The following is a 57671-nucleotide window of genomic DNA, read 5'->3' as shown; positions in this document are numbered from 1 at the left end:
CCATCACAGATTGATATGCTTTAGACAAGGTAACAAACAGCTTTAATGATGTATCATTCATTTTCTCTTCCATCTGCTTCATCGTCTATCCTCCTTTTTTACTGATAGATAAGACCTATTCTTATTATCGGTAAAACCTTCAAAAAGTGTAATTTCCCCCATGAGTTTAATGAAGTTTGTATAATAGATATATACATAATGAAGAAATCCGAATATATTGGAGAGGATTTACTAACATGTCAATCGAAACTGCAAAAATCAATATTCTATATACGAGTGATATTCATGGACATGTACTGCCAGTTTTATATGGAACAAATGAACCAGCAGTCATTGGACTAGCAAAATATTCGACGGTTGTGAAAGAATTCCGAGCGAAGAATAAGAAAGAATACTATTGTTCTTGATAATGACGATTTAATTCAAGGTACGCCATTAATGACATATTACGTAAATCATGCTACAAAGAGAGAAAACCCAATGGTTGGGATATTAAATCATTTGGAAATTGATGCAGGGGTCATCGGTAATCATGAATTTAACTTTGGAAAAGAGATATTAACTGACGCAATTAATCAATCCAATTATCCTTGGATTTCGGCAAACACATTGGATTTAGAAAGTGGTGAACCTTTATTTGGTCCCCCCTATATTATGAAGACATTATCAAATGGAATAAGAGTAGCAATTGTTGCTGTCACGACTCATTATATTCCGAATTGGGAATCACCGAGTAATATTAAAGGCATTGAATTTGCCGATGCTTTTTCCACATTACAAAAATGGGTTAACCACATTCGGGCATCAGAAAACCCTAATATGCTAATTGCCGCTTACCATGGTGGACTAGAACGTGATCCAGAAAATGGAGAACCTACGGAGACATTGACTGGTGAGAACCAAGGGTATCAAATGTGTGAACAGATAGATGGTATTGAATTCCTATTAACCGGACATCAACACCGGACTCTAATAAGCAAGGTTCATGATGCACTTGTCATTCAACCTGGAAATAATGGACAAGCATATGCTGAAATTGGCATCACACTAGTAAAGAACAATAATCATTGGCAAATCACCGATAAACAGGGAAGCCTTCATACTTTGGAAAATATCGAATCTGACCCTTGGGTTATCGGCTATATGCGAGAACTTGAAGAATCTACGCAAAAGTGGCTCGATCAACCAGTGGGATATATTGAAGGAAACATGACAATTACAGAGCCACTCCAAGCCCGAATTCACAAGCATGCTTTTGTTCAATTTATTCAAGATGTACAAATCGATGTAAGTGGAGTGGATATCTCGATTACTGCTTTGCTGAATAATACATCAACTGGGTTTGGGCCTACAGTTACGATGAGAGACATCGTCGCAAACTATATGTACCCGAATACCCTCGTTGTCCTTGAACTTACAGGGAAGGATATTAAAGCTGCATTAGAAAAAAGCGCAACCTATTTTAGGCTAAATGAGCGAGGTCAAATATTAGCGAATCAAATGTATCTTGAGCCTAAACCACAGCACTATAACTATGATATGTGGGAAGGAATTGATTATGTGATTAATGTAGCGAATCCAATCGGATCAAGAATTGAATCTATTACTTACCATGGTGAGAGGCTTGAAGCAGATAGCACTTATAATGTCGTCTTAAACAATTACCGGGCATCAGGTGGTGGAGATTATGTGAAGTTCAGAAATAAGCCAGTAAAGAAGGAAATCAAAAGGGATACAGTAGAACTAATACATGCTTATTTCAAAAAGAATAAAACGGTTCGGGCTCACGTAGTAGATAATTTCATTGTAAAACCAAAAGGAAAGGGGGATTAATTCCCCTTTCCTCTTTATCATACAAAATGAATCTCTTCATTTTGAATTTTTATTGTTATTTTCTCGCTGACGAGATCGTGCTTTTCCGCCCTTTTCACCATTTTCCTCATAAAACTCTTGGTCATGGTTTCGTGCGGTCGCTTCTCCACCCTTTTGACCGATTTCCTCATAGAATTCCTGGTCATGGTTTCTTGCGGTTGCTTCTCCACCTTTTTGACCAATTTCCTCATAAAATTCTTGGTCGTGGTTTTTGGCGGTTGCTTCTCCACCTTTTTGACCGATTTCTTCATAAAATTCTTGGTCATGATTTCTTGATGTTGCTTTTCCACCTTTTTCTCCTGCTTGTTCACGAGACATCTTACCATTATTGTTCTTAGCCATTTGTATATAACTCCTCTCAATATTTGATAGTCTTGCTCGTACATTAGTTGTATTCCACGCTTGAAATTCTTTAAACATTTAATTCCATTTTATATAGTATTGTAATAAGAGTATAATACTTTTACTCAAACAAGTGTTTACTGCATATTATCCTCCAAGAACAACTGCACAATGTTCTAATTACTATTTCTTACTATTTCTTTTGTTCAATTTCTCTAATACCTTTTCAGCTGCTGTATCTTTTTCTTCTTTTTCTTTGTCTTCCAATGCAAAATTGATGCGATCTTCGGTTGGCAAACTAAAATACGAATCCTTTTTGGACTTCTGTTCTTTGAAAACCATATGCTCACCCCTTTCGATCATAGTTTATAAATTTCTCCATGTAATTCCTACGTCAGGTTCGGCCACGTCCAGCTCTAGCGACTAGCGAGACTTCCCTTACCTTCGTACGATAAAGAAGACTTGCCGATTGGTTACACATGAGGCTTAGTCGCACTTATACCCTTTGTCGTGAAAATCAACTTCGACTCCTGGTGTTAAGGAAGACCGACTAAAAACAGGCTTCGCCAACGTCGGCATACCCCTAAAGAGAGAGGGTATGTTTCCTTTATCTCAAAGGGCAAGGAGAAGTTCGACTTAGGTCACCACTTCCTGGGACTGCGAGTACTCGCCCCATCGAAAACCATTGTGGCAATGTCGAACCCCCCCTCTTCCTGAGGGGCGCAGTCCGTACGTTGCTAAACTAGCTTTACGCTTTTATTCTTTTTATAATCGAGCATTTATTTCAGAATTCATATAGTTTTTCCGTTTCATCCACACGAAACCATCGCCTTTCGTAATAATGGCAACATCAATCGGTGGGCCAACAGTCTCTGTCGCTCTTGTGACACGACGTTTAAAAGAAGTAAGATTTACCAGCGTTTCTGCCATATCTGCTAACTCCTCTTTTGGCAATGATCTAACAACACCGAGCAGTGGCTCAATATAATTCGTTTGCTGGTATTCCTTTAATGTGTCCTCAATAGATTCGTATACTTCTTTACCCATCTTTTCAAGATCAGTAACCTGTTCATCTGTAAACTGAATCGACAAATGTTTTTGAATCTGGTTCGGATAATCTTTTAATACTTTAGCAATAATATCGAAAATGACTTCCTCCATACTTGGTTCCATCCCGCTAATAAATGAATCCACCATTTCCCGTTGGGCAAATGCTGTGACAGATGCAGTACCATCTTCTTTATCTGAGGTATAGCTAATTTTCTTTTCTTTTAGCTTTTTATATTTCAATTGATTACATACAAAACCTTCCAGCCTGTAATTTAACAGATGAGGGAAAATCTCCTTTTCTCCATACCCAGCAATTACTAACCCAGTACTCCCTATGCTGAAGTAATCCTTCTTCGTTGCTTCAAAGGCAAGCATATAGAATTTTTCTGCCAGATTTTCAGGAATCTCATACATAATCAACTCATCTTTTACTTCATCTATCACTGTGCCAAACTTCTCTTTAAAGACTTGATAGTTTAGCTCTAAAAAAGACTTTTCCTCATTTTTATATGATTTTATATTTCTACTCACACAATCAACTAACCAATCGGTCACTTTTTTTGGAGAAACATTGCTACCTGTATTTTTTTCATTGGTTATCGTTTCTTCCACTTCCCTTACGATACGCTTTAATTTATCAGAAAAAATGCGGTAGACGATTATTTCTTCCACTTCCTCATTTTTAAATCGATTATCATGCCGTAAAAAATTCAACAGGTCCTCAACATAATCCGTTAAATCAGCAAATTTCTTTTTACCCAAATGATCTCGATAAGATTTAATAATGACATCCCAGGGCACCTCCATAAAGGATGCAGCACCATAGACCATGATTCCGACTGGATGGTCACTCGATAGAGAAAATAATTTGTTTGCTGTATTATAAACCTTTTGCACACCCTCACCGCCACTTGTTATCGCACTGTCAGCAGCCATGGACAATCCCCGCTTATTCATAACTACTACTTCTGCTGTCATGAGCATACCTCCTTTTTTCTTACTATATATGTATCACTTATCAAGACATATGAAACGAAAGCAAAATCAGCTATTGCGTAAATAAAACTGATTTGAAGTCCTGTAATAATTTGGGATCGCGGTTAATAAACAAATTCTACGGGTAATAAGAAATTAGCTTATAAAATTGATATATAGGTGGAGATTATCATGGAAACTACAATAACAATGAAAATAATTGTTGGACTCATAGCGTTATTACTCGTTGTTCGACTGTTGGGGAAAAAGGAACTTTCACAAATAACACCGTTTGATCTTGTATATCTATTAGTTCTTGGTGGCCTGCTTGAAGAATCGGTTTATGATGATTTGGTGAGTGTGTGGGATATACTTTACGCAATAGCATTATGGGCGATTCTAATCTTTATTATTGAAATGATAGTGAGGAAGATTGAAAAAATGCGCCCCGTATTGAAAGGAGAACCATCAATTATAGTCTCAGATGGTGAACTCGATATTAAGAAGCTTAAAAAGAATAAACTAGAATCCGAACAGCTTCGAACAATGCTCCGTCAACAAGGGATATTTTCTTTAAAAGAAGTAAAGTATGCAGTCTTAGAACCAAGCGGCCAATTAAGTGTTATGAAAAATGAATTATCATCACCTGTTACTGCCGAAATGCTATCCATTAAACCCGAAGAAACCTCATTATCCTACTTATTGGTTGATGAAGGGAGAATTGAGGACAAGACACTAGAATATATCGGAAAAGATGAGGAATGGCTGCGAGCACAATTATATGAAAAGGGGTATAAAGACTTAAGCAAGATTTATTATGCTGAATGGTCTAAAACGCATGGGTTTGTTGTTAGAGGGGTAGATAGGTAGGAAATTCTAAAGAGGAATGATAATATATTTCTCTACTAGGATTTTTTCGAAGAATATGCTATTGAAACAGCCTCATCGGACAGAATGAAGCTGTTTTATAACAATGAGATAAAGCCGTCATATAAATAGAAGCTAATCCAAGTGGATTAGCTTCTATTTCCATTGTTTAGTCATCATCACCGTGATCAATATCAACAACTAGAATTTTTCCAGTGTATGCATCGATTTCTATTTCTGCATCGCTATCCCCATTTTCCATTTCAATTTCATAAATTAATCGTCCATCGTCTTCATCAAGGTCAAGCTCGACGATTGTACCTGAAAATTGATTAGCAGCAATGCTTCTCGCTTTTTTATCACCAATTACAGCTTTGTTAGTTGATTTTTGTTCAACTGTTTTTTGGGTAACAGAATCTTTGTCATCATCTGTTGCTTTACTTTCACTCTTTGTTTGCCTGTCTTCATCTGTTTTTATGTTATCATTTTTTGTTTCCTTTTCATCAAGAGCTAGAACTTCACCAGTATTTCCATCAATCTCTAATTCGTATTCCCTATTGTCATTTTTAATTTCCACCTCGTAAATCGGCTTATTTGATTTTTCATCTAGTTCCAGTTCCGTAATTGTTCCTGGATATTGGGTTGTCACTTTTTCTTTAATTTCATTTACTGTAATCACTGGGTCAGCATTTACAACTACATTTTGTGAAAACCCTAATCCGACTAATCCGGCAACTGCCATCGCTCCAATAGTTACGCCTATTTTCTTTTTCATATTATTTCCTCCTTGTATTCTTGTTACTTACATCATAGCTATCATGAATGAAAGGATCATGTGAAGAAAGTTAGAAATTGATGAGAATCTTTGTATTTCCCTTTAAACATGGTCCTTAATTCTGGGTGATGTCTAAGTTTATAATTTCCCCTGTAAATGCGTCCACTTCAATTTTTGCCTCTTGATTCCGATTTGTAATCTCAACTTCGTATGTTTGGCAATTATCGACCCATGTAAGTTGATGCTGTTTCACGATGCCTGTAAATTCCTGTAATGCAATGTGTTCTGCTTCTAATAGACTTATTTTTTCTCCGTTTTCTGGATTAGCTATTGAAGCACTTGTTTGCGACGGACCAAATACGAATAATCCGATGCAAATAAATGTAGCAATAACGAAACCAATTGTCTTTTTCATCTCTTTTCCCCCTCGTTTTCTTGTTACTTACATCATATCCATCATGAATGAAAAGACGATGTGAGTAAGATTAGAATTTGATGAGAATAAAAAAATAAGCTACTAGATTTCTCTAATAGCTTACGATTTAATCTTCATCATCCGCTGATTCAATATCCAGCAAAATTACATCTCCAGTATAGGCATCGATTAGAATTTCTGCTTCTGCTGTTTCATTTTTCATTTCGATTTCATAGCTTAAACGATCGTTATCTTTTTCAAGCTCTATCTTTTCAAATGTACCAGTAAATTGCTTTAACGCAATTTCTTTAGCTTGTTCTAGATCAATTACCGCATCGCTAGTAGCTCTCTGTTGGGTCCCATTATTTCCTGGTTGATCCGGTTGTTCCTCTTTTTTATTAGCATCCTTCTCTTTTTCCACTGTTTTACCCTTCTGTGCTATTTTTCTGGAGTTGTCTTGCATATTGATGGATAGCACCTCACCAGTATTGCCATCCATTCTAATTTTATAGGACTTGTCACCATTATTGGAAGTAACGTCATATACTGTCCCATTCTCACCTGCTACTAATACCGGTTCCGATATCGTTCCAGGGTATTGACTCTCCACCAATCGCCGAATCTCTGCTACTGAAAGCTTTGGTTCTTTAGCAGAGCCGCTCCAAAGAAAAATACTAATTCCCACAATTATAATTACGACGATGCTTGCCACGATGATACCTAATTTCTTTGCCATTTTATCACCCGCTTCAAACTTTTATTACGTCAATCAACTGGTAATGCTAGTGAAAAAGTCGATCCCTCACCAGGTATACTTTTCACAGATAATGTTCCATGGTGCTGATCTGTGATAGTCTTAGCGATTGCTAAACCGAGTCCAGTCCCACCTGTATCCCTGTTTCTTGCCTTATCAACACGATAAAATCGTTCAAAAATCCGCGATTGCTCTGTTTCTGGTATTCCTTGTCCATAATCGCGAACCGAAAATGTAGCTAGATTATTTTGTTCTGAAAGCTTAATTTCTATTTTCTCTTTACTATATTTCAACGCATTTTCAATGAGAATATACAGAACCTGCTCCAATTGATCGCGAGATCCATTCACAAAAACAGTACCTACTTCTTGAATAAAATGAAATTGCCTTTTATATGCACCTTGAAACGTTGAAACAGTGTCCGCAACAAGAGACGTGAGGTCAATCTTCTCCCTGGGTGCTACTTGCGTATTCTTTGCTAATGACAGCATCTGTTCAATCAGTTTTTGCATCCGGTCGGCCTCTGAATCGATCGCATCAACTGCTTCTTGAAAAAGCTCTGGATTATCGCGCCCTCGCCGTGCAAGTAATTGTCCATAGCTCTTCACAATTTGAATGGGCGTTTTTAATTCATGGGATGCATTGGAAACGAACATCTCCTGTTTCTCATAGTTGTCCTTTAAATAATCAATCATTTCATTAAAGGTCATTTCCATCTCATATAATTCGTCCTTCGAGCGGTTCTCAACATTAATTTTCTTCCATTTTGCCTGCTTCGTGTTTTCCTTCATTGTTTCGATTAATTGTTTTATCGGGAGCAGAAGAAATTTACTTAAAACATTTCCCGCAATTAAAATTGGAATAAGCATAATGACAAATAAGATTGACAGGACATAAAATAATGTTTGCATCGTTTCATGAAGTGGAATTAAATGATTTGCAACCTGTACTGTCACAATTTCCCCTGCATGCTCCCCATTAGTCCATATAATTGGCTTCGTCACTATTGCAATATCTGGTGCATTATCCTGAGGAAGAAGTTCCCGCGATTCTGTAGTCGTATATCCCCAAGGTAATGTCTCATACTCCCCTAATTTCATCAGCTGATGGATTGGATTACCATTCTTATCAATTACACGAATGATTCCATCTGCGGGTAAATAAGCCCTTAACAGATTTTCCGCTTCCACTTCACTGATTTCTGGATTATCCGCCAATGTTGTGAAGAGAGTATTTGTTTGTTCTGATAATTGCTCTAATTCGCTATCAGCAGTCATTTGATAAAATAGATAGTAAATGGCGATATTCACGAGCAAGATTAAAATGAGCATCAATAAACTAGAAAAAAGCTGAATCTTAGTCTTTAGCTTCATTTATCAAGTTCCTTTATTGTATAGCCGACACCACGTATAGTTTGGATATAAGGTGATTCAAATCCTTTATCAATCTTTTGACGCAGATAACGGATATAAACATCAACCACATTAGTATCACCGTAATAATCGAATCCCCATACTTGTTCGATTAACTGATCCCTAGTCAAGACGATATTTTTATTTTCCAGCAGGTAGACAAGTAAATCGAATTCACGTGGTGTAAGTTCTATTTGCTTCTCGTCCCTTACAATTTCACGACTACTTACATTTACACTTAATTCCCCTATAGTTAGCATATCAGCAGTTTCTTTCTTCCCTTGAGGTTTTCGTAAATGCACACGGACTCGCGCTAAGAGCTCTTCAATCTGGAATGGCTTCGTAATATAATCATTCGCACCTAAATCAAGACCGCTTACTTTATCATGAATTTCATCTCTTGCCGTTAATAAAATTACCGGAGTATGTTCATCCGTTCGCCTTACCCTGCGAAGCACTTCTAAGCCACTCAATTCCGGAATCATAATATCAAGCAATACCAAATCCCATTCCTTTTCTCCAATTAAACGGACTGCGTCATTGCCATTATCTGCAACTTCTGTTTCATAGTTTTCATAATCCAGTTCGATTTCCAGTACTCGACTTATTTTCCGCTCATCTTCTACTATTAATATTTTTGGGCGTCCCATATTCCTCACCTGCCTATTTACTAATTACTCTCTAATCTTCGCATAAATACAAGAATCACGTAGTTCCTCCCTATCGATAGATACCGAAGCATTTCGGAGAGTTCCCTCAAGCGTATATCCTAAACGTTCTGGAATGGCCCTGCTCTTTACATTTTTCGAATCACATTGAATTTCAACTCGATTTGCGTGCAGCGCATAGAAGGCATAAAAGGTTAATCCCTCAACGGCTTCTAGCATGTAGCCATTACCGCTTTTTCTGCTATCAATCCAGTACCCAATTTCAAATGCCGGTACATTCCAGTTAATATGATGAAGACTTGTCGAGCCAATAAAGTCACCCGTCTTTTTATGAAAAATGTGGAAGCGTAATTCGATCCGTTGTAAGAAATGAATATGTGCCTCCCTCACCATCTGTTCCACCTGATCCAGAGACTGTTCATATAAAGCGAACTCCAACCATTTATTCAAGTCCTTCCTACTTGCATTCATCGCGTCATATACAACATTCCCATCACCAGGCATTGCCATTCGAATAAAAAGACGTTCCGTATTAAAATCTTGTGGTAAATCAATTAATATCGGATTTATCATGTGCTGTCTCTTCCCCTTACTTCCCGATAGTTTATACTATTATACTAATGTATACGAAAAAATACGAATAGGTGCCTGTCACACCTCGAATTTCGAATATATTGATATCAACCAATTAAAGTACTATATCAGCCGTTTTTCAAGTATTTCAGCTTTTTCTTGCCCAAAAAAACGATCACCATATGATATGAATGATCGTTTTACTAATTAGCCTAGCTGTTGATGAAGAAATGCTGATACTTCTCCCGGTGATTTTGTGTAAGCACTATGCTGATGTGCAAGCTTCTCTCCATTTTGGAAAATTAATATACTCGGTATCCCCATCACATCGTAGCTCTCAGCTACCCCGTTTAGCTCATCACTATTTACTTCATACCATTGATATTGACTGAATTCGCTTTTAACGTCACCAATAAACATATCAAGTACCTTACAGTCTGTGCACCAATCCGCATAAAACTTTACGATAATTGGATTCTCACTTTGAATTTTTTCTTCAAACATTTCGATTGTATTGATTTTTTCCACTCATGGTCACTTCCTTTCTTTTATTCCATTGTATATAACTCCCCCTAACTTGTCCTATTCTTTGCTTTAAATATATTTTTCAACTAAATTTTTGGAAAATATAATAATAATCCTTGCATTTTCTCTTTTAAAGGTTATATACTCTAAATAAGCTACTTTGCATCGCAAGGTAGCTATCTAAAGGTTCACTATATTGTTATACAAGGTAGGTGAGTGAAAATTTCACAACGAAGCCAACTATTAAAAGGAATTTTAGAAGGATGCATTTTATCGATTATTAAGATGCAACCAACCTATGGCTACGAGGTTTCGATGAAACTCCAAGAATTTGGATTATCCGATGTTAGTGAAGGGTCCATTTATCCGATATTACTTAGACTACAAAAAGAAAAATTGATCATTGGAGAAATGAAGAAATCAGATACAGGTCCAAAACGGAAATATTATCAACTCACAACTGAGGGAGAAATACAACTCACCGAATTCATTCATCAATGGGAATTACTTAAACAACCAGTAGATAAAATTATTGAAAAAGGAGTTCATTACAATAAAAATAAATGATTCGATTATAATATCAATCCTAAAATTTGTCTGCTATATGTAGAATACCGATTAAGCTATGTAGTCATGGTTTTGTTTATTCAAATTTAAAATTCGACCGATTTATAAGAAGTATAGCCTCAGGAAACGGGACGGACAGCAAATAACCATGTGCAATATTCTCGTTATAGAAACGCCAGCATTCTATGCTGTGACTGTGTTTACGATTACCATTTTCGACGTTTTCATTCTATATTTACTTATTTTCTAGGCAATGGTTGAACAAAATCGTTATTCGTAAAAAAGAAAATTCAAAACAAACTTATATGAATCTTAGAAGGTCAAAAAGGTCTGAATTACCCCATAAATTTGCAAGAAAATAATTAGACTGGCAGGTGTATCTATGCTTCCCGATTTATTAGAAACAATTGTTCATCTCTTATATGGCTGTATTATTTATGTAATCTCTTACTTACTAAGAAAGTGGAATACAAAACTAGGATATGTCAGTGAAATTACGTTAGCACTTCTATTTAGCAGCTTTATCTTTTATCAAAATGGTTATTCTGACGGATTTATCTATATTTCTTTTATGTCAGCTGGATACTTATCGATGCATTTATTATTAGCTGATTATGGAAAATTTGGGGAGATAAAAGCGGAAATTAACGAGCAAACTGCTATAGAAGAAATACAGATTGTGCGAAATAACAAGCGAATATTCGGAGATTTAGCGATTTCCATCCTTGTATTTGCTGGTGCAACCCTATTTTTAATTTATGGACCGGAATATAGTCTCTTAAATTATGTCATCGTTTTTGGTATGCTCACTGCCATTACAGAAATGATCAAGCGAATCATAACGTACAATACAACAAGAATATATTTATCAAAAGAACTAGAAAGCTTGTATATTCTGTCTCGCTTAGATTCAAGAATATACCCGCTTGAGGATATTGAGAAGATAACAATCGAAACTGGAGTAGATCTATTAAAACTGCACCCTTATCTTACTTTATTTACAACGAATACTGATTTTACGACTAGCTTTGATAAAGTACTGCGATTGCAAATGCCTGGTGAAACTGTCTATCTAACAATTAAAGAAACAGAAACATTGAAAGCAGAAGTAGAGCCAGAATCCCAAATAGCGGATGCAATAGAAGAAAAGGTTACTATTCTGCCTCTCTATCATAAGAAGAATATAAAGCGACTTCTCGGCAAGTTTTATTTCGCGATTACAGTCAAAGGGGTTTCGGCATATACAAGTATTCTATTGCTCTTATATATTATCAAAGCACCGGTTTGGCTAATGGTTAGTTTTGCAATCATTTATTGGCTCTTTAATATGTATGTATCCGATCGTGTGTTAAAGGTTGCAATGGATGCAAAGCCTACTAAGAATCCTGATGTCATTTCTGCAGCTGAAAAAATATTCGTTCGTGCTGGAATTCCAAATGTAAACGTTTATGAGACAGATTCTGCACAGTATAACGGGATGGCGACAGGAATGAATATCGGCAAATCGATGGTAACTTTAACCTCAGCTACATTAACATTACCGATTGAAGCAATTGAAGGAATTTTAGCTCATGAAGCAGTACATGTAAAGAAACGTGATGTTATGTGGGGACAACTATGTCGTGCCTTTCTAATGCTCGTTGTCGTCTTCTCACTTTTATTTGTGTTAGAACAGATAGAGAATATAGAAGATTATTCTACACCATTATTTTTTATTATTTGGACACTTATGCTCCTTTTTCCCCTTGTACAATCATTTTATTTACAGCTAATGGAAGTAAGGGCAGATCATTTAGGTGCTGCATTTCTTGATGGAGGTAAACGGCAAATGGCCGACAGTCTAGCCACGCTTGCTACTCGTCAGGATGAAGCATTGAGAAAAGCACAACAATACAGTCTGGAAATAAGAAATCAAAAAGAGATTAAATCATCCTTAGAGCGCTCACCGTGGTTTTATCGACTATTAGAGTTTCAATTTATGGCCCATCCTCCAATCTATTGGCGAGTACATACATTAAGAAGTGATCGTAATCAATGGGGCAGTCGAATTTGGAAGCGTTGGTTGGCCGATCGATTTAAAGAATCATTTACAAAGTAGCATCATTTATAAAGGAGGTCATTAACAGTGAATCCCAAGGACATTGTTCAGTTAAACAACGATAAAAGAAAGATGTTACATGAGGAAAACTTAGCTTATTATGAAGATATGCTTATCTATATCCGTTTAAATGCTAATAAATCTGAGCAACAGACTGAAGAAGTGTTATTAGAGCTGCTTGAACATCTGCTTCATGCCCAGACAGAAGGTAAGACCGCAAAGGATGTATTTGGCGATGATTTAAAAGCATACTGTGATGAAGTGATCGAAGAAATTCCCAGTGAACAGACAAAAGACACAGCAAAGCTGCTCAGTTTTATTGTTATCCAATTTCTGGCTATTATCAGTCTCTGTCATGGTATTATCAGTTTTGGACTAAATTACTTTTTTGATTTAGGTTCCAATTTCATAACCTTTCAGTTAGGTTCAGGGGTCATTATCATACTTGGTTATTTAATCTCGCTTTACTTATTCATCAAAATAATTATGAAATGGATGAAACAAACATCTTTCAAAAAGAAGAAAACAAAACCATGGGTAGAATTTCTACAGGTTTGGATTATCAGTATGGTATTTATTGGAGTTTTTATACTTATACCAATCATTACTCCTGGATTCGGTACAACAATAAGTCTTCCGATACTGACATTTGCTGTGATTGGAGCTGTCTTATATTTAATATCCTTTATTCTAAATAAAATGTATCGAATAACTGCTTAAAAGTGCAGCCCCTATGTATGAGGGGCTGCATTTTACTCTTCCACAAACTTAAGCTCAGGCACCCACTGTGCCATATGTGCCTGAATTTCCTCATACTGAGCCGATGCATCTGCCAAATCCTGATTTGTTAATTTATACATTGGAACTACCCGATACTCCTTCAACTCTGGTCGAAACTTCACATAGGTTGGCAGGAATTCTGGAGAATGAACCTCAATTGTATCCTTCTCCCCTTGTATTGTCTTCATAATCTTTACCGTTAATACTCCACCTATCCGCTGATACAATTCCTGCTGATTTGATAGAAAATTACCGAGTGAATACGCTGCGAATGTCTTATTTCCATCCTTACCTGTCACCCATTCTACTGGCTGTAATACATGTGGATGATGCCCAATTACAATATGAACTCCCTGATCAGCTGCAAATTGAATGAGCTCCTTTTGCGCTTCATTTGGCAGTCTTTCATATTCATTACCGAAATGAAGGCTGAGAGCAATAACATCTGCTTCCTCCTTCGCTTTCGCAATTTCACTAGCAATCAATTCCTGATCAATAAGATTCACTAAATAATCCTTGCCATCTGGAACTGGAATGCCATTCGTTCCATATGTATAAGATAAAAATGCAATAGAAATCCCTTCTGGTGTTTCATAGACTCGTAGATTTTCCCTATCTATCTCGTTTTTGTACGCTCCTGTGTACATCATATCTATCGTTTCCCAATGGCTGATTGCGCTCTGAATTACAGCTTCTCCACGATCCAATGTATGATTATTAGCGATGGAAACAACATCTACTCCTATATTTTTCAACGCATCCCCAACCTCATATGGACTATTAAAGGAAGGATATGTTGATAAACCAAATTTCTCTCCACCTATCATCGTTTCCTGATTTGCGATTGCAACAGTAGAACGTTCTAAGTAAGGAGCAACTTGTTCGAGCATCGGCATAAAATCATATCCCCCATCAACCATCGCATCTAAATATACCGGACTATGAATCAACAGATCGCCAATGGCAGAGAGGCTAATTTCTTTTGTTATAATCGGCTGTTCTTTTTCCATGAGAGATACTTCCTTAAAACTCAAATTACCAAAAGGAATTATTTCACTAGGTTTGCTACATGCTGAAACTATTGAAAATAGAATAATAACGAGAATCAATCGACCAAATTTCAATTTATCCATCATTTTTCTCCTCTTTAAATTTGATGCTATTATACCATTTAACAGGGTTTTAATCTTCAAATTTTTTACATTTTTCCGTGTAATAGGGTATCACTTAAGATCAAATTAGTTTTGTAGAACTATCAATCAGTCCTTACTCCTACAAAAAACAAGCAAAGGAATTCATTTTAAAGAGAAATTTGCGTCGTATCTTAGCAGATTCTAAATTCCACGTTCTCCATAGTCCACTTGTCCATTCCTAATCTATGAAAATCGAATAACTTGATAAGGAGGGGAGTGTTATGTATGGCGAATGATAAAGATACGAAAATGACGTCTGAATTAGCGAAGCATCTTTTAAACGATAAAAATGCGTATTTAACAGAAGAAGGTAAACGAATTTTACAAGGATTAGTAAAAGAAAAGAAATGGTACCACTAATAGGAGATAGGCTTTGGGGAAGTTCGGTTGAAAACCCGATGTCATGGGACTGCGGCTACTCGTCCCACAAAAGACCATTGTCGCAACACCGAACTGACCTACATCCTATATGCCCCACCTATGTAGTAAGAAATAATATATACTTTCTTAACTACCAAATATATTCTGTTATCTGTTTTTTTATTTTATTGAAACTTTTCCAGTCCTCACCCGTAAGAAGGTATAGAAAGAATAATGGAGGTATGAATAATGACAGAAGTTGCAATGGAATTGATTGACCTCAAAAAGACAATTGGCAAAAAGGAAATTATTAAAGGGTTATCCTTTACAATTAACCGCGGCGAAGTATTTGGCTTCATCGGACCGAATGGTGCTGGAAAAACGACAACAATACGGATGATGGTTGGCTTAATGAGCATTACCGATGGTGATGTCCGAATACTTGGGAACAGTATCAAGCAAAACTTTAAAAAAGCAATACGAGAAGTTGGTGCAATTGTAGAAAATCCAGAAATGTATCCCTTTATGACCGGTCGGCAAAATTTGTTGCATTTTGCTAGGATGATACCCGGGATTGACAAAGAGCGCATCAATGAAGTAATCGCAGTTGTCGGATTGGAGAAAGTAATTAACCAAAAAGCCGGGAAATATTCATTAGGAATGCGGCAGCGTCTTGGGATTGCACAAGCACTTTTACATAAGCCCTCGATTTTAATCCTTGATGAACCGACAAATGGATTAGATCCAGCTGGAATTAGAGAAATTAGACATTATATCCGCAAGCTAGCCACAGAGGAAAACGTTGCAGTTATTATCTCAAGTCATCTTTTATCTGAAATTGAACTCATGTGTGACCGGATTGGGATTATTAAAAATGGTGAACTAATAGCCACACAGCTTGTAAACGATACGACACCAGATAACATTAATCTCACACAAGTAACACTCGAGGCAACACCAATAAATCAGGCAATCGATTTATTAAAGACAAATTATGAAATCGATGTTGTTCAAGAGGGCAACCAGCTTATTTTCCAAAGTGAAAAAGAAATAATTCCAAATGTGATTAAGACCTTTGTAAAACACGAGATTGCAGTTTATCAGGTCGGTGTTTCTAAAGCAACGTTAGAAGACAAATTCTTTGATTTGATTGGGGAGAATACAATTGAGTAATTTTTTTCAGCTTGTATATAATGAACTAAATAAAATTTATATCCGTAAATCAACATGGGCTATGTACGGTATTTTAGCCGCATTAATTATTGGTGGAGCCATTCTTACAAATTCCTTTGAGGACTTAGATAAGTACGAGAATGACAATTGGCGTGAAGTATTACAAGAAGAGAATGCAGCATTAGAGCAAGAAATCGCAGAATATGAGTCAGATGATTTTATTCTGGAAATAAACACTTCTGAAATTGAGAAGAATAACTATCACATAGAAAATGATATTCAGCCTCAGTACGGTGCATGGCAATACGTCTTAGAAAACGCTGGATTGCTCTCCATTGTCAGTTTGCTTACAATCATCATTGCTGCTGGGATTGTAGCAAATGAATTTCGCTGGGGCACGATTAAACTATTACTAATCAGACCGATTACCCGAACAAAAATACTTGCATCAAAATATGTATCTGTACTGATTTTTGCTTTGTTTACTTTATTATTTGTGCTGATCTTTTCTTTAATCGTTGGTGCATTATTCTTCGGACTAGAAGGAATGAATCCGCCGATTGTTATTGAACAAGGCGCAGGATTCGCTGATGTAAGTGCCATATCACATATACTGTCAGAATACGGTTATGGCATGGTGAACCTAATCATGATGACAACCTTTGCCTTCATGATATCCACTGTTTTCCGTAATAGCTCACTCGCAATTGGAACTGCTATTTTCCTAATGATGGCTGGTAATACAATTGTTTCTATTTTCATGGAAAAACCTTGGGCCAAATATATTTTATTTGCCAATACAGATTTAAGTCAGTATGCGAGTGGTGGAGAACCATGGGTTGAAGGAACTTCACTAGGATTCTCGATAATAGTATTAATCGTGTACTTTATTATCTTCCAATTATTATCCTGGTTCTTCTTTAATAAACGCGACGTTGCAGGTAACTGAGGTAAGAGCTAGCGGGTAAATATCCGCTAGCTCTTTATTTTATAATATTTTTTAAATTCTATATGCGCTAACTATTCTTTTGATATAATATAATTGAGTTAGCAGATTGATGTTTATATAAATGTTTTATGAAATTTTCTGATGATGTAGACTGTGGACTAACTTTAGATAGGAATTCCTCACGGGCTGTTCGCTCCGAGAATAATCTTTCTTTCTATAATATAAGACGAGAGGGCAATCCCTCTACCATCGCCGTTGATTGTAGCGGAGGACAGGAGACTTCTGCGGGAATAGGAACGGCTGAAAATCCATCGGAAGTGGTTTTCTTCCGATGGAGCAGACCGCGTTGCCCTATGGCGTGCGACTGTCCACAGCGGAAATCAACATTGCGCCTAGTTCGCAGTTTATCTAAATCACAACCTACTCAAAGAGTATTATTTTCACCAATTTTAGGAGTGTTCAATTTGAAGCGTTATTTAACAATCATATATATTGTATTAAGCGGAATATGTGTTTTAGCTGGTCTAATGCTTGATAAGGTTTGGAGCGGCATTGTCGGCTGGGCATTGGCTGTCATTCTCTTAATATTCGCTTTAAACTATACGAAATACATTCCAGAGGAAACAGAAGAAAAAAGGCAAAGATGATCATACGAATTGGGGGAATCTTCAATGAAGAACATGACTTCAAATGAAAACGTACCAACAGTTAGCTGTACTAGTGAATACGATCGATTGAAGCAAGTCATCACCGTATCTCCTCAGCATATGAAAATAGAAGAAGCCATAAACAACACACAGCAGCACTATCTTACGAATAATATCGATACAGAAATAGCAGTAAAGCAACATGAAAAATTTATTAATACATTGAAGACCAATGGAGCGGCAGTTATTCAGCTAGATGCGAAAGAAGAACTAAATGAACAGGTGTTTTCTCGTGATATCGGATTTACGATTGGAGGTACCTTCTTTGTGTCATCAATGAAGGAAGGGATGCGAAAAGCGGAAATTGCCGTCTTGAAAAATTGGCTGGAGAGCATGGAAATTCCCTATCAAACCATTGATAACGGCAACATTGAGGGTGGCGACGTTGTAGTTGACAACAAGAATATTTGGGTCGGCATAAGCGGCCGGACTTCCCCTTCTGCAGTAACTGCTTTACAGCAATTGCTTCCAGACTATAATATAACACCTATTCAACTTAGGGAGGATATCCTCCATCTTGACTGTGTATTTAATATTATTAGCAAGGATACCGCATTAATCTATCGACCTGCCATTGATTCTGATGTGTATGAGTATTTGAATAAGACGTATCAATTAATAGAGGTTACTGAAGAAGAACAGTTCAAAATGGGGCCAAATGTCCTTTCCATTGGTGATAAGAAAATAGTCAGCTTGCCGGAAAATAAACGGTTGAATCAAGTATTGGCGCAATCAGGATATCAAATGATTGAAATAGACTTTTCCGAGATTATTAAATCTGGTGGTTCCTTCCGCTGTTGTACTTTACCACTTGTTAGAGGATAATTTTTTCACATCATTTAAGAATTTTATGTTTTCTTTTTAATGAATCTGGCGCAATCTTTACCATTAATTGCATGATTAAAATTGCAAGCGTTACATCGTCAGCGATCCCAATGCCGAGTAAGAAATCTGGAATGATATCAAAAGGAAGCACGATATAGCCTAAGATTAAGAATATAAATAGTAATTTCTTTGCATAATTAATTTCCTTCGATAGAAAGAAATCCTTCATAAATGGAATTGATTTGTGAAATTTGAATAGAAACCCTATTCTTGAGGTAAAACGTCTCATCGTTACACCTTCTTTATAATTTTTATGGGGAAAGTTAGAGAACACCACTTTATGAATTAAAGTGGTGTTCCATTCTTCACTCTTCTTGCAAAATCTACAAAGCGGAATTTATCTGGCCGATGTCGCGACTCACCATACTGGAATAAGCGTGTATCCTCTAAATAAACAAGACTTTTTATCACAACAATATTAGAAAATCCCTCTAAATCCAATAATTCACGATCCTCTGCAGTTGGTTCTTCTACGATTATTTCCTTTTGAGCAAAACCAATTACAAGTTCAAGCTCTGTCTCGATATATTCATAAATGGAATGCTCACAAATTTCCTTAGTAGGTAATGGAATGTAGCTTTCATTAAAATAATCCTTATCCAGTATGATTTTCTCCCCAGATATTTCTCGAACGCGATCCACATGCCATACTTGGTCATGCTTATCTACGTTAAGGATTTCTTGATATGGATTACCAGACACTAATCTCCCAAAGTTTTCCACATAGGTTTTACTAGAGAAATCTAACTTTTCGGTAATTTCTTTAAAACTAACGATTCCAGATACGGGAAAGGAGAATTTATCACGATTAATAATAACCGATCCCTTTCCGCGTACTTTTTGAATATAGCCATTTTGAGCAAGTAGATTAAGTGCCTTGCGAATAGTTTCTCTTGATGTCGCATAGGTAACACTTAATTCATTTTCTGATGGAAGCATCTCAGTCTCTTGCCATGATTTTAAAAGAATTTTATTTAATAAATCATGATAAATTGTTAAATACTTCTTCTGCATATCTACCCCTCATTATTTTACATAATACACAATTGATTCATACGCTCTTAATGTGAGCTGTTCTCCTAGCATATCAGAATCAGGATAGTTTGATAATAATATTTCGGCATTTTCTAGACTTCCAACAGGCAGTTGTACAGTCGCTTCTTCACTGTAAAAGTTACTAACAACAACTAGTTTTTCATCCTGCCAATTTCGTGTAAATGCAAATATTCTTGAGTCATCTGCTAGTAATAATTGATAGTCCCCATACGTAATAATATCATATTTCTTACGCAGCGCGATTAATTGTTGATAATGATAGAAAATCGAATTCGGATCCTCTACCGAACTTTCCGCATTGATCTTCGGATAATTTCTTGCAGTATTTATCCACGGTTTACCAGTTGTAAACCCTGCATTCTCTGCGGCTGACCACTGCATCGGCGTTCTTCCGTTATCTCGGGATTTTTGCTGGAGAATTTCTACTATCTCCTGCTCCGATTTTCCTGCAGCTAAAAGCGCCTGATGGGCGTTTAAAGACTCTACATCACGATAGTCAGAAATGGAGGTAAAACCGGGATTGGTCATGCCGATTTCTTCTCCTTGATAAATATAAGGAGTCCCCTTCATAAGATGCAAGGTAGTCGCAAGCATTTTTCCTGATTCAAGGTGATATTTTCCATCATCACCAAAACGAGAGATGGCACGTGGCTGATCATGATTACACCAGAATAGTGCATTCCAACCATCCCCTTCATGCATTCCTACTTGCCAATCAGAAAGAATTTTCTTTAATTCTATAAAATCAAATGGCGCTTTTGTCCACTTTTCACCATTTGGATAATCAACCTTTAAATGATGAAATTGAAATGTCATCGAAAGCTCTTCACGTTCAGGTCTAGTATAAAGCACACAGTTATCCAGTGTTGTTGACGACATCTCTCCTACTGTTAACATGTCATAATCCTTCAATGCAGCCTGATTCATTTCATGCAAAAATTCATGAATACGAGGTCCATCTGTATAGAATCTACGTCCATCGCCTATATCGTCATTAGGAAATTCTTGATTTTTTGAGATTAGATTGATGACATCTAGTCGGAAGCCATCGATTCCTTTCTCCGCCCAAAAACGAATCATTTCATATAATTTTTCTCTAAGTGCTTCATTTTCCCAATTTAAATCCGCCTGTGTCTTGTCAAAAAGATGTAAATAATATTGCCCTGATTTCTCATTGTATTGCCATGCATTTCCACCAAACTTCGATTGCCAGTTATTCGGTTCCCCACCTGAATCAGCAGACGGATCCTTCCAAATATAAAAATCACGGAACTCATTCGCTTTTGATGATGCTGCTTGCTTAAACCATTCATGCTCTGTTGAAGTATGATTGATAACTAGGTCCATTATCAGCTTCATTCCACGCTGATGTGTCTGCTCAAGTAATTCCTCAAAATCATCCATTGTTCCATACGAAGGCTCAATAGCATAATAATCACTAATATCATAGCCATTGTCATTTTGTGGGGATTGGTAAATTGGTGTTAGCCAAATAACATCTACACCTAATTTTTTCAGGTAATCCAATCGATTAATAATTCCTTGGATATCTCCTGTCCCATTTCCTGTCGTATCCTGGAAACTTTTCGGATAGATTTGATATACTACTGATTTTTTCCACCATTGTTCACTCATACTATCGCTCCTAACATCTTTTGAAAAATGATTCATTTTTATTGGTTTTTATTTATATAATCTGCGAACTAGGCGCAAAGTTGATTTCCGCTGTGGACAGTCGCACGCCCTAGGGCAACGCGGTCTGCTCCTTTGGAAGATCTTCAGCCGTTGCTTTTCCGGTAGGAGTCTCCTGTCCTCCACTCCAATCAACATCCATGAGAGAGGAAAATGCGGTTCCATCTAATTAGGGATAGAAAAATATTTTTACTCGCACATCGCACATCCCTAGCGTAGAAAATACACGGAGACTCCTGCGGAAGGATAGGCCTCGGTGAGACTTCGAAGTGCGTCAGCACAAGGAGGCTCACCAGCCGCCCGCGGAAAGCGAAGTGTATTTTCGGAGCGGCTGGTCAGTGAGCCCTTTGTTAAATCACTGGTACTATTTTAGCTTTCTTTTTGCGATGATAAACGTAATTACGAATGGCACAACGATAACGATTGCCATACCAATGAAGAACGCTATCCAACTGCTTTGCTGGATTGATAAGAAAGCAGGGATACCTCCAACACCAACAGATGATGCTAATACTTGCTGGACAGAAATGAATGCTCCAGCAATTGCAGTTCCAATAATTGCTGCATAAAACGGATATTTATATCTTAAGTTTACTCCGAACATTGCAGGTTCCGTAACACCTAGCCATGCAGAAACACCTGAAGTACCCGCTAAACCTTTTAATTTCTCATCTTTAGCAGCTAAAAACATTGCAAATACTGCTGAACCTTGCGCAATATTCGAGAGCGCAACAACCGGCCATAATAAAGTTGATCCTGTGCTAGCTATAAGCTGGAAGTCTACTGCTAGGAATGTATGATGCATTCCTGTAATTACTAATGGCGCATAGAATGCCCCGTAAACTAACCCACCAATAATTGGTGCAAAATCAAAGATAGTAACAATTCCTTCTGTAATCCAGTTCCCAATTGTAAATGTAACTGGTCCAATTAATATAAATGACAAGAATCCAGTGACTAATAAAGCAATAGGTGCAACTACTAATAATTGTAAGGAGTCAAGCACACGCTTCTTCAGCCAAATCTCTATTTTAGCTAATACCCATGCAGCAACTAAAACTGGAAGAACCTGTCCTTGATAGCCCATCATATTCACATCAAATCCAAATACATTCCATGTAGGTGCATCTCCTGCGATTACCGCTTGGGCAAAATCACTTGCAGGCATTAAAGCAGGATGTACTAGAATTAAGCCGAGCACAATACCGAGTAACGGATTCCCACCAAATTGCCGAACAGCAGACCAACCAATTAATGCCGGTAAGAAAGTAAACGCAGTACTTGCGATAATATTTATCATGTCGGCTACTCCAGCCCATGATGGATACATCTCAATGATCGATTGCTCAGAGAAGATTGGATTAACTAAAATATTATTGAGTCCAAGTAATAGTCCCGCTGTTACAATCGCAGGTAAAATTGGAATAAAAATATCTGCTAATGTTTTAATCGCCCGTTGCAAAGCATTTTGCTTTTTGCCGCCTGCCGCTTTAACATCTTCTTTCGTAGCCTCTGAAACGCCTGCTTCACTTACCATTGCATTATAAACCTTATCTACTGTGCCTTGACCAATAACAACTTGATACTGACCATTAGCTGAGAAAGTTCCTTTTACAATTCCCATATTTTCTAACGCATTCTTATCAACTTTATCCTCATCCGCTAATGCGAAGCGCAGTCGTGTTACACAATGAGTTGCTGCGTCAATATTATCGAGACCACCGACAGCTGCGACAATATCTTCTGCTTCTGCACTATACTGTGGTCTGTCTGTAGCTTTAGTAGTTGTCTTGCTACTAGTCGTTTCTTTATCATTTACTCTTACTTCTAATAATGCTGTTTTACCTGCTACAACTTCTTTTTCATCTGTCGTATGATATATCTCAAAATCGTTACTATTTGTAATAACGATTGGCGTTATATGACTAGCTGCTTTTTCCTTTATAAAATCCAAATCAAAGGTTATTAGCGGATCGCCAGCTTTTACTTGATCGCCTTGCTTAACATGTGCTTCAAACCCTTCCCCACCTAAAGCGACCGTTTCCAATCCGATATGAATTAATATTTCTAATCCGGATTCCCCTTGCAAGCCAATCGCATGTTTTGTGGGGAATAGCTGCACAATTTCCCCATCTATTGGTGCAACAACTATACCATCTACAGGCTTAATTGCTATCCCATCCCCAATCATTTTTTGCGCAAACGTTGGATCTGGCACATCTTCAAGACGTATTACTTGTCCATTTAAAGGTGCAACAACTGCTTCCTCATTAGCTATTGTTTTATGCTTAACCAATGGAAATACCTCCTCTATAAAAAATATTATATATTTTAACTTGTATATACAGGTTATAACTGTATTATAACTTGTATATACAAATTCTGCAACGGCTTACATAATGATGTAAGATTCAGTTAAGTATTCCCTAATCATAGTAATTTTTAACCACATTGGATTTGATTGAAACCCAAATATATATCAGTTAAACTTATTATTAGAAATTAACTGATGAAAAAGGAGGTATTTTTTTGACTGCTAAGATTGAAAATATTAATGGAGTACCTGCTGCTATTTACAAACGCGACATTATTCATAGTGTTGCTGAGGTTTGGTCCTATTTAACAGAGAACGAAAAATTACAGCAATGGTTCCCCGAATTAGAAATTAAATTATTAGAAAATGAGGGTGAAATTCACTTTAATTTTGGAGACGGAAGCTATGAGAAGATTGAAATAACAGAGCTTGAGCCTAATAAGGTATTCGCTTTTTCATGGCCACCTAAAAATTCAGTTCGGTTCGAATTAGAGGGAAATAATCAGGGTTGTAAGCTTGTTTTTATCGAATATTTACATGAAATTACGGATCATACACCAAAAGATTTAACTGGATGGCATGTGTGCCTAGATGTAATTGAAACACTACTCGACGGGAAAATATTTGAAGATCGCAAATCATATTGGCAGGAGCGGCTGCCACAATATCAAGAGCTACTAAAAGAATTATCTAATTAATTTAGATGCTTTTATATTTTTGTGAAGGAATTGTTTCAGTGATTGGGCATCGCATTACTTCTTGCTCCGTCCTCATAGCTTTTCCCTGCACGCCCCTTATATGCGCTACATGATAATAACAACAAAAACAACCCCCAACAAATGTCATCGCATGGTTGGGGGCTAATCTTATGGTTGTTATGATTTATGTCTTGCTGCTTTTTCGCGTTCGCTCTTGTTTAAAATTTTCTTGCGCAGACGAATTGACTCTGGTGTTACTTCACAGTATTCATCTTCATCCAAATATTCTAATGCTTCTTCAAGAGACATCTTACGAGGTTTCTTGATGCTAGAAGTTTGGTCTTTGTTTGCTGAACGGGTATTGGTCAAATGCTTTTCTTTTGTAATGTTTACTGTAAGGTCATTTTCCCGACTATGTTCACCGACAATCATGCCAGAATAAACTTCTGTACCTGGTTCGATGAAAATAACACCACGATCTTCTAACTGCATCGTACCATACATCGTTGATTTACCATTTTCCAATGCAACTAACACACCTTCACGTCTTCCGCCGACATTCCCTTTAATTACTGGTTCATAAGCTTCAAATGTGTGGTTTAAGATACCATAACCATGAGTTTGTGTCATGAATTCAGTTGCATAACCTAGTAAGCCACGTGAAGGAACCTTGAACTCAAGGCGTACTTGTCCATTACCATGGTTAACCATATCAAGCATTTCACCTTTACGTTCACCAAGAGATTCCATAATCGCTCCTGTATATTCTTCAGGAAGGTCGATTTGTACACGCTCCATAGGTTCACATTTTTGGCCATCAATCTCTTTAATAATAACCTGTGGTTTAGAAAGCTGTAATTCAAAACCTTCACGGCGCATATTCTCAATTAAAATAGACAAGTGAAGTTCACCACGACCAGATACAATCCAAGCATCTGGAGATTCAGTTGGATCTACACGTAAGCTTACGTCTGTTTCCAATTGTTTCATTAAGCGTTCTTCAATTTTACGTGATGTAATATATTTACCTTCACGGCCAGCGAATGGGCTATTGTTCACAACGAAAGTCATTTGTAAAGTTGGCTCATCAATGTGCAACCATGGCAATGCTTCTGGATTGCTTTGTGGTGCAATGGTTTCACCAATATTAATGTCTTCCATACCTGCTACTGCTACAATTTCTCCAGCACTTGCTTCCTGGATTTCCGTACGTTTTAAGCCTATAAATCCGAATAATTTCGTTACGCGGAAAGCTTTATTTGTGCCATCCTCTTTCATTACTACAACTTGTTGGCCAACATGGATTTTACCACGAACAACTCGACCTACACCAATACGTCCAACATAATCATTATAATCAAGTAGAGTAATTTGGAATTGCAATGGTTCATCACTATTATCCACTGGTGCAGGAATATGTTCTATTACCGTTTCGAAAATCGGATCCATTGATTGCTGTTGATCTTCCGCCTCAAGTCCAGATGTACCATTCAATGCGGATGCATAAACAACAGGGAATTCCAATTGCTCATCATCTGCACCAAGCTCGATGAATAAATCAAGTACTTCATCAATTACTTCTGCTGGTCTTGCATTCGGACGGTCAATCTTATTTACAACAACAATTGGTGTTAGTTTTTGTTCCAATGCCTTTTTCAAAACAAATCGTGTTTGTGGCATTGTTCCTTCATAAGAATCGACAACTAATACTACACCATCAACCATTTTCATAATCCGTTCCACTTCACCACCAAAATCGGCGTGTCCTGGTGTATCTAAAATATTGATTGTTTTTTCTTTATATTTAACTGCAGTGTTTTTTGCTAAAATTGTAATTCCACGTTCACGTTCTATATCTCCTGAGTCCATCATACGGTCGTCAACTTGTTCATTTTCGCGAAATGTCCCTGAATATTTTAATAGTTGATCAACGAGTGTTGTTTTACCGTGGTCAACGTGGGCAATAATCGCGATATTTCGAATATCTTCTCTTAATTGCATAAAAGTACGCTCCTCTATAATTCCGAATGAATCAAACTAGAACATTATACCACATAATGCCCTTTGTAGTAGAATTTTTTACTTATTTTTAATAAAATTAATTCTTTACTTTTAAAAAGTATTACTCGCTATTTTATTCCGGAAGATTAATTTCAAACTCAGCACCGCCAAGTTTAGATCTTCCTACTGTAATTTTCCCATTTGATTGTTCAATAATCGCTCGTGCAATTGCTAGACCTAAACCTGTTTCCCCATTCTTACCTTTTACAAACCGGTGAAAAATATTCGAAGCAACTTCCTTAGATATTCCTTCCCCATCATCAGCGATTGTTATAATGATTCGCCGACCTTTCTTCAACACATTAATTTCAATCTGTGACTCGGCATGACGAATCCCGTTAAATACAATATTTAACAGTGCCCTTAACAATTTTTCCTCATCTGCAAATAGAGTAATATTAGTCTGTACTTCATGGCGAAGTGTGATTCCCTTTTCATTTACGAACGGAATTGCACGGTCTACTACTTGATTAATCAAAGCTGAGACATCAATTTTCACGGGTTCATAAACAGATGGTTCACTATCTAATTTCGCTAATAAAATCATTTCATTAATTATAACCTTCAGGCGATTGACTTCAGAAACCATTACTTCTAACCCTTTTTCCGCTTCCTTCTCTGTAAATATCCCATCCTTAATCCCTTCTGCATATCCCTGAATTGTCATAAGCGGTGTTTTTAATTCATGACTTGCATTTTGGAAAAAGGTTTGCTGTGTATTCATATAACGCTGAAGTTCATTTGCCATTTCGTAAACACTATCTGCAACCTCTTTAATTTCTCCTGTAGCCTTAATATGTTCGATATCAAATTGCCGCTTTTCGATCTTCTTTAATTGCCGTTTCAGCTTACTGAGTGGGGTCACCAGTTTTCTCGTTAAATAATAACTAATGAGTACCGCTGCAAGCGCGCCAATAATAAAGATAAAGAATATCCGCGTAAAGAAGCTCTGCTGCACAATTCGTAAATCACTGAGAGGGGTGAGTAATATCAGTTCTAATCCTGATTCCTCTGGAAGGAAAATGATTCTTGATGTTACAAACCGTTCATTTCCATATTGCCATTGGGTTTTCTTTGTATCTGAGAAGTCATTGTTTTTAAAAAATCCTTTTGCAACTTGATTGGACATTGTTGATAACAATACCTGGTCATGCTTTCGGTCATACATAAACATTTGTAAGTTCTGATCCTGTAAAATCTCATTAAACTGCTGCACATCCGTTGTTCCGTATTGTTCATTTAAAACATTAACGAGCAACTCTCCTGTTTTTTTAAGCTGCCTTTGTTCATCCTGAATGAGTAAATCCAGAATTAAAGAATAGATGACATACCAGGCAACTGCCATAATAACTAGTAATAATGCTGTAAATGCCACCGTTAATTGTGATTGAAGTTTCATCGATTATTCCTCTTCTTTTCGCAATCGATAGCCATAGCCCCATACAGTTTCAATTGGAACATCGTCGAGTTTTTTACGAATTCGCTTCACTAAATCATCGACTGCACGATCACTGCCAAAATAGTCATTCCCCCAGATTTTTACCAATAACTCATCACGGGAAAATGCCCGATTCGCATTTTCAGCTAGTAATAAAAGCATATCAAACTCCTTCGTTGTCACTTCGTATTCTTTTCCATTCCAGAAGATCCGACGATCATTGCGGTATATTAGGAGGTGATCAACCTTGAGTCTATCTTGAACGGCCCGTGCTGGCTCTATTTGTGAACGTTTAAACAACCGTTTTACCCTCGCCATTAGTTCTCTCGGACTAAACGGCTTTGTTAAATAATCATCCCCACCAAGCTCAAGACCAATAATTTTATCAATTTCTTCATCCTTTGCCGAAATGATGATAATTGGTACATTACTTTCATTACGTATTTTCTTACAAAATTCATAACCATCCATACCTGGCAGCATAATGTCTAGAATCCACATATCTGGTGGATCATTTTCCCAAAGTTCCCAGCCCTTTTCCGCTGAGTCCATAGTCGTAATCTCATAGCCTTCTTTCTTTAAATAAGCAGATACGATATTCTGGATATTTAAATCATCTTCAACTATTCCAATATGATAATTCATGTCAATGTCACCTTTTCAATATCGATATTTTAATTCCATTTTTACATAGATTAGCGCAAAATTACATGATTTCGTATATTTACACATTTATTCCACATTATTTCCAAATCTTTCCCTACGTACATGTATATAATAAAATTATACATTAGAAATAGCTATTTTCTAAAAGATTGCTGCTATTATTGTGATGAACGATTGGTGTACTGTGATTTAAGTTAGGTGAACAATTGCTCTCTGGCCGATCGCTCCGAAAATACACTTCGCTTTCCGCGGGGGGCTGGTGAGTCTTCTTCCGAAGGAGCTGAAGTGTTGCTCACGGAAAGCGACTGTCCGGAGCGGAAATCAACAATGCGCCTAGTTCGCAGTTTGTATTATAAGCAGTAAACTGTACGAAATGAGTCTTAATCATATAAAATAATAATTATTAAAGGGTGATAAACATGGAGAATAATAACAATAATAAAGATTCTCAATCACAAAGACCACTGGAAGATATTCGTGAGAGTGAAGCAAGGAACAATCCACCTGTTGATTCGGGATATCATGAAAACAATCAGGATAATTGGAGTGAACCTACAGAAACAGATCAACTCCAGTCTAATCAACAATGGATTGAAGATGAGTCATCAAGCGAGATTCCAAAGGAAGATGTAAGCTACCAGGAACCGATTCAACCAACTGCAAACAAAAAAACAAAAGAGAAGAAGACTTGGGTCAGCGCTTTATTTGGCGGTGTTGTCGGTGGCCTAATTTCAGCAATCATCATTGTCCTATTATTTACGAATAATATTATTCCTAATGGTAACGGCAATGACAGTAATCAATCAGCTGAAAATGATGGCAGTCCAGAAGTGGTTGAAACGCTCGCTTCTGAGGATGCAGACGTGTCAACCAATATTGAAGAAGTTTCGAATGCCGTTGTTGGTGTCTCCAATATGCAGCAACAAAGTATTTGGACTGAAAGTGAAGAAGCAGGTACAGGGTCAGGGATTATCTACAAGAAAGAAAACGGAAAAGCATACATTGTTACGAACCACCATGTCGTCGATGGCGCACAACAAGTTGAAGTCGTACTGAATGATGATGAAAAACTTGATGCCAAAGTATTAGGTGGAGATTCATTAACCGACTTAGCAGTTCTAGAAGTTGATGGGGCAACGATTGATACGGTCGCAAATATTGGCTCATCAGATGATTTAAAAGTCGGAGAAACAGTACTAGCAATTGGAAACCCACTTGGAATAGATTTTGCTAACTCAGTAACGAAAGGGATTATTAGTGGATTAAACCGTTCCGTTTCAGTAGATACAAATGGTGACAGCCAGCCTGACTGGGTGACTGAGGTATTACAAACAGATGCTGCAATTAACCCTGGTAATAGTGGTGGTGCCTTAGTAAACAGTAATGGTGAAGTAATAGGGATTAACTCCATGAAGATTGCTGAGAGCGCAGTGGAAGGAATTGGATTTGCAATTCCTATTGATAGCGCACTGCCTATTATTGAACAACTTGAAACAAATAGTGAAGTAGCAAGACCACAAATCGGAATTGCGACAGCATCTCTATCTCAAGTCCCGCCACAATATCGTTATGAAATCAGCTTACCTGAAAATGTTGAAGGTGGAATGGTTATTGCAAATGTTCAAACCGGCTCCCCTGCAGATGAAGCAGGTCTGCAACAATTTGATGTTATAACAAAAATCAATGGACAAGAGGTTACAAGCATTCTGGAATTACGGAAATACTTGTATACAGAAACAAGCATTGGGGATTCCATTGATATTGAATATATTCGGAATGGAAAAATCCAAAACACTACTTTAGTACTACAGGAAGCGGTGCAACAAGAAGCTGCATAGACAGAAGCAATATCGTGGACGACGCGTGCTGCGTCCACAGTGCTTATCATACACTGTCCATAATAACTTTCCTATTATACGAAAAGAAGGGGTATTTCTCCCCTTCTTTTTTGTATTTTGCAATAGTATACTAACTTTGAGCATTTTATACCCTATCTTTCTTAGGCGTTTAATAATGTTGAATAATGATATATAAATTAAGGGAGTGTTTACATGCTTTGTTCATCATGCAAGCAAGAAACAGAACCAGGGAAATTTTGTACCGTTTGTGGGGCATCACTAGTTGTCGAAGAAACTGCTGCTACGTCTGATCCTCAACCAATAAATGTAGTCAGTGAAACCGAACAACCAAAGAAAAAGAATCCTGATCAGTCAAACGAGTTTACTGAAAAGGTGACAGCAGAAGCAAAAACATTTTGGAATTTTGTGCTTACCTTTTTAAAGAAACCAAGTGCAGCACAGAATGTAACAGGAAGTGAGTGGATTTCTGGAATTATTACACTTATTATTTTTTCCTTACTTATCGCCTTAGGTTCATTTATCACAGCGAATAGTTACTTCTCGTCTTCTTTCTGGAATAGTTTTGTCCAGCCATTTATTCAATTCATCGTACTATTTGCAGGTATTGCTGCAATAACTTTTGCAGGTGTAAAGATTACCGCACAATCATTTTCATTCCAAGACATTGTCGCTAAGATTGGAGCGTACACTATTCCATTTTTAGGCTTAGCAATTATTGGATCGATTCTTGCAATGCTTAATATCCCTTTTGCAGGGACATTCATTATGTTAAGTCTCATAGGACCACTTTTAATCGTTCCTACTTTTATTTTCTTGGAGAAACCTGCAGCAGGATTTGATCGAATTTATGTATTACTAGGCGTTTATGTTATCGGACTTATTTTATCATCATTCTTAGTACAAAGAGCTGCTTTTATTTTTATAGGCGACCTGTTAGGCGGCATTTGGTAAATGTGAAACGTTATAAGGAACTCTTCTCAATAAAGAAGAAGTTCCTTATTTTTAATCTTCTTCATATTTTCTAAAATTAGGAGTTATCCCATTAAAATCTCCATTAATATCGGCAGAAACAAAATTCTCTAAATCCTCAACCGTACCAATGTTCTCATCACTATTTGGATACATTCCATCATAGTCCAAATGGTCACCATAGAAATCCGCTGCTGTCTCTGATGTACCATATCTACTTACATCCTGCCATGTATCTTCTGCATCATAACCTACTTTCTCCTCTTCCAATGCCTGGGGATCAGTTAAATTGGGAGAAAACACTTCTTCCTCAACTGGTCTGTCCCGTTCAAAAATATTAGCCTCCGCGTGTTCGATACATTGATCTGTAGTTGGAACTGCAAATAACCGTTGATAAGGAATATCGATTCCACATGTTTTACATATTCCATATGTCCCTGCATCGATGGAATGGAGAGCCTCATTTATCTCTTCTAATTCTTTTTCCGCATGTTCATTTAAGGCGACATCTTTCCCTCTCTCAAATAATTCCGTACCTAAATCTGCTGGGTGATTATCATAATTCGATAACTCGCCAACCGATTCTTTAGCCGATTCGAGTGTCAAACCAAAATGGTCCTGAACATGATTGATTAAATCTGTTTGTCGTTCAATCAAAGTAGCTTTACACTGTTGTAATTGCTCGTTCGTGATCATTAAGCAACAGCCTCCCATTAGCGTTATACAATTTTATGACTGACACCAGAGTTTAAGTGTAAGCCTGCGTTGTATTAATGCAGTGAGTTATTTCTTATCAAATGATTCCTAACTATACTATGTGTAACTACTGTCGAATGATTCTTCATTTATAACTCCAAATCATGTCAATATCGGAAATTCTATCCTCTGAATAAATCATTGAAAATCGATTGGACTCTCCATAAAGAATAGAATTCCTCTAAATGACTTTGTACCGCAAAGCAACACGGTCTGTTTCATCCATAATTAAAATCTTTTAGTAAATATCTCTTTATTAAACCTATGATGAAAAAGGATTTAAGCTGGATACTGTCGAATATTGTTCAGAGAAGGGAGAATCAGTGTAATGATTTCAAAAGATACAAAAATTGGATTTATTGGTACTGGTGTTATGGGGAAAAGTATGGCGAGGAACCTACAAATGGCCGGATACCAAATCAACGTTTATACACGTACAAAAGAAAAAGCAAAAGAATTAATTGGCCTAGGTGCTGATTGGAAAAATACAGTAGCGGAATTAGCACGCGATTCTGAAGTGATTATTACGATGGTCGGCTATCCATCGGATGTTGAGGAAGTATATTTTGGAGAAAATGGCATTTTGGATAATGCCAAAATAGGTACCTTTGTCATTGATATGACAACCTCTAAACCATCCCTTGCAAAAGAAATTTACGCTGCAGCAACTGATAAACAAATCTTCTCACTTGATGCACCCGTCTCTGGTGGTGACACTGGTGCACAAAGTGGCAAATTAGCGATTATGGTTGGCGGTGATCAGAAAGCATTTGATGAGCTGCTCCCTATTTTTACAGTGATAGGTGAGAATATTATTTTGCAAGGTGGACCTGGAGCTGGGCAGCATACAAAATTGGCGAATCAAATTACGATTGCTTCAAACATGGTTGGGGTTTGTGAGGCAATCATTTATGCAAAAAAAGCAGGCCTTAATCCTGGACGTGTCCTCGATAGTATTTCGACAGGAGCAGCTGCAAGCTTCTCACTCTCAAACCTGGGTCCACGAATGCTTAAGAGAGACTTCGCACCTGGTTTTTATGTCAAACATTTTATTAAAGATATGACAATTGCATTAGAATCTGCAAAAGAAATGGGGCTAGCAACTCCAGGACTTTCCCTTTCACTAGAGCTTTACAAGGAACTTGCTGAAAAGGGAGAAAATGATAGTGGCACCCAGGCATTAATTAAATTGCTTGAAAGATAGAACCAGCGTAAAGCGAGGAGGACATTACTTTCCTCGCTTTTCGATTTCTGTTTGAACAGCAAAAGCTAAATCATCATTCCCAAAAAGCTGCAATACGTTTAGTACCGTTTGGTCAGAAATTTCTTCTGCTTCGTTTTTTGGAACAGCCTGTTCAATCGTTTCCAGTAATACATTATTTTTCTTTTGCCCTGGATAGGAATTTTCATACAGAACAAGGGGATCTAAATCATGATTCACACACCATTGCACAAAAATAAGAATCATCATTTTCTCATCGTTTTGGTAATTTTCGACTATCTGCTTTTCAAGCTCTTCTTTACTCATCTCTTTCACCTACTTTATCTTCTTTTACTTATTTATTTTACACCAAAAAAAGGTTTATCTCACGAATGAGATAAACCTTTCCAAATCATCTATTATAAGCGAGTTACGTTAGCTGCTTGTGGTCCACGGTTACCTTCAACGATTTCAAATTCAACTTCTTGACCTTCTTCAAGAGTTTTGAAACCTTCAGCTTGGATTGCTGAGAAATGTACGAATACATCGTCTCCGTCTTCGCGTTCGATGAAACCGAAACCTTTTTCTGCATTAAACCATTTTACTTTACCAGTCATGTAAATGACCTCCTTATACAATATGCTGCAAAGTAATTGAATCATAAATACTTTTACACCACTTGAATAAGAGATCGTAAAGTATTATTCAAACTCCAATTTCCTTTTGCACCTTTAATGTTACTCTTTTTCATATACAAATGCAAGCGTTTTTAAGTAATAATTTCTGAAAAAAATTACTACTTTTTCCTTGTTTTTTCGACATTTTTTGTCGAAAAAATGCATAATAAAATTCAAACGTTATCCTAAATTGAAAACGCTTCATAATAAGGTGGATTTGTTTTTTATTTTGAAATGTAGAAATCAGGATAAATACATGATAAAATATTATCTTGCAAGATAAAATTGAATAACCGACTACCAAGCATTTGTATCTTGCAAATATAAATGAATAGGTGGTAAACAAAATGGAAACTACTACAGATTATCAAGTATTACTGTATTACAATTATGTGCATATTGAAGATCCTGAAGCATTCGCTGCAGAGCACCTAAAATTCTGTAAGGAATTAGAGTTAAAAGGCCGTATATTGGTCGCTCATGAAGGAATTAATGGCACTGTTTCTGGAACAGTTGAACAAACGAATAAATATATGGAAGCAATGCACAATGATCCGCGCTTTGCTGATATGGTATTTAAAGTTGATCCGAGTGATAGACACGCATTTAAGAAGATGCATGTACGTCCGCGTAAGGAATTAGTAACACTTCGCCTGGAAGATGATATTAATCCTTTAGAAACAACTGGAAAATACCTGGAGCCGAAAGAATTTTACGAAGCAATGCAAGATGAAAACACAATTGTCTTAGATGCTCGTAATGACTATGAATTTGATTTAGGTCATTTCCGTGGTGCTGTTCGTCCAGACATCGAAACATTCCGCGAATTACCAAATTGGGTTCGCGATAATAAACAACTTTTGGAAGGTAAACGAGTGTTAACATATTGCACTGGCGGAATCCGTTGTGAGAAGTTCTCTGGCTGGTTAGTGAAAGAAGGCTTTGAGAATGTTGGTCAATTACATGGTGGAATTGTAACCTACGGGAAGGATCCTGAGGTTCAAGGTGATTTATGGGACGGTCAATTGTATGTATTCGATGAACGTATCGCAGTTCCCGTCAATCGTAAGGAACACGTTGTAGTCGGCGTGGATTATTTCGATGGCCAGCCTTGTGAACGCTACGCAAATTGCGCAAATCCTGAATGTAATCGCCAAATGCTATGCTCTGAAGAAAATGAACATAAACATTTACGCGGTTGTTCACATGAATGCCGAGTAACACCACGTAATTTATTTGTACAAGAGCATAACTTATCTGCAGAAGAAGTAGAAGCACGTCTAGCACTACTTGGAGAAACATTAAAACAAGAAGCATAATATGGGAAAACGCCTTATTAACGGGTATCGAGTATCATATTTATGTACAAAATTTTAATTATAAGCGCCTACGAAAGGATTCATATTTTCGTAGGCGCTTTATAGTTGAGTTGCAAAAGTTTCTCAACTAAAGGCAATTTTAATTAATCTAAATGCATCTAGAGTTTATCTAAAATGAACCGGATTTTACTCTCTTTTTCTATTTTTAAAAGCCAGCCATGCTGTTTTTAATGCAGAATATGTCCCTACAGCAGCCGCACCATAAAAAGCTCCCATAAAAATACCAGCCCATAGATCTCCTCTATGGCTTATAAAAATAGAAATGATAAACCCTAAAACACTTGCGATGGTTGGATAATACTGACGAGGAATAGGGAAAAGTTTAAAACATTGCGTTAATAATACTATAGCAGGTACAGCAATAACAGCATCCCAGAAATTTGTATGGATAATTGGGAATTCCAAGTTATCCCTCCTTTTTATGGGTTATTATGTCCTGCAGAGAGTAGAATTATGATTGTTTCTATTTACATAAAAACAAGACAATCCGCTCAATGATTGCCTTGTTAATTGAAAACACCTATAAGTAATTTCTGAACGAGTTTTGATTTCCAAATAGCAAAACCTATCAAGGCACCAATCAACATTTTTTTCATCTATCTCTCCTTTATTAGGATAAACATGGGTAAACTGTAAAAGAAATGACTTCAATTCATATCTAAATTAATATTTTGACATCTCCTCCCTCAGTTGTTACTCTTTTTCTTAAAGGGAGATGGATAAAATGAGCGTATATGATTTTTCCGTGAAAACAATGGATGGTAATAAAAAGTCTTTAGCTGATTATAGAGGGAAAGTGCTACTTATCGCTAATACTGCGAGTGAATGTGGGTTTACTCCACAATTCAAAGGGCTGCAAAATTTATTTGAAAAATATAAGGAAAAAGATTTTGTTGTATTAGGATTTCCTTGCAATCAATTTGGGAATCAAGACCCTGGCACAAACGAGGAAATCGCAGGATTTTGCCAAGCCAATTATGGGGTTAGCTTCCCTATGTTTAGTAAAATTGATGTGAAAGGTGAAAATGCAGATCCACTTTTCACTTATTTAACAAAGGAAGCAAAAGGATTACTTACAGAGCAGATCAAGTGGAACTTCACAAAATTCCTCATCGACAAAAATGGGTGTGTAGTGAACCGCTTCGCACCGCAAACGAAGCCTGAATCAATTGAAAAGGACATCGAGGCATTGCTCAGTGTGCAGGATTAAACACACAAGCGCTCATAGCTTGTTTTTTGTCAAGAATATGGATTGAATATGGGTGAGCACTCCATTCATAGAAAGAAAGCTCCAGCTTTCAATACTTGGACTGTGAGCTCCAGACCAAGTGTAAGGCGATCGAATCTTTGGTCCAAGCGTTCCAATAAACATCACTAACATAAAAATGTAAAAGCCATTCATCCATAAATGAATGGCTTTTACATATTACAACACCTTCGCCAGGAAATCCTGTGCTCGTTCTGTTTTCGGATGATTGAAAAACTCCTGCGGGCGCCCTTCCTCTACTAGCACTCCATCTGCCAAAAATAGTACTTTATCAGCCACTTCCTTGGCAAAATTCATTTCGTGTGTGACGATTACCATTGTCATACCTGTATCCACTAAATCCTTCATAACATCGAGTACTTCTTTTACCATTTCCGGGTCTAACGCGGATGTCGGTTCGTCAAATAGCATAATTTCCGGTTCCATCGCTAATGCTCTAGCGATTGCTACGCGTTGTTTCTGTCCGCCAGATAAGCGATTTGGATAGGCAGCAACCTTATCCGTTAATCCTACTTTATCCAGCAATTTATTAGCAATTGATTCCGCTTCTGTCTTTGATAATTTTTTCACTTTTTGTGGCGCATAAGCGACATTTTCCAACACGGTCATATGCGGGAATAAATGAAAATGCTGAAATACCATACCTATATTTTTTCGGATTGCTAATTTATCAATTTTTTTGTCTGTAATTTTTTTATCATTAATAAAGATATTACCTGATGTCGGTTCTTCCAGCAGGTTGAGACATCTTAAAAATGTTGATTTACCAGATCCTGATGGACCAATAATTGCAACGACCTCACCATGATTAATCGTTGTCGATATATCCTTTAATACTGTATTTGCTCCAAAGTCTTTTGTAATATTCACTGCCTTAATCACTCTGTCTCAACCTCCGCTCTGCTGCCTTTCCAAGTTTTGTTAGAACGAATACCATCACCCAGTAAATTGCCCCAACGAACAATAACGGCTCGAAGTTACGATAGATGTCCGCCCCGACAATTTGTGCACGGCGCATTAGATCTAAGTAGCCAATCGTCGATACGATTGCCGATTCTTTCGTTAATGTGATGAATTCATTCATCAATGCTGGCAAAATATTTTTTACTGCTTGTGGCAAAATAATATTTTGCATCATTGGTCGGTACGATACACCTAATGCTTCCGCAGCCTCGATTTGCCCTCGATCAACCGCCATAATACCCGCGCGAATAATCTCGGAGACATACGCAGCGGAGTTAAGACCGAATGCCATAATTGCCGACACGAATGCCCCAATATCATATCCGGTTAATTGTGGAATTGCGAAATAAATGATCATCAACTGCAATATTAAAGGTGTCCCTCGGAAAATCGAGGTGTATACATCGGCAACACCTATTAATAATTTGCTCTTCGTTATTTTAAATAATGCTAATATTATTCCTAAAATTAATCCGATTAATATCGAAACAAATACAAATCCTAATGTAACCCATATTCCCTCTATCATAAAAGGAATATAAGGCACGATTTGGCTAAAATCCAAATTCATGCCCTAGCACCTCATTTCTCTAGCTGTGATTTTTTTATTCTGCTAATTCCCACTTATCCCTTAACTCTTGGATTTTTCCACTTGCTTCTAGTTCTTCAAGAACACCATTCACATCTTCTACAAGCTCACTTCCCTTAGGAAAGGCAATCGCCATCCCTGGTGAACTAGTAGTAGGGTCATCAAAGCCGATTAATCCTTGCTCTTCCATATAACCTGTAGCAACTTCTTTATCCATATAAGCAACATCAATCCGATTTGAGTTTATTTCTTGAATTAGAATTCCTGCGTTGTCTACTTTCTTCACTTCAAAGCCATATTGTTCACTAAGCTCATCTGCACCTTCTTCTTGGATTGTCCCAAGCTGTACCCCAACGACTTTTCCTTTTAATGCCTCAAGATCCTTAATCGCTGAATCTGATTTCGTTAAGAACATTTCCCCTGAACGATGATATTCTGTGGAGAAATCAACATTTTTCTTACGTTTTTCATCTGCACTCATTCCCGCTAGCACCATGTCTACACGGTTGGATTGAAGTGCACCAACCAATCCATCAAATTTCATATCTTCAATTTTTAATTCATATCCAAGTTCATCTGCAACTAAATTTGCTAGGTCAATGTCAAAGCCCTCGAAGTTTCCTTTTGTATCACGTGACTCAAATGGCGGAAAGTCTGCTGATGTAGCCATCTTCAATACTTTTTTATCTCCTTCACTAGCGTTTGAATCCGTTCCTTCTTTATTCGTAGATCCACATGCTGCAAGTACTGCTATCATAAATGCTAAAACTAATAATTTACTAATAGATGATTTCATCGTTCTCTCTCCCTATAAATTTGTATTTGCAAATTCTTCTTTAATAGTCTTTAGTAGTTCGGTATCTGTTATTACATCGTATCCAGTTTGTGCCAAAGCTAATGCACCGCTAACAAGTGCTTGATGTCCATCGACTGTAATTGTCTTATCCGCAAATTCAGTAGTATGGGCAATCAGTCCAGGTTGATTTAGGCTAATATATGGATGGATTGCAGGTACAACCTGACTTACATTTCCCATATCAATTGAGCCTGTATTTTTCTTTGCTTGATAAATTGGTCCTGGGCTCAATTCTTTAAGATTAGCTGTAAAAGCTTTTGACAGTGATTCGTTTGTAATCATATTATCGTAGCTTAGCTCGTAATTCGATATTTCCAAGGTTGCACCTGTCATGAGTGCAGCTCCTTCTGCAATATTATTTACCCTTTTAACAACCTCATTCAAATATGCACGATTCTTTGCACGAATATAAAATTGTGCAACCGCTTTGTCTGGAACAACATTCGCCGCTTGCCCACCTTCAGCGATTATTCCGTGAATTCGTACATCTGATGTTACATGCTGGCGCAACGCATTGATTCCGTTAAATAGCTGAATAACACTGTCCAAAGCATTAATACCTTCTTCAGGTGATGCAGCAGCATGTGCGGATTTTCCGCTATATGCATACTGAATTGCATCCATCGCCAATGATTCTCCGCTTTCATACGATTGATCCCCCGGATGCACAATCATCGCAACATCAATATCGTTGAATATTCCTTCTGCACTCATTGGCACCTTGGCACCATTGGTTTCCTCAGCAGGTGTACCGAAAACAGTGACAGAACCACCAATCTCCTCAATCACTTTACTAAGGGCAACTCCCGCGCCGACACTCATTGTGCCTATTAAGTTATGCCCACAGCCATGACCAACACCAGGTAGTGCATCATATTCGGCTAAATATGCAATTGCAGGACCAGGTTTATTACTTTTGTATTCCGCTTTAAAAGCTGTCGGTCTATTTACAATTCCAGTTTCTATATTAAATTTATGTTCTTTTAGAAAGTCAGTTAGAAGTTTCATAGATTCATATTCCTGATCACCTAACTCTGGATGTTCATACAGATGATCGCTCATTCTCCAAAGCTGTGCTTGGATATCCTCTATCTCTTGTTGTAGTTTATTTTTCACGGTAGTTCCTCCGGTGTTTTGTATATTTATTAGTTTATATGTATATTTATATCATATTAATGTATATTTATGCAATAGATTTTATGAAAATAATTATTATTAATTGCGTGGGTTGAGATGAGATATGACACTTATAGATATTTCTCGATGCGCGATAAATGCAGTGTTATGAATTATTTTTTATTTCGTGGGGAAATTGTACTCTCGATATTGAGGTCTTATGGAAATATTGCTGGACTCCGGGCGATATTTCGGTTCTCCTGATGATATTTCTTAGTTCCTGACGATATCTGGATTCTCCCGACGATATCCTCTTTCTCCTGATGATATAATTTCCCTCCCGACGATATCCTCTTTCTCCTGATGATATATTTTCCCTCCCGACGATATCCTCTTTCTCCTGATGATATATTTTCCCTCCCGACGATATCCTCTTTCTCTTGATGATATATTTTCCCTCATGCCGATATCCTCTTTCTCTTGATGATATAATATCTCTCATGCCGATATCTTTATTCTCCTGATGATATCCCCACGCTCCTGATAATATCCTCACTCTTCTGCTGATATTCCCGCACTCCCGCCAATATCTGGATTATGCCGCAGATATTTCCGCGCTCCAGTCAATGTCGCTGGCCCATAAAAAAAACGAGCACTCCTAAGAATGCTCGTTCTCACTATTAATATGCTTTTGCCCAAATAACTAATTCTTTTGCTTCTTTTCCACAACATACGCATGTATCTGCTACTTCCTCTTGCTCGAATGGAATACAGCGTGATGTTGCAGTTGTTTCCTCTTTAATTTGTTCCTCACAAGCTAAATCGCCACACCACATTGCTTTGATGAAGCCACCTTTTTCTTCAAGGTTTTGTTTGAACTCATCCATGTTCTTAGCTGTAGATGTTTTTTCATTGCGATGCTCAAGTGCTTTATTATATAAATTCGATTGAATTTCTTCTAATAGAGCTGGTAGACGCGTTTCTAAATCACTAAGGGCAACAAATTCCTTTTCACCTGTGTCACGGCGAACAAGAACAACTTGTTCCTTCTCAATGTCTTTCGGTCCCATCTCAATTCGGACTGGGATACCTTTCATTTCATATTCATTGAATTTCCAGCCTGGCATTTTATCACTTGCATCTATATCAACACGAACAAGGTTCTTCAATTGATCTCGAAGACCGTATGCTTTATCTAATACGCCTTCTTTATGCTGTGCAATTGGTACAATCATTGCTTGAGTCGGTGCAATTCTAGGCGGGATTACTAATCCACGATTATCGCCATGGACCATGATTAATGCACCCATAATTCGTGTAGATAGACCCCAAGATGTTTGGTGAGCAAATTGACTCTCTCCATTTTCATCTAAATACGTAATATCGAATGCTTCTGCAAAACCTGAACCAAAATGATGGGATGTTGCTGATTGCAATGCTTTTCCATCATGCATCAAGCTTTCGATTGTTAATGTATATTTTGCACCTGCGAATTTTTCTTTATCTGTTTTGCGGCCTTTGATTACTGGAATGGCAAGATAGTTTTCGACAAGATCAACATATACTCCTAACATTTTATCTGTTTCCGCTGCTGCATCGGCATCTGTCGCATGTGCAGTATGACCTTCCTGCCAGTGGAACTCAGAAGAACGCAAGAATGGACGTGTTGTCTTTTCCCATCTTACAACGTTTGCCCATTGGTTATATAGCATTGGCAAGTCACGGTAAGAATGAATATTTTTTGAATAATAATCACAGAAAAGCACTTCTGATGTTGGACGAACTGCAATTCGCTCGGCTAATTCCTCATCTCCACCATGAGTTACCCAAGCAACCTCAGGCGCAAAACCAACGACATGGTCCTTCTCCTTTTGCAGCAGGCTTTCAGGAATAAATAATGGGAATGCAACATTTGAATGTCCTGTTTCTTTGATTTGACGGTCTAGTTCATCGCGGATATTTTCCCAGATTGCAAAACCATATGGCTTAATAATCATTGTTCCGCGAACTTGTCCATAATCAACTAATTCTGCTTGCTTCACGACATCTGTATACCATTGTGCGAAATCGTCTTCCATTGCTGTGATTTTCTCAACAAATTGCTTGTTCTTCTTACCCAAGCTAAACACCTCTTTATTTAAATTTATTGTAAACATTAGAAAACTGGACAGTCACCAAGCTTTGCGGTGACTGCCCTAGTTGCACTTATTATAGTAAGAAAGTTTTTTACTTTCTTAACAACCAAAAAATCCCCGCGTCCAAAAAAGGGACCGAGGCCTGGTGGTACCACCCTTGTTTGCAAAGGGAATACCCCCTGCACACTTCACTTGATAACGGTCATAAACCGCGCACATCTTATAGCAATCTTGCCTTTCCGATGGCGAACTCAGGAGCAGGTTCTAATTAATGTCTTTGGAAATTCCCAGCAACCATTTCCTCTCTTGGAAAGACAAATAAATTATACTAATCTCCATCAACGTTTCCTATATCATCCTTAATATATATGTATGCTTTTATAAAGTCAAGGCTTACTGAACAAAAGCTCAAGCGCCCGTTTAGCGACGTACGGACTGCGCCCCATAGGACGTGGGTTCGACGTTGCCACATGAAGTGGCGACCTTAGTCGAACTTCCTCTAGATCTCAGAGATAAAGGAAACTCTTTGGGAGCGTAAGCGAATCGATGTTGACTTTCACCACAAGGGTATAAGTGCGACTAAGCCTCATGTGTAACCAATCGGCAAGTCTTCTTTATCGTACGAGGTGAGGGAAGTCTCGCTAGGAGCACGGGCGCTGGAGCTGGACGAAGCCTCTCCTGCCATGGGAATGGAATAAGAAAAATTCCTATTCTTCTTTCTCAACTTGATGAATCTTTTCATACTTTGAAAATCTCTCTTCCTCCTGCTCGCCATAACCAACAAAAGTAAAACCTGCATCTAAATAAAATTTATTCAAAACAGGATTGTTAGCGATGCAATCGAGTCTGACAGAGCCATTCTCTAACTTCAGATTGTGATCAATCCAGCTTAATAGCTTTCTTCCTATTTGCTGATGGCGGTATTTCGGATTTACTGCGAGTCGGTGAATGTAGTAAGCAGCATCATTTCGTTTTCCCCACAGCGCTATATCCCAGTCATTCTGCTTACTAGAGAAATTAAACGCAGCAACCATTTCTCCATTAGCTTCAACAACATATGTCGTCCCTGCTACAACCCCCTGTTCAATCTCCTTTGTATCTTCGCCTAGAAGCAAATACTCCCATTGCAAAATCCCTTTTTTCTGCAAGCTGCTAGCAGTATCCTGCAATAACCGTATAACAGATTCTGTATCAGTCTCTTCCGCTATTCTAACCATATAATTATCAAATTCATATTCTCGGAACAATGATCTCAACCTCCTCCTATTGCTAAGTTGATTTTATATTAGATATAGGAAAATAAGCAAATAACCTCAGAAAATTCCTCCGAATAGAATTTTCATGCAATTTAAATATTTACTTCTCATTTTATTAGTGATATCATATGTTAAATAAATTTAACCGTATAAATTTTCTTAACAACGAGAGGTAGATCTTATGAAACAAATTATGACAATCGAAACATATAATCAGATGAAGGCTATCGGTGACCCGCTACGTGCAGAGATGATGATGTATCTTTGTGAAGGTCCCTATACTGGGCAACAACTTTCAGAGACATTGGATATCCCAAGAGGAAAGATCCACTATCATCTAAAAGAACTTGAAAAAAACGGCATCATTGAAATTGTAAAAAAGGAAGAAAAGAATGGTATCATCCAGAAGTTTTATCGTTCCGTTGCTAATGGATTCACAATATCCGAAGAACTGCTCCCATTCCATGAAGTTGACCAAACGACAAGACAAATCATTTACAGTATGATTGATCGCGCGAAAAAGAGGGTACAAACAGCGCCAAAGGAAGCTTTTGAAAGGAAAAATAATAGCGAGAATCCAGAAGATTGGGGCTATATGTCAACAGCAATGGAAATTGAAGCTAGTGAAGCACAATTTAAACAATGGACTAAAAAATATTTTGCGTTAATGGAAGAGCTCGAAAAAATGGGTGAGGAAACTGAAGAAGAAAAAAATATCTATTATTTCTTTAATCTTGGCTTCCAAGTACAAGAATTTGCATTTAAAAAACGTGAGAAAAAAGATTCCTGAGCAATTTCAGAAAAGGAGAAAACAAATGGGGATACTAAAAAATAAGAACTTTTTATTCTTACTTATAGGAAGAATCATTACAAATATTGGAGACAGTATTTATTACATTGCCGCAATGTGGCTCGTATATAGTTTAGGTGGCAATGCTTTTTATTCCGGTTTAGCTGGTTTTTTAACTTTACTGCCTGTCTCCCTTCAATTTATTACAGGTCCATTCGTCGATCGCTGGCCCGTGAAACGAACGCTTATCATTACACAGGTTTTGCAAGCAATTCTAATATTAATTATTCCGATTACATACTACTTTGGTGTGCTAACTGTTCAAATCGTACTTATTGTTATGCCGATTGTAGCGTTTATTGAACAGTTTGCCTATCCATCCCAAACAAAAGCATTGCCACTTATTCTTCCAAAGAAGGATTTGTTAAAAGGGAATTCCTATTTTTCGTTTGCCTATCAAGGGATTGATTTAGTATTTAATGCAGTGGCTGGGATACTGGTAGCAGTTGTTGGAGCCGTTACATTATTTCTGGTTGACTCGGTTACGTTTACTGTAGCCGCTATCCTTTTTAGTTTATTAAAAATTCCACATACTAAAGAAAAAACACTCAATCAAGAAAAAGGATTAAAACAAGGGTTGAAAAAGTATTTTTTCGAATTAAAAGAAGGATTTTCGATTGTATTCGGCTCTCTTATGGCAACCTTTTTAATTGGCTCGATTGTAGCTAACTTTGCTATCGGTGGAGCGATGGCGATTCTTCCAGCGTTCGCTGATCATATGGGCGGCTCAGAAATATATGGATTTTACCTAGCTGCAATGTCTACTGGAGCACTGGTTGGCGCACTACTAGCAAATCAGATGGGGAAATTCCGTATCGGACCTTTTGTTATCCTCTCATTTTTGTTTTCATCTATTTGTTGGGTAATCGCCTCCATCGTACCGTGGACATTCCTTGGAGTACTACTATTCAGTATAGCTTGGATTCCAATAGGTGGAACAAATGTTATTTTTGCCGCTACTGTACAAACAGTTGTTCCGAATCACGTTCTCGGCCGGGTAAACACTGTATCGGCAAGTATGGGTACAATCGCAATGCCAATAGGTTCTTTAGCAGGAGGTTATTTTGCAAGCGTTACTAATGCTACACTAATTTTTGCGTTAACAGGACTTGGTTTAGCGCTGCTCTCCATCATCTGGTTCCTTCACCCAAGATTACGCAGCCTGCCAAAAGCTAAGGATTTAGATCCTAAAGCATTCGGTTTAGATTTCGCTGAGGAGTTAGTTGATCAATCGAATTGAAGCTGATTATAGAACGCAGGGAAATGAGGGCTTAAAGGCATATCGCTTCATAAATACACTACTAGCGTGTAAACGTAAAATCCTGATGTTTACTCATGATGGAAATTCGCAGTTAAGAAGGCAAGAGATATTTATCTCATAGCCTTTTTAAATTGTTTTTTCAACTAAGCTCAAGTTTATAAGACTACTTGAATTCATTCATTAATTGTTCTGTTGTAAAAATAGTAGCGAATTCTTCATTTAAAGTAGCTAGCAATACATTATGTATAGTCTGGGCATTATAATAGTTATCATCTTGGTCGTTCAAGCCGAACGCCGCTGTTGCATCTGAAATAAGGTATGTATTAAAACCTAAATTCCCACTCATTCTTGTAGTTGTAGATACACAGTGGGGGGTAGTCAATCCAGTAATAACTACTGTAGTGATACCATTTGATTTTAAATACGCTTCTAAATTTGTACCGATAAAACTACTATTCACTTTCTTAGTTATAACTACCTCTTCTTTAATAGGCTTAACTAATTCTTTTATAGTAAATCCTTCATTATTTGGATGAAATAGAGAATTAGGACTATCCGATTTGTGTTGAATATGTATGACCTTCCAGCCTTTTTCTCTCCACAATGTCAGTATCCTGCTAATATTTTTTTCTGCCATTAAATTGTTTCTTTCTCCCCATTTTTTATCATCAAATGCTTTTTGCACATCAACTATTATTAAAGCTTTATTATTATCCACCACAATTCCCCCCAAAATAATTTAATGTTATTCTGCAAATTCTATTTCATAAATTTTAATATAATCTTGAGCAGATTAATTAACTGGCGCTGTACTCAGACGAAGATTTTTAGCTCTTGTTTCAATAGTGTAGTGTAGTCTTTTGCTTTATGTAAGAGCATTTCTCATACTCCATACATATCCCTTTATCAGATAATTTTATTTTACACTAAATCCAGGTTTTTGTTTCAATATTCGAATTTTTGTCTAAGTCAACGTTCAAACATATTAACCCTCGAAATATCAATTAGAAAGCTCTTTGCTACAACCTTAATTGCACTAATGCAAAGAGGTTTTTTTCATTCTTACCTACCAAATACAAACACGCTATTTCCTATATGAAATAACGTGTTTGTCAATTGATCTATTTTTATTTAATACCCTGAAATTGAATTCCTAGTTCTTTAACCTTCCATCACCTCAGCACCTAAAGAATTTACAAAATGTCCAAGTGCCCAGTCATGACCTGCTTGATTAAAGCTTGCAACAGCATCTTTGTGAACTACAATCTTGAATCCTTTGTTATACGCATCGACAGCAGTATGTAATACACAAATATCTGTGCATACACCGATAATATGAACTTCATCAATCCCTCGTTCACGGAGTTTAATCTCCAAATCAGTTCCAGCAAATGCACTATAACGTGTTTTATCATAATAATAAACATTTTCTTTGTGCTTATTCTCTTCATAAACATCTGCTAATTTACCATATAAATCTCTTCCTTGTGTTCCTGCGATATTATGCGGTGGAAATAGAGCTGTTTCTGGATGCAGCTTATCCCCTTCGTAGTGGATATCGATTGCAAACGCAACGTAATCTCCTGCTTCAATGAATTCTTTTGTTAATGCAACAACCTTGTCCTCAATTTCTTGACCAGGTTTACCTGCTGTCAGTGCACCATCTTCTGCTACAAAATCATAGGTGTAATCAACATTAATTAAAGCGCGTTTTCCCATTACTTTCCCCTCCATTAACAATTATTGGATGTGCTTCTCCATGTTTTCGCTCTGCCGCGTGATATGTCGGGCCAACGATTTCCGTATACGAAAACCCATGCTCAATTGCAGTTGTCACAAAGCTTTTTGCAAGTCGTACCGCCTCACGTACAGGTACTCCCTTTGTTAAATGAGCAGCAATTGCTGCGGAATAAGTGCAGCCTGCCCCGCTCGTATTAACCGTCTCGATTCGTGGTGCTTCATATGTAATCAGTTGTTCCCCGTCATATAGAACATCTACCGCTGGTCCCTCTATTCTTCCACCTTTAACTAGCACATACTTTGCACCAAGAGAATACAAATCGACTGCAGCTTGTTTCAAATCTTCGACATTCTGAATCTCTCGGTCCCCTAGAAGCACAGATGCTTCTGGTACATTCGGTGTGATAATCGTCGCTAATGGAATGAGTAATCGTTTTAACGCTTCGATTGCATCATCCTTTAGCAGCTTGGAATTCATTTTCCCAATCATGACTGGATCGACAACAATCGTTTTGATTGAAGCATGTTCTATTAAGTTTGCAACCGTTTCAATAATTTCCTTGGAAAATAGCATTCCAGTTTTCAGTCCATTAACACCGACCTGCTTTATCGCAGTTGTAAACTGTGCCTCAATTGCCTCCAACGATTGGATATGTATATTCTTATTCGTCTCTGGATGTCTAGCAACAATTGCAGTAACAACGCTCATGCCATACACATCTAATTCCTGAAATGTTTTTAAATCTGCCTGAATTCCCGCACTGCCCCCAGCAGCAGAACCAGCAACCGTAATAACACGTGATGGAAAATTCATATTCGATGTTCCTTTCTCTGATCATACTGAAAATTAACGTTCTCTTGTTAAAAATTGAATGATAGATCATTAGCTTTGAAGGTAAAGTATAAACTAGTTTATGGTGCTGTGGGCTCTCGGACCATTCGCTCCAGAAATACACTTCGCTTTCCGCGGGGAGCTGGTGAGCCAACTCGCGCTATCGCACTTCGTAGTCTCACCTAGGCTCTTCTTCCCGCAGGACAAGGAAAGCTTCGGCAGCATTGCATCGCACGAAGAAAATGGCTCTTTATTTTCGAGGAGTCTCCGTATATTTCTTCCGCTAGGGATTGTGCTGTCATATTGCTTTTCATCTTTCTATAAATAAGATAAGATGGCATTATCCTCTCTCAAGGCAGTTGATTGTAGTGGAGGACAGGAGACTCCTGCGGAAAAAGCAACGGCTGAAGATCCATCGGAAGTGGTTTTCTTCCGAAAGAGCTGAAGCGTTGCCCTCCGGATGCGCGACTGTCCGCAGCGGAAATCAACTTTTCGCCTAACTAGTCCGCAGTTTTACCTAAAAGAAAATAATCATCCGTAAGTATACCCTAAAACAATACTACGGCAAAAAACCAAATAATCATAATAACTTGAATTACAAATTTCGCTATCGTACCACCTAAGAAGCCAAACAATGAGCCAATCGATGCTTTAAATGCATCCGGTAAAGTTCGTTGCTGTAGCATTTCTATGATAAATACAACGACAAAAGGCACAATAATAATTCCAAATGGCGGGATGATGAAGGAGCCAATGATTACAGCGATTGCTGCACCCCGTTCTCCCCATTTGCTTCCACCATATTTCTTTACAAAGTAACTATTGGCAATAATATCAGCGACAAATAGAGCTACAGTAAATAACCCCATTGCAATCCAAAAGATTAGATTAAGCTCATCAGCATTAATAAAAAATTGATAGAGCAGGAACCCACCCCATAATACAAGTACTCCAGGAATAATCGGATAAATTAATCCGACGAAGCTTAAAATAAATAATGCTGCAATGAAAATCCAAATTAGAATATCTACCATCACTTTCTCCAATCATTAAACTATTAGAAGTCTAGGATTTAACCAAGCCTATAGGTGACAGCCATAGTTGCACTTATTCGTTAAGAAAGTTCCTATGACTTTATTATCTCTCCTAAGATACTTTCTTCTTAAACATACTGGATAACTTTCTCTCTTCCTTATTTATTATCCGTTTATAATTTTCTATATGTTTCATAATACTTAATATAGATAATAGCACGACAACGAGTGCCGGTTCCATTCCAAAGAATATATAAGTTGTAACCAAAAAGGAAAGATACATAAACAAGACTCCTACAACTAAATAATCCGTCGTAAAGGTAAATAGGAGTAAAATCCCAATGCCTATTACTGCAACCTTCCAATCAATCGCAAGTAATGCACCAACGAGTGATGCCGTTCCTTTTCCACCACTAAATTTCATTGTGATTGGATAATTATGACCAACAATAACAAACAATGCGGTAATATATACAAACAGTGTTTGACTTTCACTGACAATGCCATTTTCATTTAAGATAAATAATACGAGTAAGATTGCTAATGTTGCTTTGAATATATCGATAAACGCAACTAAAATGCCATACTTCCACCCAAGTAAAATCGTCGTATTCGATGCGCCCGCATTTTTCACACCTGCATTTTTTATATCAACCTTCTTATACTTCCCCACCAATTGAGAACCGTGAATACAGCCAAATAGATACCCAATTAGACTAGCAATCACATAATACATACTGCCCCTCCTCTTATTTACACATTCACAATATCCCCAAAGTCTATTTGTGTGTCACATACTTTTTTTAGCAGCTTTCCATCATGGCTAATCACAAGTACACCAACATTTCGATTTCTAGCATGGTTCACAATCGTTTTCCAAAGTTTTGCTTGTGTAATCGCATCTAACATCGTCGTAATTTCGTCAGCGATAATGTATTTCACATCAGGATGTAGTGCCCGAGCAACACAAAATCGCTGCAATTCTCCACCAGATAGCTCGCTAGGATAGCGTGTGAACCATTCCGGCTTAATTCCTAGGTCTTCAAGAAGATCACTGTCTAGCATTCCGCATTCTGCAAGAACCTTCTTCATTTGCCATCTTGGATTTATTGCCTTTTCGGGATGCTGCCAAATGAGTTGGACAGGATTGATCCCTGAATACTTCCTAGACTTCCCATTTACTAATACATTCCCATTTTCTGCTTCCCTATACCCAGCAATAATCTGTGCCATCGTTGTTTTTCCTGATCCACTATAGCCATGTATGCCAAGTACCTCGCCAGGATTAACGAATAAATGTAGATTTTTAAAAAGATAGGCTCCTTTTTGATAGCGATAGCTAATGCCATCTACCTTTAACCCTTCTGCCGATGGATTCGTATTAGCTCTCACACGCTTTGTTATAGCATCATCCCAGAAATCATTTTGTGGTAATGCATTCCACAATGCCTTTGTGAAATGATTTAACTTTTCTCCATGACCGTAAAAATTTGCAGCTTCCGTGATTTCAACTGTTTCCCCTTTATTAAAAACAACAACCTTATCTGCGACTTTTAATGCGGTGTCAATATCATGCGTTATGAACATGACACCTTTCCCGTCTGTTGCCAGTTGCTTAACTACTGCTACCGTTTCATTTAGTGCTTTGGGGTCTAGTCCAGGTGTTGGCTCATCAGCAATAATCAATTCTGCATCACTTACCATTGCTGTTGCTGCTAAAACTCGTCTTGCCATTCCTCCTGATAATTCAAAGGGGTATTTCTTGCCGGCTTCAATCGGTAATCCTACTTTACGAAAGATATTTTTTTGTATTTCCTGCTTATTCCCTTCACGAATCACTGTTTGTACTTGTTTTGCCGTCTTCATCAGAGGGTCAAGCGCATTTACCGATTGAGGTATAAGTGAAATTTCTTTTCCACGAATCTGTTTCTGCTTTTCACTAGTAAGCGGGATTCCTTTATAATTTAGGGTCCCATGTTGAATGGAGTGATTAGGAAGAATGCCGAGGATTGCATTTGCAAGCAAACTTTTACCTGATCCACTTGCACCAACAACTGCAACGATTTCTCCTGCGTGAATTCGCATATTTAAATTACGTACAACTTGCAATTTGGTTTCATGCAGTCCTTTTTTATATTGACGAAAGGAGAGGGAAAAGTCCTTCACTTCTAATAATGGATTACTGTTTCTCATTTTTTTCATATGCAAATCCCTCAACCTTTCTGTCCGTGAAATGGATCTATTAATTTCCGAATATTTTTTCCTAGTATATCAAAGATACCAACCATAATTAATAACGAGAGCCCTGGGAAGAAGGCAAGCCACCACATGCCAGTTGATAGATAGCGCATCGATTCTGATAGAATAATCCCAATTGCAGGCTGTTCAGTTGATAAGCCGAACCCAAGGAAGGTAATCGCAGCCTCATGTAAAATCGCATGGGGAAATAATAGTACCATGCCAACAAATAATTGGGGCAATAAATGCGGGATTAAATGATGCCTTGCAATCCACCATCTGCTTTTTCCTAATCGCCTAGAGATTCCTACATATTCTGCTGACTTTATTTGTAGCACTTCTCCTCGCAGTAATCTTGTCAGACTTGGCCAATGTGTGAGTGAGAGTCCAATCACTACACCTGTAAATCCTCCACCAACGGCAAATGAGATTAAGATGAGCAATACAAGATGTGGAACACTCAGGAACATATCAATGAGCCATGTAATCATAGCGTCCATTGTTTTATTCCATGACGCTAATAAACTAAAAGCTAGTGCTATTAGCGAGCTGAGAATGGCTGCAAGTAATCCTACCCCAAGACTGATTGTAAGTCCCTTTAAAGTACGTGCCAGCATGTCCCGCCCTAACCAATCCGTACCAAATAGGTGTGCAAGTGATGGTGCACTATTTTTCAAATCCAATTGAATCGAAAGCTTGTCATTCCCAATCAGCAAGCCACTGACAATAATCGCAATTAGAAAAAGGATTGCTAGAATAATTTTTGCTATCGTTCGTTGTCTGAGGTTAAATTTCTTCGTTATCCCCTTCATTAGAAATCCCCCTTCCTAATGCGTGGATCAATCACTTTATAGAGGATATCAGCGATTAAATTTCCTATAAAGACAAAAATCGTCATAAATAAAACAATTCCTAATAACAAAGGGATGTCTCCACCTAATCCAGCTTGAACTACTGCTTGACCTAGACCAGGATAAGAAAAGACTTGTTCTGTTAATACTGCTCCACCAAAGAGCTCACCAAAAGAGGCAAAATGAAGGGAGATTGCAGGCAGTGCAATATTCTTGATACCATGACGAAGGAACAATTTAAACCCATGCTCCCCCTTAGCATTTGCATAACGTATATAATCGCTATTAAGCACCTCAATAAGCTTTTGTCTCGTATGCAAGGCAACATTTGCCACACCTACAATACTTAAGGTTAACGTAGGTAAGAATAAATGCCGCAAGCGTTCAAGTAAAGAAACGTCTCCTGCTAATACCCCTGCTGGTGTTCCTAATCCAATCGGGAACCAGCCTAAGCTCACAGAAAAGATCATTACAAGTAACAGCCCTAGCCAAAATGCTGGAGTGGATGCCAGTGTATAACAATAACCTTTAATAATTCGATCAATCCATGTTCCTTCTTTCATACCAGCAATACTGCCAATTAAAAAACCAAAAAGACCTGAGAATACCCAGGCCAATCCCATTAACGCTAACGAAGCAAGGAATCTTTCGGCAATAATTGCAGTAACTGGACTACGATATAACAAGGAAGTACCTAAATCCCCTTGTAATAAATGACTTCCCCAATTCAGAAACTTCTGTACCTTCGACTCATTGAGACCCCAATATTCCGCAATGTTCTCGCGCTGTTCTGGACCAACTCTTGTCATATCTGCCCCTATATAGGACCTAACAGGATCAATTGGGGAAAGACTAATTAGCGTGAACGATAGAATACTAACTGCTACTAATAATGTTATTAGTTTTCCTATTTTTTTAAAAATGTATAATGCAATTCGTTGATAGTGCAATTTCTATCTCCTCTCTCACAGCTTGAATCCTAATCCCTAATTATAATTAGGAGGACATAAAAGTCCCCCTAGAATAGTTTTTATAAATCGATTACTCTTTCCAATGCCACTGCTCAATAAAGTCAGTAACTGGCCAGCCATGTCCGTGTGGCTGAAGCTTCTGTTTGCCAATTTCTAAATCCTCATTTACAAAATATAAATGTTGAATATTAACGAGCCATGCCCACGGTGCATCACCCTGTGCTGAAAAGCCTGTTTCTCCGTCCCACTGCGCTTTTTGCCAGTAGCTATTTGCCTCTTCCTCTGTTGTCGCATGTAATGCTTGATTCATATACTCATCAACAACATCATTTGCGTAATAGTTGGCATTATAATAGCCAATTACCCTTGTTTCACTGCTGTACAAATTATACATTTCGATTGGGTCATGACTTCCCCAGCCCATCATAACTGGATTCGAAAACATTAATGTTTCTAATTCATTCCAGCTTTTACCCTCTGTACTTACATCAATTCCAAGTGGTTTCATCATATCGGCAAATAAAATCGATAAGGATTGACGGATTTGATCACCCGCTGGATATAATAAAGTAAATTCTGCTGTTAATCCGTCTTTCTCTCGTATACCGTCTTCATTTTCTTTCCATCCGGCTTCATCTAAGATTTGCTTCGCCTTTTCTACGTCATTGTCTTCAATCACAGTATCCGCATTCCACCACGGCATATTGTCGGCGACAGAGTATGCTGGTGTACCAAATCCTTCAACTACACCATCAACAAACGCCTGGCGATCAACGCCAACATTTATCGCTTTACGGATTGCTATATCTGCTGTCACATCATTCCCAATCGGTGCACCATTATCTGTTACCTCACCAGCTGGTACATATGGGAACATAACCCCACGATTATCAACGGTATCTAATTTAATTAATTCCATTCCAGAAACTTCTTCTTTAGCGAAGGTTGGCGGTACAGATACGACATCAACTTCTCCTGCCTTAGCAGCAGCAAAAGCAGCATCCTCAGCTAAAAAGAGAAATGTGAGCTTTGTAAAAGATGGCTTTTCTCCATAATAATATGGGTTTTCCTCAACAATAATTTGCTGTCCTTTATCCCATTGTACGAGAGTAAATGGCCCAGAGCCAATCGGATTTTCATTGTAAGCATCATCATAAGCATGCTCTGGTACAATTCCAGTTGATACAAGTAAATAAATAAAAGTAGATGCAGGTTCAATCAATGTAAATTGTACGGTATGATCATCCGAGCTTTCAACTTTCTCCAAATTACTTAGATCAATTACCGATCCGCTCGTTTTAGCCGTTTCAAATGTGAATACGACATCATCGGCAGTAAGGGCTTCCCCGTCTGAGAATTTCACATCCTCACGAATCTCTACTGTCCATGTTTTCCCGTCTTCACTCACATTATAATCTGTTGCTAAATCATTTTTGATGTTAAAATCTTTATCATATTTTAGTAATGTACTTTGGAACAGTGGTGAACCGTAGCGTCCCCAGCCTGTTGTTGGATCAAATCCATCCTCTGGCTCTCCACCAATTGCTAGGATCAATTCATCTTTTACCTGTTGATTATCTTGTTGTCCCGTTTCATCCGTAGAGGAACAAGCACTTAATAATAAAATTGAAAAAAGTAACGTTACTGTAATGAATAGTAAATTCTTTTTCATATCATAGTTCTCCTCCCTTATGTTTTAGTTTTGAAATTCTTATCTATTTTAACCACTATGTTATGGCTCTGTATATCGTTTGACTCACTGAATCACTCCCCACATTCTACCATCAATTCTCACGAACATATATCTTTCTTTAGAAAATTTGACTGTTTATCCATTTTTAGGTAACAGTCCTACTGCATTTTCCTAGTAAAATATTTATAATCTATAAGAGAGAGATTCTATATGCTTAACCCTATCTATTGTATTTTAGTAAAATATAAATATACGTAATTTTTTTGATTTGTAATGACTAGCTAATTCATATCAGTGTTACTTCTTCAAACGATACGTTCCCAATCCATAGCCTTTTTAATAGTTTGTTTACTAAACAAACTATTAATCTATCTTATTTGAAACCGCTTTATTAGTCAAGTGGTTTTTTACATACATCCCCTCTCATTTGGTAATATTCTGGAAAGCGATGCGACTTAATATCTGATATAATAGATATATAGCTACATGAAGGAGAATTTTTGTACGTGAAGAAATTCAGCAATTTGCTCATAACCTGGGGAATCGTCTTCCTATTCCTTATTATCCTTGGCTTCTTCTATAATCGATCAATTGATGACAATTATTTATATTTAGGAGAAGATGCACCAATACCGACCCAGCTTCACCCACTCGTTGAGGAAAAGAAAAATATATTGCTACAACAAGCTGCAGAATCGAGTATCAATCTCGTAATTACTGATGAATTTCGTACATTCGAGGAACAGGACGCCTTATTTGAACGTGGAAGAACCACCCAAGGTAATATCGTTACAAATGCAAGAGCTGGGGAAACCTACCATAATTATGGATTAGCAATAGATTATGCATTAATAAATGAAGCTGGCGATTATATTTGGGATACGACTTACGACGGAAATAATAATGGGATATCGGATTGGTTTGAAGTTGCCGAGCTTGCGAAGGATTTGGGCTTCGAATGGGGCGGTGATTGGTCAGGCTTCAAAGATTATCCACATCTGCAAATGACCTTTGGACTTAGCATCCACCAGCTACAAGACGGGATGCGTCCAGCTACTTAAGAATTAGAAAGCACCGAATAAAGTTAACGATGTTAAATGAGGAGGGAATAGAATGGAAATAAAAGGTATCCACCACGTATCAGCAATTACCGCAAATGCAAAGAAAAACTTACATTTTTATACAGAAGTTCTAGGAATGCGACTCGTGAAGAAAACCGTTAATCAGGATGATACTTCTATGTATCATCTATTTTATGCGGATGAAGTTGGTAATCCCGGAACAGATTTCACATTCTTTGAAATACCGAATGCCGGACATACATACCCAGGGACAAGCAGTATCTCCGGAACGTCATTACGAGTTCCAGATAATGCTGCACTTGAATACTGGCAGGAACGATTAACAGAATTAAATGTTGACCATGATGGGATTATGAAGCAAGGAGAACGTAATATTCTTAACTTCCGTGACCCGGAAGGACAGCGATTAACATTAGTCTCGGATGAAAATAATCAAGGGGTGCCAGGCGGAAATGTTTGGGAGCATAGTAGTGTACCAGCTGACAAAGGTATTATTGGACTTGGTCCAACGAAACTAACCGTTAGAAAGCTTGATGCAACGGTTCGAATTTTAACGGAGCTTCTTACTTTTAAACTGACCGGAAAATATCCCAATTCTGTTGCAGGTCAAGCAGATATTCTAGTATTCTCTACTGGTGAAGGTGGAACAGGTGCAGAGGTACATTTAGAAGTACGGGATGATTTACCACAAGAACGTCCAGGAAGAGGTAGTGTTCATCACGTAGCATTACGCGTAGACAATAATGATGAACTAATAAAATGGAAAAATCGCCTAGAAGAAATCCAGCTTCCGAACTCAGGATTAGTAGAACGTTTTTATTTCAAATCGGTTTACTTTAGAGATGCAAATGGGATATTATTTGAACTCGCAACAGATGGTCCGGGATTTTCAGTAGATGAAGATGTCGAACATTTAGGTGAATCATTAGCACTTCCACCATATCTTGAAAACCAACGGGAGAAGATTGAAGCGAAAATTTCTCCATTATGAACAAAAGCTCAAACGAGCAATTAGCACCGCATAGGATATGCCCTGCAGGATAAGGAAAGCATCCTTGAGAAACATCGAACGCAGGTAAAGTGCTTTTTTTTCAAGGTGTGGATGTTTTGAATTTATCATAGGAAGTAGCAATACAAAGAGGTCGCACTAAGGTGGTTACCCCTAAAAGTTAGAGTTTTTATTATGCAGCTGATTGGCTGGATTGCGTTCGGTATTCGACTGGACTTAATC

General features: G+C 37.6%; 58 protein-coding genes, 1 pseudogene and 1 other annotated feature (1 of these 60 running past the window's edge). Of the genes and pseudogenes, 20 read left to right on the top strand and 39 right to left on the bottom strand.

Translation table 11 applies throughout. From position 1 onward, the window contains the following. Window positions 1-82, bottom strand: partial view of a MarR family winged helix-turn-helix transcriptional regulator gene (locus CWR45_RS18905; RefSeq protein ID WP_115751400.1) — the 5' portion only. The gene continues 368 nt to the left of window position 1, outside the view; only the first 82 of its 450 coding nucleotides appear in the window; it begins with the start codon at window positions 80-82; the stop codon falls past the left edge of the window. A gap of 154 nt (window positions 83-236) precedes the next feature. On the opposite strand from CWR45_RS18905, the pseudogene CWR45_RS18900 reads away from it, so the two are divergent. Continuing rightward, a pseudogene (locus tag CWR45_RS18900) lies at window positions 237-1833 on the top strand (bifunctional metallophosphatase/5'-nucleotidase). A 36-nt stretch (window positions 1834-1869) separates the two neighbouring features. Here CWR45_RS18900 and CWR45_RS18895 read toward each other — a convergent pair. From CWR45_RS18895 to CWR45_RS18885, 3 genes are all read right to left on the bottom strand, one after another. Further along, a complete protein-coding gene (locus CWR45_RS18895) occupies window positions 1870-2214 on the bottom strand; it encodes a KGG domain-containing protein (protein WP_115751399.1) in 345 nt (114 codons plus the stop codon). 183 nt (window positions 2215-2397) lie between these two features. Beyond that, window positions 2398-2556, bottom strand: coding sequence for a hypothetical protein (locus CWR45_RS19955; RefSeq protein ID WP_170138914.1), 159 nt, complete (start codon window positions 2554-2556; stop codon window positions 2398-2400). A 423-nt stretch (window positions 2557-2979) separates the two neighbouring features. Then, window positions 2980-4242 (bottom strand): hypothetical protein, encoded by a 1263-nt coding sequence (locus CWR45_RS18885; RefSeq protein WP_115751397.1) that lies wholly within the window; start codon window positions 4240-4242, stop codon window positions 2980-2982. A gap of 189 nt (window positions 4243-4431) precedes the next feature. Here CWR45_RS18885 and CWR45_RS18880 point away from each other — a divergent pair, with 189 nt between their 5' ends. Further along, a complete protein-coding gene (locus CWR45_RS18880) occupies window positions 4432-5109 on the top strand; it encodes a DUF421 domain-containing protein (protein WP_115751396.1) in 678 nt (225 codons plus the stop codon). Between the two features lie 166 nt (window positions 5110-5275). Here CWR45_RS18880 and CWR45_RS18875 read toward each other — a convergent pair whose 3' ends face one another. From CWR45_RS18875 to CWR45_RS18845, 7 genes are all read right to left on the bottom strand, one after another. Beyond that, on the bottom strand, window positions 5276-5881 hold the full coding sequence (locus CWR45_RS18875) for a PepSY domain-containing protein (RefSeq protein WP_115751395.1): 606 nt from the start codon (window positions 5879-5881) through the stop codon (window positions 5276-5278). Window positions 5882-5996: 115 nt separating this feature from the next. Further along, complete coding sequence (locus CWR45_RS18870; protein WP_115751394.1) at window positions 5997-6296, bottom strand: PepSY domain-containing protein; 300 nt, start codon at window positions 6294-6296, stop codon at window positions 5997-5999. 127 nt (window positions 6297-6423) lie between these two features. Then, window positions 6424-7032, bottom strand: a complete 609-nt coding sequence (locus tag CWR45_RS18865; protein WP_115751393.1) for a PepSY domain-containing protein — start codon at window positions 7030-7032, stop codon at window positions 6424-6426. 29 nt (window positions 7033-7061) lie between these two features. Then, window positions 7062-8423, bottom strand: a complete 1362-nt coding sequence (locus CWR45_RS18860) for a HAMP domain-containing sensor histidine kinase (RefSeq protein ID WP_115751392.1) — start codon at window positions 8421-8423, stop codon at window positions 7062-7064. Beyond that, window positions 8420-9112: a response regulator transcription factor gene (locus CWR45_RS18855; RefSeq protein ID WP_115751391.1), complete on the bottom strand. Its 693-nt coding sequence runs from the start codon at window positions 9110-9112 to the stop codon at window positions 8420-8422. The genes CWR45_RS18860 and CWR45_RS18855 overlap by 4 nt, the downstream gene beginning before the upstream one ends. 24 nt (window positions 9113-9136) lie before the next feature. Beyond that, entirely contained in the window at window positions 9137-9700 is a 564-nt protein-coding gene (locus CWR45_RS18850) for a GNAT family N-acetyltransferase (RefSeq protein ID WP_115751426.1), read from the bottom strand. Window positions 9701-9910: 210 nt separating this feature from the next. Further along, window positions 9911-10231 carry a thioredoxin family protein gene (locus CWR45_RS18845; RefSeq protein ID WP_115751390.1) on the bottom strand — a complete coding sequence of 107 codons (321 nt, stop codon included), beginning with the start codon at window positions 10229-10231 and terminating at the stop codon, window positions 9911-9913. Window positions 10232-10450: 219 nt separating this feature from the next. On the opposite strand from CWR45_RS18845, the gene CWR45_RS18840 reads away from it, so the two are divergent. From CWR45_RS18840 to CWR45_RS18830, 3 genes are all read left to right on the top strand, one after another. Continuing rightward, the gene (locus tag CWR45_RS18840) at window positions 10451-10795 is read left to right on the top strand and encodes a PadR family transcriptional regulator (protein ID WP_115751425.1); all 345 of its coding nucleotides are present in this window, start codon (window positions 10451-10453) and stop codon (window positions 10793-10795) included. 382 nt (window positions 10796-11177) lie between these two features. Next, window positions 11178-12893 carry a M56 family metallopeptidase gene (locus CWR45_RS18835; protein ID WP_115751389.1) on the top strand — a complete coding sequence of 572 codons (1716 nt, stop codon included), beginning with the start codon at window positions 11178-11180 and terminating at the stop codon, window positions 12891-12893. A gap of 27 nt (window positions 12894-12920) precedes the next feature. Then, window positions 12921-13613 (top strand): DUF1129 family protein, encoded by a 693-nt coding sequence (locus CWR45_RS18830; protein ID WP_115751388.1) that lies wholly within the window; start codon window positions 12921-12923, stop codon window positions 13611-13613. 32 nt (window positions 13614-13645) lie between these two features. Here the strand turns inward: CWR45_RS18830 and CWR45_RS18825 are convergent, their stop codons facing one another. Continuing rightward, the gene (locus CWR45_RS18825; protein ID WP_115751387.1) at window positions 13646-14806 is read right to left on the bottom strand and encodes a CapA family protein; all 1161 of its coding nucleotides are present in this window, start codon (window positions 14804-14806) and stop codon (window positions 13646-13648) included. 285 nt (window positions 14807-15091) lie between these two features. On the opposite strand from CWR45_RS18825, the gene CWR45_RS20360 reads away from it, so the two are divergent. From CWR45_RS20360 to CWR45_RS18805, 5 genes are all read left to right on the top strand, one after another. Then, complete coding sequence (locus tag CWR45_RS20360) at window positions 15092-15226, top strand: PIN domain-containing protein (RefSeq protein ID WP_147294849.1); 135 nt, start codon at window positions 15092-15094, stop codon at window positions 15224-15226. A 249-nt stretch (window positions 15227-15475) separates the two neighbouring features. Further along, window positions 15476-16399: an ABC transporter ATP-binding protein gene (locus CWR45_RS18820; protein WP_115751386.1), complete on the top strand. Its 924-nt coding sequence runs from the start codon at window positions 15476-15478 to the stop codon at window positions 16397-16399. Beyond that, window positions 16392-17348, top strand: coding sequence for an ABC transporter permease (locus CWR45_RS18815; protein ID WP_115751385.1), 957 nt, complete (start codon window positions 16392-16394; stop codon window positions 17346-17348). The genes CWR45_RS18820 and CWR45_RS18815 overlap by 8 nt, the downstream gene beginning before the upstream one ends. A gap of 464 nt (window positions 17349-17812) precedes the next feature. Then, a complete protein-coding gene (locus tag CWR45_RS18810; protein ID WP_115751384.1) occupies window positions 17813-17995 on the top strand; it encodes a hypothetical protein in 183 nt (60 codons plus the stop codon). Window positions 17996-18019: 24 nt separating this feature from the next. After that, window positions 18020-18880 carry a dimethylarginine dimethylaminohydrolase family protein gene (locus CWR45_RS18805; RefSeq protein ID WP_115751383.1) on the top strand — a complete coding sequence of 287 codons (861 nt, stop codon included), beginning with the start codon at window positions 18020-18022 and terminating at the stop codon, window positions 18878-18880. Between the two features lie 10 nt (window positions 18881-18890). Here the strand turns inward: CWR45_RS18805 and CWR45_RS18800 are convergent, their stop codons facing one another. The 4 genes from CWR45_RS18800 to treP form a co-directional block, all read right to left on the bottom strand. Further along, window positions 18891-19169: a YkvA family protein gene (locus tag CWR45_RS18800; protein WP_115751382.1), complete on the bottom strand. Its 279-nt coding sequence runs from the start codon at window positions 19167-19169 to the stop codon at window positions 18891-18893. 56 nt (window positions 19170-19225) lie between these two features. Further along, window positions 19226-19954: a trehalose operon repressor gene (gene treR / locus CWR45_RS18795; RefSeq protein WP_115751381.1), complete on the bottom strand. Its 729-nt coding sequence runs from the start codon at window positions 19952-19954 to the stop codon at window positions 19226-19228. A 12-nt stretch (window positions 19955-19966) separates the two neighbouring features. Further along, window positions 19967-21631: an alpha,alpha-phosphotrehalase gene (treC, locus tag CWR45_RS18790; RefSeq protein WP_115751380.1), complete on the bottom strand. Its 1665-nt coding sequence runs from the start codon at window positions 21629-21631 to the stop codon at window positions 19967-19969. Window positions 21632-22052: 421 nt separating this feature from the next. Continuing rightward, window positions 22053-23984 carry a PTS system trehalose-specific EIIBC component gene (treP, locus tag CWR45_RS18785; RefSeq protein WP_245975474.1) on the bottom strand — a complete coding sequence of 644 codons (1932 nt, stop codon included), beginning with the start codon at window positions 23982-23984 and terminating at the stop codon, window positions 22053-22055. Window positions 23985-24217: 233 nt separating this feature from the next. On the opposite strand from treP, the gene CWR45_RS18780 reads away from it, so the two are divergent. After that, window positions 24218-24700, top strand: a complete 483-nt coding sequence (locus tag CWR45_RS18780) for an SRPBCC family protein (protein WP_115751379.1) — start codon at window positions 24218-24220, stop codon at window positions 24698-24700. 177 nt (window positions 24701-24877) lie between these two features. Here the strand turns inward: CWR45_RS18780 and typA are convergent, their stop codons facing one another. From typA to CWR45_RS18765, 3 genes are all read right to left on the bottom strand, one after another. Next, entirely contained in the window at window positions 24878-26701 is a 1824-nt protein-coding gene (gene typA / locus CWR45_RS18775; protein WP_115751378.1) for a translational GTPase TypA, read from the bottom strand. Between the two features lie 133 nt (window positions 26702-26834). After that, window positions 26835-28160, bottom strand: a complete 1326-nt coding sequence (locus CWR45_RS18770; protein WP_115751377.1) for a sensor histidine kinase — start codon at window positions 28158-28160, stop codon at window positions 26835-26837. 3 nt (window positions 28161-28163) lie between these two features. Then, on the bottom strand, window positions 28164-28844 hold the full coding sequence (locus CWR45_RS18765) for a response regulator transcription factor (RefSeq protein WP_115751376.1): 681 nt from the start codon (window positions 28842-28844) through the stop codon (window positions 28164-28166). 440 nt (window positions 28845-29284) lie between these two features. On the opposite strand from CWR45_RS18765, the gene CWR45_RS18760 reads away from it, so the two are divergent. Then, the gene (locus CWR45_RS18760; RefSeq protein ID WP_115751375.1) at window positions 29285-30703 is read left to right on the top strand and encodes a S1C family serine protease; all 1419 of its coding nucleotides are present in this window, start codon (window positions 29285-29287) and stop codon (window positions 30701-30703) included. A 213-nt stretch (window positions 30704-30916) separates the two neighbouring features. Further along, complete coding sequence (locus tag CWR45_RS18755; protein ID WP_115751374.1) at window positions 30917-31675, top strand: hypothetical protein; 759 nt, start codon at window positions 30917-30919, stop codon at window positions 31673-31675. A 51-nt stretch (window positions 31676-31726) separates the two neighbouring features. Here the strand turns inward: CWR45_RS18755 and CWR45_RS18750 are convergent, their stop codons facing one another. Continuing rightward, a complete protein-coding gene (locus tag CWR45_RS18750; protein ID WP_115751373.1) occupies window positions 31727-32389 on the bottom strand; it encodes a TraR/DksA C4-type zinc finger protein in 663 nt (220 codons plus the stop codon). A 388-nt stretch (window positions 32390-32777) separates the two neighbouring features. Here CWR45_RS18750 and CWR45_RS18745 point away from each other — a divergent pair, with 388 nt between their 5' ends. After that, window positions 32778-33653: an NAD(P)-dependent oxidoreductase gene (locus CWR45_RS18745; protein ID WP_115751372.1), complete on the top strand. Its 876-nt coding sequence runs from the start codon at window positions 32778-32780 to the stop codon at window positions 33651-33653. A gap of 24 nt (window positions 33654-33677) precedes the next feature. On the opposite strand, the gene CWR45_RS18740 is transcribed toward CWR45_RS18745, so the two are convergent. After that, complete coding sequence (locus CWR45_RS18740) at window positions 33678-33977, bottom strand: hypothetical protein (RefSeq protein WP_115751371.1); 300 nt, start codon at window positions 33975-33977, stop codon at window positions 33678-33680. Window positions 33978-34069: 92 nt separating this feature from the next. Continuing rightward, entirely contained in the window at window positions 34070-34267 is a 198-nt protein-coding gene (locus CWR45_RS18735; protein ID WP_067726342.1) for a cold shock domain-containing protein, read from the bottom strand. Between the two features lie 407 nt (window positions 34268-34674). Between CWR45_RS18735 and trhO the strand changes: the two genes are divergently transcribed. Further along, window positions 34675-35646: an oxygen-dependent tRNA uridine(34) hydroxylase TrhO gene (gene trhO, locus CWR45_RS18730; protein WP_115751370.1), complete on the top strand. Its 972-nt coding sequence runs from the start codon at window positions 34675-34677 to the stop codon at window positions 35644-35646. Window positions 35647-35832: 186 nt separating this feature from the next. Here trhO and CWR45_RS18725 read toward each other — a convergent pair whose 3' ends face one another. Continuing rightward, a complete protein-coding gene (locus CWR45_RS18725) occupies window positions 35833-36111 on the bottom strand; it encodes a hypothetical protein (protein ID WP_115751369.1) in 279 nt (92 codons plus the stop codon). A 319-nt stretch (window positions 36112-36430) separates the two neighbouring features. On the opposite strand from CWR45_RS18725, the gene CWR45_RS18720 reads away from it, so the two are divergent. Beyond that, window positions 36431-36916, top strand: coding sequence for a glutathione peroxidase (locus CWR45_RS18720; RefSeq protein WP_115751368.1), 486 nt, complete (start codon window positions 36431-36433; stop codon window positions 36914-36916). Window positions 36917-37132: 216 nt separating this feature from the next. Here the strand turns inward: CWR45_RS18720 and CWR45_RS18715 are convergent, their stop codons facing one another. The 7 genes from CWR45_RS18715 to CWR45_RS18685 form a co-directional block, all read right to left on the bottom strand. Continuing rightward, a complete protein-coding gene (locus CWR45_RS18715) occupies window positions 37133-37855 on the bottom strand; it encodes an amino acid ABC transporter ATP-binding protein (protein ID WP_115751367.1) in 723 nt (240 codons plus the stop codon). After that, complete coding sequence (locus CWR45_RS18710) at window positions 37848-38507, bottom strand: amino acid ABC transporter permease (RefSeq protein ID WP_115751366.1); 660 nt, start codon at window positions 38505-38507, stop codon at window positions 37848-37850. The genes CWR45_RS18715 and CWR45_RS18710 overlap by 8 nt, the downstream gene beginning before the upstream one ends. 34 nt (window positions 38508-38541) lie before the next feature. Then, window positions 38542-39321, bottom strand: a complete 780-nt coding sequence (locus CWR45_RS18705) for an ABC transporter substrate-binding protein (RefSeq protein WP_115751365.1) — start codon at window positions 39319-39321, stop codon at window positions 38542-38544. A gap of 12 nt (window positions 39322-39333) precedes the next feature. Next, a complete protein-coding gene (locus tag CWR45_RS18700; protein ID WP_115751364.1) occupies window positions 39334-40497 on the bottom strand; it encodes a M20 family metallopeptidase in 1164 nt (387 codons plus the stop codon). A 273-nt stretch (window positions 40498-40770) separates the two neighbouring features. Further along, window positions 40771-40959 carry a hypothetical protein gene (locus CWR45_RS18695; RefSeq protein ID WP_115751363.1) on the bottom strand — a complete coding sequence of 63 codons (189 nt, stop codon included), beginning with the start codon at window positions 40957-40959 and terminating at the stop codon, window positions 40771-40773. Between the two features lie 218 nt (window positions 40960-41177). Further along, on the bottom strand, window positions 41178-42617 hold the full coding sequence (gene proS / locus CWR45_RS18690) for a proline--tRNA ligase (protein WP_115751362.1): 1440 nt from the start codon (window positions 42615-42617) through the stop codon (window positions 41178-41180). A 142-nt stretch (window positions 42618-42759) separates the two neighbouring features. Then, window positions 42760-42983, bottom strand: a binding site (T-box leader). 356 nt (window positions 42984-43339) lie between these two features. Then, entirely contained in the window at window positions 43340-43879 is a 540-nt protein-coding gene (locus tag CWR45_RS18685) for a GNAT family N-acetyltransferase (protein ID WP_115751361.1), read from the bottom strand. Window positions 43880-44069: 190 nt separating this feature from the next. Here CWR45_RS18685 and CWR45_RS18680 point away from each other — a divergent pair, with 190 nt between their 5' ends. After that, window positions 44070-44678, top strand: coding sequence for an ArsR/SmtB family transcription factor (locus CWR45_RS18680; protein ID WP_115751360.1), 609 nt, complete (start codon window positions 44070-44072; stop codon window positions 44676-44678). Window positions 44679-44703: 25 nt separating this feature from the next. After that, window positions 44704-45978 (top strand): MFS transporter, encoded by a 1275-nt coding sequence (locus CWR45_RS18675; protein WP_115751359.1) that lies wholly within the window; start codon window positions 44704-44706, stop codon window positions 45976-45978. Between the two features lie 184 nt (window positions 45979-46162). Here the strand turns inward: CWR45_RS18675 and CWR45_RS18670 are convergent, their stop codons facing one another. The 9 genes from CWR45_RS18670 to CWR45_RS18630 form a co-directional block, all read right to left on the bottom strand. Then, window positions 46163-46717: a cysteine hydrolase family protein gene (locus tag CWR45_RS18670; protein WP_115751358.1), complete on the bottom strand. Its 555-nt coding sequence runs from the start codon at window positions 46715-46717 to the stop codon at window positions 46163-46165. A gap of 443 nt (window positions 46718-47160) precedes the next feature. Continuing rightward, complete coding sequence (locus tag CWR45_RS18665) at window positions 47161-47718, bottom strand: cysteine hydrolase family protein (protein WP_115751357.1); 558 nt, start codon at window positions 47716-47718, stop codon at window positions 47161-47163. Then, complete coding sequence (gene thiD / locus CWR45_RS18660) at window positions 47696-48553, bottom strand: bifunctional hydroxymethylpyrimidine kinase/phosphomethylpyrimidine kinase (RefSeq protein ID WP_115751356.1); 858 nt, start codon at window positions 48551-48553, stop codon at window positions 47696-47698. Before thiD ends, CWR45_RS18665 begins: the two co-directional genes overlap by 23 nt. A 566-nt stretch (window positions 48554-49119) precedes the next feature. Next, window positions 49120-49605 (bottom strand): DUF456 domain-containing protein, encoded by a 486-nt coding sequence (locus CWR45_RS18655; protein WP_115751355.1) that lies wholly within the window; start codon window positions 49603-49605, stop codon window positions 49120-49122. 112 nt (window positions 49606-49717) lie between these two features. Further along, the gene (locus CWR45_RS18650; protein ID WP_115751354.1) at window positions 49718-50341 is read right to left on the bottom strand and encodes a glycerol-3-phosphate acyltransferase; all 624 of its coding nucleotides are present in this window, start codon (window positions 50339-50341) and stop codon (window positions 49718-49720) included. Between the two features lie 17 nt (window positions 50342-50358). Further along, window positions 50359-51807 carry an ABC transporter ATP-binding protein gene (locus CWR45_RS20420; RefSeq protein ID WP_115751353.1) on the bottom strand — a complete coding sequence of 483 codons (1449 nt, stop codon included), beginning with the start codon at window positions 51805-51807 and terminating at the stop codon, window positions 50359-50361. An 11-nt stretch (window positions 51808-51818) separates the two neighbouring features. After that, window positions 51819-52655, bottom strand: a complete 837-nt coding sequence (locus tag CWR45_RS18640) for an ABC transporter permease (protein ID WP_115751352.1) — start codon at window positions 52653-52655, stop codon at window positions 51819-51821. Further along, on the bottom strand, window positions 52655-53644 hold the full coding sequence (locus tag CWR45_RS18635; RefSeq protein ID WP_115751351.1) for an ABC transporter permease: 990 nt from the start codon (window positions 53642-53644) through the stop codon (window positions 52655-52657). Before CWR45_RS18635 ends, CWR45_RS18640 begins: the two co-directional genes overlap by 1 nt. Before the next feature lie 91 nt (window positions 53645-53735). Beyond that, a complete protein-coding gene (locus CWR45_RS18630; protein ID WP_115751350.1) occupies window positions 53736-55337 on the bottom strand; it encodes an ABC transporter substrate-binding protein in 1602 nt (533 codons plus the stop codon). A 527-nt stretch (window positions 55338-55864) separates the two neighbouring features. Here CWR45_RS18630 and CWR45_RS18625 point away from each other — a divergent pair. Together CWR45_RS18625 and CWR45_RS18620 are read left to right on the top strand one after the other, a co-directional pair. Further along, entirely contained in the window at window positions 55865-56419 is a 555-nt protein-coding gene (locus tag CWR45_RS18625) for a M15 family metallopeptidase (RefSeq protein ID WP_115751349.1), read from the top strand. Window positions 56420-56471: 52 nt separating this feature from the next. After that, on the top strand, window positions 56472-57431 hold the full coding sequence (locus tag CWR45_RS18620; RefSeq protein ID WP_115751348.1) for a ring-cleaving dioxygenase: 960 nt from the start codon (window positions 56472-56474) through the stop codon (window positions 57429-57431). Window positions 57432-57671: the final 240 nt, after the last annotated feature.

This window comes from Oceanobacillus chungangensis, from assembly GCF_003369565.1.
GTDB classification, from domain to species: Bacteria; Bacillota; Bacilli; order Bacillales; family Amphibacillaceae; genus Oceanobacillus; species Oceanobacillus chungangensis.
This window is presented reverse-complemented; position numbering and strand designations above follow the sequence as displayed.

What these genes read in the sequence shown, in the direction of transcription:
- CWR45_RS18855 (WP_115751391.1), bottom strand. Translation starts at nt 9,112, where the DNA reads ATGGGACGCCCAAAAATATTAATAGTAGAAGATGAGCGGAAAATAAGT.
- CWR45_RS18800 (WP_115751382.1), bottom strand. Translation starts at nt 19,169, where the DNA reads ATGAGACGTTTTACCTCAAGAATAGGGTTTCTATTCAAATTTCACAAA.
- CWR45_RS18735 (WP_067726342.1), bottom strand. Translation starts at nt 34,267, where the DNA reads ATGACTGGTAAAGTAAAATGGTTTAATGCAGAAAAAGGTTTCGGTTTC.
- CWR45_RS18880 (WP_115751396.1), top strand. Translation starts at nt 4,432, where the DNA reads ATGGAAACTACAATAACAATGAAAATAATTGTTGGACTCATAGCGTTA.
- CWR45_RS19955 (WP_170138914.1), bottom strand. Translation starts at nt 2,556, where the DNA reads ATGGTTTTCAAAGAACAGAAGTCCAAAAAGGATTCGTATTTTAGTTTG.
- CWR45_RS18870 (WP_115751394.1), bottom strand. Translation starts at nt 6,296, where the DNA reads ATGAAAAAGACAATTGGTTTCGTTATTGCTACATTTATTTGCATCGGA.
- CWR45_RS18885 (WP_115751397.1), bottom strand. Translation starts at nt 4,242, where the DNA reads ATGACAGCAGAAGTAGTAGTTATGAATAAGCGGGGATTGTCCATGGCT.
- CWR45_RS20420 (WP_115751353.1), bottom strand. Translation starts at nt 51,807, where the DNA reads ATGAAAAAAATGAGAAACAGTAATCCATTATTAGAAGTGAAGGACTTT.
- CWR45_RS18865 (WP_115751393.1), bottom strand. Translation starts at nt 7,032, where the DNA reads ATGGCAAAGAAATTAGGTATCATCGTGGCAAGCATCGTCGTAATTATA.
- CWR45_RS18760 (WP_115751375.1), top strand. Translation starts at nt 29,285, where the DNA reads ATGGAGAATAATAACAATAATAAAGATTCTCAATCACAAAGACCACTG.
- treR (WP_115751381.1), bottom strand. Translation starts at nt 19,954, where the DNA reads ATGCAGAAGAAGTATTTAACAATTTATCATGATTTATTAAATAAAATT.
- CWR45_RS18680 (WP_115751360.1), top strand. Translation starts at nt 44,070, where the DNA reads ATGAAACAAATTATGACAATCGAAACATATAATCAGATGAAGGCTATC.
- CWR45_RS18765 (WP_115751376.1), bottom strand. Translation starts at nt 28,844, where the DNA reads ATGAATTATCATATTGGAATAGTTGAAGATGATTTAAATATCCAGAAT.
- CWR45_RS18695 (WP_115751363.1), bottom strand. Translation starts at nt 40,959, where the DNA reads ATGAGGGAAAATATATCATCAAGAGAAAGAGGATATCGTCGGGAGGGA.
- CWR45_RS18755 (WP_115751374.1), top strand. Translation starts at nt 30,917, where the DNA reads ATGCTTTGTTCATCATGCAAGCAAGAAACAGAACCAGGGAAATTTTGT.
- CWR45_RS18705 (WP_115751365.1), bottom strand. Translation starts at nt 39,321, where the DNA reads ATGAAATCATCTATTAGTAAATTATTAGTTTTAGCATTTATGATAGCA.
- CWR45_RS18835 (WP_115751389.1), top strand. Translation starts at nt 11,178, where the DNA reads ATGCTTCCCGATTTATTAGAAACAATTGTTCATCTCTTATATGGCTGT.
- thiD (WP_115751356.1), bottom strand. Translation starts at nt 48,553, where the DNA reads ATGAATTTTCCATCACGTGTTATTACGGTTGCTGGTTCTGCTGCTGGG.
- CWR45_RS18825 (WP_115751387.1), bottom strand. Translation starts at nt 14,806, where the DNA reads ATGGATAAATTGAAATTTGGTCGATTGATTCTCGTTATTATTCTATTT.
- CWR45_RS18650 (WP_115751354.1), bottom strand. Translation starts at nt 50,341, where the DNA reads ATGTATTATGTGATTGCTAGTCTAATTGGGTATCTATTTGGCTGTATT.
- CWR45_RS18875 (WP_115751395.1), bottom strand. Translation starts at nt 5,881, where the DNA reads ATGAAAAAGAAAATAGGCGTAACTATTGGAGCGATGGCAGTTGCCGGA.
- CWR45_RS18675 (WP_115751359.1), top strand. Translation starts at nt 44,704, where the DNA reads ATGGGGATACTAAAAAATAAGAACTTTTTATTCTTACTTATAGGAAGA.
- CWR45_RS18740 (WP_115751371.1), bottom strand. Translation starts at nt 33,977, where the DNA reads ATGAGTAAAGAAGAGCTTGAAAAGCAGATAGTCGAAAATTACCAAAAC.
- CWR45_RS18895 (WP_115751399.1), bottom strand. Translation starts at nt 2,214, where the DNA reads ATGGCTAAGAACAATAATGGTAAGATGTCTCGTGAACAAGCAGGAGAA.
- trhO (WP_115751370.1), top strand. Translation starts at nt 34,675, where the DNA reads ATGGAAACTACTACAGATTATCAAGTATTACTGTATTACAATTATGTG.
- CWR45_RS18655 (WP_115751355.1), bottom strand. Translation starts at nt 49,605, where the DNA reads ATGGTAGATATTCTAATTTGGATTTTCATTGCAGCATTATTTATTTTA.
- CWR45_RS18805 (WP_115751383.1), top strand. Translation starts at nt 18,020, where the DNA reads ATGAAGAACATGACTTCAAATGAAAACGTACCAACAGTTAGCTGTACT.
- CWR45_RS18710 (WP_115751366.1), bottom strand. Translation starts at nt 38,507, where the DNA reads ATGAATTTGGATTTTAGCCAAATCGTGCCTTATATTCCTTTTATGATA.
- CWR45_RS18665 (WP_115751357.1), bottom strand. Translation starts at nt 47,718, where the DNA reads ATGGGAAAACGCGCTTTAATTAATGTTGATTACACCTATGATTTTGTA.
- CWR45_RS18640 (WP_115751352.1), bottom strand. Translation starts at nt 52,655, where the DNA reads ATGAAGGGGATAACGAAGAAATTTAACCTCAGACAACGAACGATAGCA.
- CWR45_RS20360 (WP_147294849.1), top strand. Translation starts at nt 15,092, where the DNA reads ATGGCGAATGATAAAGATACGAAAATGACGTCTGAATTAGCGAAGCAT.
- CWR45_RS18630 (WP_115751350.1), bottom strand. Translation starts at nt 55,337, where the DNA reads ATGAAAAAGAATTTACTATTCATTACAGTAACGTTACTTTTTTCAATT.
- treC (WP_115751380.1), bottom strand. Translation starts at nt 21,631, where the DNA reads ATGAGTGAACAATGGTGGAAAAAATCAGTAGTATATCAAATCTATCCG.
- CWR45_RS18750 (WP_115751373.1), bottom strand. Translation starts at nt 32,389, where the DNA reads ATGATCACGAACGAGCAATTACAACAGTGTAAAGCTACTTTGATTGAA.
- typA (WP_115751378.1), bottom strand. Translation starts at nt 26,701, where the DNA reads ATGCAATTAAGAGAAGATATTCGAAATATCGCGATTATTGCCCACGTT.
- CWR45_RS18745 (WP_115751372.1), top strand. Translation starts at nt 32,778, where the DNA reads ATGATTTCAAAAGATACAAAAATTGGATTTATTGGTACTGGTGTTATG.
- CWR45_RS18770 (WP_115751377.1), bottom strand. Translation starts at nt 28,160, where the DNA reads ATGAAACTTCAATCACAATTAACGGTGGCATTTACAGCATTATTACTA.
- CWR45_RS18720 (WP_115751368.1), top strand. Translation starts at nt 36,431, where the DNA reads ATGAGCGTATATGATTTTTCCGTGAAAACAATGGATGGTAATAAAAAG.
- CWR45_RS18620 (WP_115751348.1), top strand. Translation starts at nt 56,472, where the DNA reads ATGGAAATAAAAGGTATCCACCACGTATCAGCAATTACCGCAAATGCA.
- CWR45_RS18820 (WP_115751386.1), top strand. Translation starts at nt 15,476, where the DNA reads ATGACAGAAGTTGCAATGGAATTGATTGACCTCAAAAAGACAATTGGC.
- CWR45_RS18860 (WP_115751392.1), bottom strand. Translation starts at nt 8,423, where the DNA reads ATGAAGCTAAAGACTAAGATTCAGCTTTTTTCTAGTTTATTGATGCTC.